Consider the following 55,338-nt stretch of genomic DNA (forward strand, 5'->3'; position numbering starts at 1 on the left):
AAACGGCGCGCGCTCTTGTATATAAGTAGGTCTGGAGGGCTGGATTTGACGACTGCGTACGACATTGTAACCGACGAGACCGCTGCCGGCGCACCGCGCGACGGCCGCATCAAGCTGCACGGGCCCGAAGGCTTTGCCGGTATGCGCAAGGCCGGTCGGCTGGCTGCGGAAATCCTCGACATGCTGGCGGGCGAAGTCGCGCCGGGCGTTACGACTGAGTATCTCGACAAGCTGGCCCGCGAATACGCGTTCGATCACGGCTCCACCCCCGCGACCCTGTTCTATCGCGGCTATCGCCACTCGCTGTGCACCTCGATCAATCACGTCGTCTGCCACGGCATTCCGGGACCCAAACCCCTGAAGGACGGCGATATTCTCAATATCGACGTCACCGTCATCGTCGATGGCTGGCATGGCGACACATCGCGCATGTATGTCGCAGGCACGCCCAAACGGAAGGCGGAAATCCTGATCGACACGACCCATGAGGCGATGATGGCCGGGATCAATGCGATCAGGCCGGGCGTCACGCTGGGCACGATCGGCGCCGTCATCCAGGAATATGCCGAGACGCGGCGCTGTTCGATCGTGCGGGATTTCTGCGGCCACGGCCTGGGTCAGAATTTCCACGACAGCCCGAATGTGCTGCATTTCGGTGAACATGGCGAAGGGCCTGAACTCAAACCCGGCATGTTCTTCACCGTCGAACCCATGCTCAATCTCGGCCGGGCGGATGTGAAAGTCCTCTCCGATGGCTGGACCGCGGTCACGCGCGACAAGTCTCTCTCGGCCCAGTTCGAGCATTCCTGCGGCGTCACCGAGGACGGGGTGGAGATCTTCACCACCTCGCCCAAGGGTCTCGACAAGCCTCCCTACACGATCTGAACCATGCCCGGGACCGCGCACCATACCGGCCATCGCGACCGACTGCGCGAAAAACTAACTACAGCGGGCGGTCTGGCGCTTCACGATTATGAATTGCTGGAGCTTTACCTGTTCCGTTGCATTCCGCGCCGCGACGTCAAACCCATTGCGAAAGACCTGATCGCCCGTTTCGGCGATCTGGGTGGGGTCGCGACGGCGCCGCTGGAACAGCTGACGACCGTGAAGGGCGTCAGCGAGAAGACCGCCGCCGAGCTGAAACTGATCAAGGCGCTGGCCGAGCGTCTGGCCCGCGAACAGGTGATCGGCCGGCCGGCGATCGCGTCCTGGTCGGCGCTCATCACCTATTGCCGCACGGCCATGCAGCACGCCACGACGGAACAGTTCCGCGTGCTTTTCCTGGACCGCAAGAACAAGCTGATCGCCGACGAGATTCTGGGTGAAGGCACGATCGACCATGCCCCCGTCTATCCGCGCGAGGTAGTCAAACGGGCGCTCGCGCACGAGGCCTCGGCCATCATCCTGGTGCACAATCACCCGTCCGGCGATGCCACACCCAGCCAGGCCGATATCGAGATGACCCGCTCGCTGATGGAGATCTGCCAGCCCTTCGAGATCGTGGTGCACGACCACCTGGTGATCGGCCGCGAGAACACGGCCAGTTTCAAGACGCTGGGTCTGATATAGGCGGACTTCCCGGCTGCCAGAGTTCCAGTTTCACGCCGTCGGGATCGACAATCCAGGCGAAACGGCCCTGATCGTACTCGACCGGTTCCTCGGTCACCGGTTCGACCCCGTGTGCGCGGGCGCGCTCCAGCACCCCGTCGAGATCGTCAACGACGAGATTGATCATGAAGGGCGCCGTGCCCGGCTCCATGTATTCGTGCATGTCCGGACCGAACGGGCTCCACACCGTCATGGCGCTCTCGCCATAGGCGGCGACAAAGTCCTGCGGCCTGAAATGCGCGCCGCCGAAATCGGCCAGATCGATCCCCAGCACGTCCGCATACCAGCGCCCGGTCGCCTGCGCGTCGCTGCAGCGCGCGAACACGCCGCCCAATCCGATCACCCTGGCCATATTGTCTCTCCCTGCGATGGCAGCTGAAGCGCGGCGGTGCCGCCATAAACATTATTGCCTGTCCGGGAGACGGACCCAAGGTCCGTCTCCCCTGGTCCAAACGGCCGCTTCACACGGCCTCTGGACCTGTCCGGCCAATGGCCTAGCTTGGGCATCGAACCAGAAAGAGCTCCCGCCCATGCACAATCGCGCCAACTACTTCACCCATCTGGAATGTTCGGAAACCGGCAAGCACCACGACAAGGACAAGCCGCACAATCTCTCCGAGGCCGGAAAACCGCTGCTGGCCCGCTACGACCTCGATGCGATGAAGGTGGCAGTGGACCGCGGTGCGATCTGGTCCCGGCCGGGCGGATTCTGGAAATGGCGCGAATTGCTGCCGGTCCGGGACAATGCCGATATCTGCCGTCTCGGCGAAATCGACACGCCGTTGATCGACGTGCCCGCCACGGGCAAGGCCTCCGGCGCGACCGGCAAGGTCTGGGTGAAGGATGAGGGCCGCCTGCCGACGGGCTCCTTCAAGGCGCGCGGCCTCGCGCTCGCTGTCGCCATGGCCCACAGGTTCGGCATCAGGCGCCTCGCCATGCCCACGAACGGCAATGCCGGCGCGGCCCTGTCCGCCTATGCCAGCCGGATGGGGATGGAGAGCTGGTGCTTCGCCCCGGAGGACACGCCGCAGATCAATCTCGACGAGATGGCGCTGCAGGGCGCGAACGTCTTCAAGGTGAACGGCTATATCCATCATTGCGGCGCCCTGGTCGGCGCCGGCAAGGACAAGATGGGCTGGTTCGACGTCTCCACCCTGAAAGAGCCCTACCGGATCGAGGGCAAGAAGACGATGGGCCTGGAACTCGCCGCCCAGATGGGCTGGAAACTGCCCGATGCGATCTTCTACCCCACCGGCGGCGGCACCGGCCTGATCGGCATGTGGAAGGCCTTCGACGAGATGGAAAAACTCGGCTGGATCGGTCCGGAACGCCCGAAAATGTTCGCCGTCCAGGCCGAGGGCTGCGCCCCCATCGTGAAAGCCTTCGAGGCCGGCGAACGCCATGCCGAGGAATGGGAAGACGCCCGGACCGCCGCCATGGGCATCCGCGTGCCCAAGGCCATCGGCGATTTCCTGATCCTGGATGCCGTGCGCGAGAGCGACGGCGCCGCGCTGGCCGTGTCGGAGGACGCCATCGAAACGGCCCGCACCCGCTGTGCCCGCGAGGACGGCCTCCTGCTCTGCCCCGAAGGCGCCGCGACACTGGCGGCCATGGAAAAGGCCATGGGCGACGGGCTTGTGGCACGGGACGCGGAATGCGTGCTGTTCAATTGCGGCTCGGGGCTGAAATACAAGATGCCGGACGGAGCCGTGGCGCTGGACCGGCACAGCGAGGTGGATTGGGGGGCGCTTTAACCCCTTCTCCCCCACCGGGGAGAAGGTGCCCGGAGGGCGGATGAGGGGCGGCCGCGCAGCGGCCACCAAGACCATGACCGTCATCACGGATAAAACCGCCAGACACCCCGCACTGTCCCGGCATGCGCCATCCACACCGAAACCGCGCCCGCAAACTCCGCAAACAGCAAACCCCGGCGGAGGCCCGGCTCTGGTCTCGGCTGCGCAACCGCGCCCTGGCCGGCGCCAAGTTCCGGCGGCAGGTCCCGGTCGGTCCCTACATCGCCGACTTCCTGTGCAAGGATCTCTCGATCATCGTCGAGGCCGACGGTGGCCAGCACGCCAACCAGGAGACCTATGACGCCCGCCGCACGGCCCGGTTGGAAGCCGGGGGCTATCAGGTTCTTCGCTTCTGGAACCACGCCATCCTGACGGACACGGACGCGGTCATGGAAGCCATCGGCGACGCCGTCCATCACGCGCGAATGGCGCGGTCGGATTCTTAAGCGGCGCGGCTTTGCCGCGCGCCCCTCACCTTTGATTCCTCTCCCCGGTCGGGGAGAGGCGGAGCGTGACGGCGCGGCCGCCACTTGACCTTTCGCGCCCCTTGGCGCATCCCCCGCGCTTCTCCACCGAGCACACGGAGCCCGCACATGATCCCCCGCTATACCCGTCCGGAAATGGCCGCCATCTGGTCGGACCGGAACAAGTACCAGATCTGGTACCTGATCGAGGCGCATGCGACGGAGAAGCTGGCGGAGCTGGGCGTGGTGCCGCAATCGGCGGTCGAGGCGGTCTGGAAAGCGAAAGACGTCGAATTCGATGTCGACCGGATCAATGAGATCGAGGCCGAGGTGAAGCATGACGTCATCGCCTTCCTCACCCATCTGGCCGAGCATGTCGGCGAGGAGAGCCGGTTCGTCCACCAGGGGCTGACCTCCTCGGACGTGCTGGACACCTGCCTGGCGGTGCAGCTGAAACAATCGGCCGACCTGCTGCTTGAAGGCCTCGACCGCGTGCTGGCAGCGCTGAAAAAGCGCGCCGAGGAGCACAAATACACCGCCTGTATCGGCCGTTCGCACGGCATTCATGCCGAGCCGACGACGATGGGCCTGAAATTCGCGCGTTTCTATGCCGAGTTCGCCCGCAATCGCGAACGCCTCGTGCGGGCGCGCGACGAGGTCGCCACCTGCGCCATTTCCGGTGCCATCGGCACGTTCGCAAATGTCGATCCGGCGGTTGAGGAACATGTCGCCGAACGGATGGGCCTGACGGTGGAGCCGATCTCCACCCAGGTCATCCCGCGCGACCGCCACGCCAATTATTTCGCCGTGCTCGGCCTGATCGCCTCGGCGATCGAGAATATCGCCATCGAGGTGCGCCATCTCCAGCGCTCCGAAGTGCGCGAGGCGCAGGAATATTTCTCGCCGGGCCAGAAGGGCTCGTCGGCCATGCCGCACAAGCGCAATCCGATCCTGACCGAGAACCTGACCGGCCAGGCGCGCCTGGTGCGCTCGGCCGTGACGCCGGCGATGGAGAATATCGCCTTGTGGCACGAGCGGGACATCTCCCACTCCTCCGTCGAACGCGGCATCGGCCCGGACGCCAATGTGCATCTCGACTTCGCCCTGCACCGCACCGCCGGCATGATCGAGAAGCTGATCGTGCATGCCGACCGCTGCCAGGAAAACCTCAACGCCTATGGCGGCATCCACAATTCCCAGCGCGTCCTGCTGGCCCTGACCCAGGCCGGCGCCTCGCGCGAGGACAGCTATCGCCTGGTCCAGCGCAACGGCATGAAGACCTGGGACGAGGGCGGCATGCTGGTCGATCATCTCAAGGCCGATGCCGAAGTCACCGCCCTGCTTTCCAATGAGCAGATCGAGGCCTGTTTCGACGAGGCCTATCACATGAAGCATGTGGACACGATTTTTAAGCGGGTGTTCGGGGAATAGCGTTCCAACTATCGACGCTTGTCATCCCGGACGCATGCCCGGCCTTGAGCCGGGCGGAGATCCGGGACCCATAATCCCGGTGTTCATCCCGCTGTCGCCGTTATCGAGCCTGCTTACGGCCTAGATCGGCACGTATGGGTCCCGGCTCTACGCCCCGCCTGCGCGGGGCATTCGGCCGGGATGACAAATGCGTTTGTTGGCTTGCCGGGAAGAGCCCCCTAAATTCCCCCCATGTCCAAGCTCTACGATTCCATCGACGACCGCCTCACCGCCTTCATCGAAAGGCAGAAGATGTTCTTTGTCGCCACGGCTCCGTCCGGCGATGAGGGGCATGTGAATGTCTCGCCGAAGGGCCATGACAGTTTCCGTATCCTGGGACCCAACGAGGTGGCCTATCTCGATCTGGGCGGTTCGGGCGTGGAAACCATCGCGCACCTGCGCCAGAACGGGCGCATCACCTTCATGTTCTGCGCCTTCGAGGGCATGGCCAATATCCTGCGCCTTTACGGCACCGGTACGGCCACCTGTTTCGACGATGACGGTTTTGCGGAGAAGCTGGCCCTCTTTCCGGAATATCCCAAGGCGCGCTCGGTCGTCACGGCGAAGATCCACCGCATCGCCGACAGTTGCGGCTGGGGCGTGCCGGTCTACGACTTCAAGGGCGAGCGCGACCAGCTGCTGCGCTATAATGAGCACCGCTCCGAGGAGGAATGGCGCGAGCGGCGCTATGCCGGCAATGCCCGGTCGATCGACGGGCTGCCGGGCCTGGTCAAACCGGAGCCGGCAGAATGAGTGCGCAGGACGAGGCCGAGATCGAGCAGTTGATCCAGGACTGCTACGCGATGGTCTCCGGACCGGCCGGACCGCGCGACTGGTCGCGCCAGGACGAGATCTTTCATCCCGAATGCCGCCAGATGCGCACCGGGGTGGACGAGGCGGGACAGCCCTGGATGATGATTTTCTCGCTCGACGAATACAGCGCCAATGCCGATGCGCTGCTCTCCACGACCGATTTCTACGAGGTCGCGCTGGTCAACAGGATCAGCGTTTTCGGCAATATGGCCCAGGCCTGGTCGAGCTATGAGGCCAAACACCATCCCGACGATGCCGATCCCGAACGCCGCGGCATCAATGCCTTCCAGTTCTACAAGGGTCCGAGCGGGCGATGGCAGATCGTCTCCATGATCTGGGACAATGAGCGCGACGGGCTGAGCCTGCCCGACGACATGACACAGGCGTGATCGCGGGGCCGGCTGACAGAGCGTCGTGGCCGTCCTAGATCGGGGGCGAAGAGGAAATCCCGTCCATGCGCCTTGTTCTTGTTGTTCTGGTCGCCCTTGCCGCCTTTCTCGGTCCGAATTTTGTCCGCGCATCGTGGGACGAACCGGTATCTGCCGGGCAGCCGCGCCTGGTGGCAGCCATGTTTCGCTCGTCCTGGTGCAGCGCCTGCCGCATCCTGGAGCCGCGGGTGGAGGATGTGCGCGAGGCGTTCGGCGAGGCGCCCATCGGCTGGGTGCGTTTCAACTTCACCTGGGGCGAACGCGGCGGCCTGCGCGATCTCGCCGTGGAGGAGGGCATCGCGCCCCTCTACGACCGGATGGACGGCCGCACGGGCTTCCTCGTCCTGATGGACCGGGAGACCGGCCAGGTCTTCGAGATTGTCACGATGGACTATGGACGGGAACAGATCCGCGAGGCGCTGGAGCGCTGGCTGATCGTGGTGGAACGGCTGGAGAGTGTGGAACATCCTGCCCCCTGACGGGGCAGGACGGCCTGGCTCGCCTAGCCTTCCGAGCGGATTTCCTTGCGGGCCTTGGCCAGCAACTCGTCCATCTGCTTGCGCAGCAGGTGGTCGGACAGGTCCACGCCCTTTTCGTCGAAGTCCTTGCGGATCTTGCGGAAGACGTCCTCGTCGCCCGCTTCCTCGAAATCGGCGACGATCACCGATTTGGCGTATTCGGCCGCAGCCTCGCCCTCGATCCCCATCTGCGCTGCGGCCCACAGGCCGAGCAGCTTGTTGCGCCGGGCGGTCGCCTTGAACTCGATCTCCTGATCGTGCGCGTACTTGTTCTCAAAGCCTTTTTCGCGATCGTCCAAGCCCGACATGGGTGCCTCCTTGAGGATGGGGTGTTTGCCGGTGTGACTAGCTCGCCCGCCGGGGTAAATCAATCTCTTCGGCTCATAGTGATAGCGTACCGTTGCAGGGCGTTGCAGAGGGACGCGCACACGGATATTTTCCCCCGCCGATGCGCGGTCCGGTTTCGAATCGGGCCGCGCCGCGCTTTTTCAGGCCAGAAAGGCTCCTGTCGGGAGCCGGGCCGCCACCGGAGCGTTCGCCGATGTCCCGCCGCAAGAAACTCTACGAAGGCAAGGCCAAGATTCTCTACGAAGGTCCCGAGCCGGGCACGCTCGTCCAGTATTTCAAGGACGACGCCACCGCCTTCAACAATCAGAAGCACGCCACGCTGGAAGGTAAGGGCGTCCTGAACAACCGGATTTCCGAGTATATCATGCTCGGCCTCGGCCGGATCGGCATTCCGACGCATTTCATCAAGCGGCTGAACATGCGCGAACAGCTGGTGCGCCAGGTGGAGATCATTCCCCTGGAAGTGGTCTGCCGCAATGTCGCCGCCGGATCGATCAGCCAGCGCCTCGGCGTGCCCGAGGGCGAGGCCCTGCCCCGGTCCATCGTCGAATACTATTACAAGAAGGACGAGCTGGGCGATCCGATGGTGTCGGAAGAGCACATCACCGCGTTCAACTGGGCGACGCCCCAGGAGATCGACGACATGATGGCGATGACGCTGCGGGTGAATGATTTCCTGTGCGGCCTGTTCTCCGCCGCCGGCATCCGCCTGGTGGACTTCAAGCTGGAATTCGGCCGCTACTACGAGGGCGACATGGTGCGCACCGTGCTGGCCGACGAGATCAGCCCGGACAGCTGCCGCCTCTGGGACATGGACACCAACGAGAAGATGGACAAGGACCGGTTCCGGCGCGATCTGGGCAATGTCACCGAGGCCTATGCCGAAGTGGCCAAACGCCTGGGCATCATGAAGGAAAGCGGCCAGGTGCCGGCGAATGACGGCGCCGTGAAATAGCGTCGGCCTTACCCCACTGGCGTGGGGGGCCGCCGCGCAGACGGGGGAATTGCGGCGACAGGCTCAAGGGCCTCACGGCGCTGCGCATCGCACGTCTTCCCGCAAGCGGGGAAGAAAGGACGGAACAACCCTGCCCTGCTGAATTGCTTCGTCCGGTCAATTGCGCCGAAGTCGATACCGCTTTATGCAGGGCGCAATTTCGTGACCCAAGAAGCGAGTCGAGCCCGTGAAAGCGAAAATCCACGTCTATCTGAAACCCGGCGTTCTCGATCCCCAGGGTGCGGCCGTGGCCGGCGCGCTGCACAATATGGGTTATGACGAGGTCACGGACGCCCGCCAGGGCAAGCTGATCGAGCTCGATCTCGCCGGCGAGGACGTCGATCAGGCCCGGGCCCGTGTCGACGAGATGTGCCGCAAACTCCTCTCCAACCCGGTGATCGAGAGCTACTCGATCGAGCTGGAATAAGCGGGGTCCGGCCGATATGAAATCCGCCGTCATCGTCTTTCCCGGTTCCAATTGCGACCGCGACGCACACGACGCCATCGAAAAGGTCACGGGCCATGCGCCCGCCATGGTCTGGCATCAGCAAAGCGAACTGCCCGAGGGCACCGAATTCGTGATGATCCCGGGCGGCTTTTCCTATGGCGACTATCTGCGCTGCGGCGCCATGGCCTCGCGCTCGGCGATCATGCCGGCCATTGTCGCCCATGCCGCCACCGGGGCGCCGGTGCTGGGCGTGTGTAACGGCTTCCAGATCCTCACCGAAAGCGGTCTCCTGCCCGGCGCGCTGATGCGCAATGCCGGCCTGAAATTCGTCTGCGAGAAGGCGAAGCTGAAGGTGGAGAATGCCAATACCCGTTTCACCTCACGCTATGAGGGCGGCGCCGAACTGGTCGTGCCGATCGCCCATCACGACGGGAACTACTTCGCCGACGAGACCACGCTGGACCGCATCGAGGGCGAGGGCCAGGTCGTCTTCCGCTATGGCAACAACCCCAACGGCTCGGCCCGCGACATCGCCGGCATTACCAACGAGCAGGGCAATGTCCTGGGGCTGATGCCCCATCCCGAACGTGCCGTGGACGAGAAGCACGGCGGCACGGACGGACTGAAACTCTTTGAATCGCTGCTGGGAAGCGCGTAACCGACATGACCCAATACGCCGAAGGCATCACCGCCGAGATCGTCAAGGAACACGGGATCACCGACGAGGAATACGCCGTCATTCTCGACCGTCTGGGCCGGGCGCCCAACCTCGTGGAGCTGGGCATTTTCTCGGTTATGTGGTCGGAACACTGTTCCTACAAGTCGTCGCGCGCGCATCTGGGCAAATTCCCCACATCCGGCGAGAAGGTGATCCAGGGGCCGGGCGAGAATGCCGGCGTCATCGATATCGGCGACGGGCAGGCCTGCATCTTCAAGATGGAAAGCCACAACCACCCCTCCTTCATCGAGCCCTACCAGGGCGCGGCGACGGGTGTGGGCGGCATCCTGCGCGATGTCTTCACCATGGGCGCGCGCCCGGTGGCGCTGATGAATGCGCTGCGCTTCGGCGCGCCGGACCATCCCAAGACCACGCACCTGGTCTCCGGCGTCGTCGCCGGCATCGGCGGCTACGGCAATTGCGTCGGCGTGCCCACCGTGGGCGGCGAGACCAATTTCCACGCCGGCTATAACGGCAATATTCTCGTCAACGCCATGGCCGTTGGCCTGGCGGACGCCGACAAGATCTTCTACGCCCGCGGCGCCGAACCGGGCCAGCCCATCGTCTATGTCGGTTCCAAGACCGGCCGCGACGGCATTCACGGCGCCACCATGGCCTCGGCCGAGTTCGACGATGCCTCGGAGGAAAAACGTCCCACCGTCCAGGTCGGCGACCCCTTCGTCGAGAAGAAGCTGATAGAGGCCTGCCTGGAACTGATGGCCACCGATGCCATTGCCGCCATCCAGGACATGGGCGCGGCCGGCCTCACCTCCTCCTCGGTCGAGATGGCCGACAAGGGCGGGATCGGAATTCATCTGAACATGGACGCCGTGCCCCAGCGCGAAGCCAATATGACGGCGTACGAGATGATGCTCTCGGAAAGCCAGGAACGCATGCTGGTGATCATGAAGCCGGGCCGCGAGGACGTCGCCAAGGCGATCTTCGAGAAATGGGAGCTGGACGTCGCCGTGATCGGCGAGACCACGGATACCGGCCGCATGGTACTGACCCACAAGGGCGAGACCGTGTGCGACATCCCGGTCGCCCCGCTGGCCGACGACGCGCCGAAATACGAGCGTCCCTTCTTTGCCCCGGAAGTGCGCGCCCAGCTGAACGCCAAGGACATCGCCCAGCCCGGCCATATGGGCGAAATTCTGCTCAAGCTGATGTCCAGCCCGGACATGGCCTCCAAGGCCTGGATCTGGAAGCAGTATGACCGCCACGTCATGGCGGATACGACGGCGAGCTCGGAAGACCCGTCCGACGCAGCCATCGTGCGCGTGCACGGCACCGGCAAGGCGCTGGCCATCACCACGGACTGCACGCCCCGCTATTGCTATGCCGACCCATATGAGGGCGGCAAGCAGGCCGTGGCCGAAGCCTGGCGTAATCTCACCGCCACAGGCGCCGATCCGATAGCCATCACCGACTGCCTGAATTTCGGCAATCCGGAACGCGCCGAGATCATGGGCCAGTTCGTGGGCTGTGTGGAAGGCATGGCCGAGGCCTGCGGCAAGCTCAATTTCCCGGTCGTTTCGGGCAATGTCAGCCTCTACAACGAGACCAATGGCGTAGCCATACCGCCGACGCCGGCCGTCGGCGGTGTCGGCCTCATCCCCGATCTGGAGCGGCGTGCGCATTTCGGTGGCCTCAAGGAGGGTGACATCCTCCTGGTCGTGGGCGAAACGCTCGGCGCGATGGGCGCATCGGTCTATCTCAAGACGATCGAGGAACGCGAGGACGGCGGGGTCCCGCCGGTCGACCTGGCGGTCGAGAAGGCCAATGGCGACTTCGTGCGCGGCCAGATCCGCGCCGGCCGGCTGACATCTTGCCACGACATTTCCGACGGTGGCCTGGCCTGCGCCGCGGCCGACATGGCACTGGCCTCGAACTGCGGCATCAAGCTGGCGCATGAAGGCAAGTCCCCGCCCATGCACGGCTTCCTCTTCGGCGAAGATCAGGGCCGCTACCTGATCGCGGCGGAGAAAGAGGACGCCATCGCCATCCTGCAGGATGCCAAGGCGGACGAGATCCCGGTGCATGTCGTCGGCCTGGCCGGTGGCACGGCAATCACCGTCAACGGCGCCCACCCGCTGGAACTCGACCGCCTGCGTGCGGCCTGGGAAGGCTGGCTGCCGGAACTGATGGGGCATCTGGCCGAAGCGGCGGAATAACGCCGCGTGTCATCCCTTCCCCCGACGGGATCAGCCGTCCTCCGCGAGGGTGAAAATCTCCTCGACGGGCACGCCGAAATATCGGGCCAGCTTCAGGGCAATCACGGTGGACGGGACAAAGCGTCCGACCTCGACCGTCGAGATCGTCTTGCGGGACACATCGATCGCCGCCGCCAGTTCGCTCTGGCTGATATTCCGCTCGGCGCGCAAGACGCGGATCCGGTTTGCAAGCGGGGCACTCATTCCACGGCGCCCCCATCGCCCGGGCTCCGACCGAGCACGAAAAAGCTCACAGAGAACACGAACAGGGCGAATGCGATCAGTCCGTCGACGAGGGTTTCCGCCGATACCCGCGAGAGCAGGAGCGTGTCCAGTGTCGTCAACACGATCATGCCCAGCATGACAGCGCAGAAGGCGGTCATCGCGGCCCGCCTCAGGACAGCTCCGAAGAAATCATCCCCTTTCCAGGGATTCACGGCCGTGCCGCCGAAACGGGTCTTGAGATAATAGAAGAGCGGCAGGAACACGGCGAGCACGGCGATACCGCCGGCCAGCTGGGCATTGTCCAGCCATGTGGCCATCGCGCCGCCCGCATAGACTTCGACAACCTTGGCCGCATAGATCAGTCCGGCCAGAGCGGTTCCAGCACCGGTCAGGATGGCCAGGCTGTCGCTCGCCTCGGCCCTAGAGGACGGATTGAGAAAGGACATGGGTATACCTCCAGGCACCATTTTGATACCTGAAGGTTTCACATGATACCCGTAGGTGTCAACAAGGGCGGTAAAGGTTTCAAACCCTACCGTCCCGCCGCCTCGCCGATTGCGTCCAGCCTTTCATCCGCTTCCCGCGCGAAATCAACAACCGCGGCGGACGCATCCTGGAAGAAGTCCAGCGTCATGTTCTCATAGGTGTCGCTGGGCTGGTGATAGTGGGGATGATAGTCGACGCCGAGATAGATGAAGGGAATGCCGGCACGGTGAAAAGCGCCGCTGTCGGTGGCGTACGTCCAGTCGGCGCTGGGATCCTCGCTCGGCTCGTCGAAGCCCATGGGCATGGACACTCCGGCGCGGGCGGCGACCTCCTCCACAAGCGGCACCAGGAAGGGGTAGTGATAGGTCCCGACGGCCCAGAGTATCCCCTCCTCGGACATGGCGATCATGTCGAGATTGAGGTTGAAGGCGATCGTCTCCTGCGGCACGGGCGGCTCGGCGACAAAGGTGCGGGCGCCCTGCAGCCCTTTCTCCTCGGCATCGAGAAGCGCAAGGATCACATCGTGCTCCGGCGGATTCGCAATGAAATCGGCGGCAATGGCCAATACGCCCGCCACGCCGGACGCATTGTCGTCGGCACCGTTCCAGATCTCGTCGCCGCGCATGCCTTCATGATCGTAATGTGCGGTGACCACCATCGCCCGGTCACTGTCGGACACGCCCTCGATCCGGCCGACGATATTGAAGCCGGTAACGGTCTTCTCCGGATCCTCGCGGGTCGTGAAAGTGAAGCTGTGCTCATAGCTTTCACCGATGGGCGGAACACCGATCTCCTCCAGCCGCTCGATGATATAGGCCCGGGCAAGCGCACCGCCCGGCGATCCCGCCTCCCGGCCCTGCATCTCGTCGGCGGCGAGCATACGCAGATCCTCGAGCAGTTGCGCCCGATCGAGTGCCGGCTCGCCCTGGGCCAAACCGGCCTGGGCGAAGATGGAAATGGACATCGCTGCAGAAAACAGAACGGAACGCATGTGCTCCCCCGGACAAGTCGTGAATTCCGGGGGAGCTTGCCATGGCGGTCGCGACAACCCCACTGAAATTTCCGTAGCTTTCAGCAGGCTAGAAGAACCAGCCCCGGGGGCTTGCGGCCGGTTCGTCTTCCAGGTCCGGCCAGTTGGCTTCGGACCGTTCCAGATACCCCGGGATGTCGCGGTCCCAGCGTTCCTGGATATTCCGGTTGAAATTCATGTAGAGCACGCCATTGACGGCCCGGTAGGCCAGCTGATCGGACCGCACCTTGTTCCCGTTCGCCATGGCATAGGCGCAGTGACCGTCATAGGCCGGCACATAGCGCCGGGGATCGGCCAGGAAGAGGTCGCGATTGTCCTCGCTGACAAAGTGCCAGGTGAGGCCATTATAGTCCGCGGTTATATCCGCGTGCGCCATCCGCGGGCTGTCCTCGGTGTGATAGGTGATCACGTCATGCCCGCCGACCGGACGGCCTTCGCGGTCGACATACTGCTCGCCGGCCCGGGCGGCGGCCGCAAGGAAAACGAAGAGCACACCGAGATTGACCAGCCCCAGGGCAAGGCGAAGTGTGGTTTTGACAGCCAGGAGGAGGCTCATGGTCTTTTCCCGGGCGGCGGTGACGATTAGCCTGACCCCTATATGTGTCAGCCCCATGCCGGGTGAAAGCCACGTTTCAACACGCCCGCTCACGGGCACGTCAGCGACCGGAGAGCCGTCATGCCCATGCCTGCCGAGGACATTATCGCCCTGATCAAGGCCGGCATTCCCGATGCCGAGGTCGAGATGGAGGATCTCGCCGGCGACAATGACCACTGGAAGGCCGTCGTCACGGCCGAGAGCTTTCGCGGCAAGCTGCGCGTGAAACAGCACCAGATGGTCTATGCGGCACTGGGCGAGAAGATGGGTGGCGAACTGCACGCACTCGCCCTGGAAACACGCGTACCGGACGCCTGAGGTGATCGGCGACAAGGCCCTTTCCCGTCTCGGCTTCGGGGTCACCGGCCCGCATGCGGGCTGGGGCCTGCCCCGACGCGAAACGCACACCCTCATCCGTCGCGCGGTCGGTCTGGGCATGACCTTTTTCGACACCGGCCCGGCCTATGGCAATGGCGAGGCGGAACGCCGGCTTGGCGAAGCGTTGCGCGGGTTTCCGCGCGACAGGGTCTTCGTGGCGACCAAGGCAGGCATTCATGCCGGCCGCCGGCGCGACTTCTCGCCCGGCGCGATCGAGATGTCCTTCAAGGCATCCCTGGACCGGCTGAAATGCAACCGGATCGACCTGCTGCTGTTGCACGGCCCCGCCCGGGAAGAGATGGACGACCGGCTGATCCGCCGGCTCGAAGCCTTCAAGGCACGCGGATTGCTGCGCCATATCGGTGTGTGCGGACGCGGGCCGGAGCTGGATCACGCGATCTCGCTCGGCGTGTTCGATGCCATCATGGCGCCCGTGAATTCCGGGCTGGACAACACGGCCCTCGCCCGGCTCCGGCGCGCCCGCGAAAGCGGCCATACGGTGATCGGGATCGAGGTCATGGCCGGCGCCCCGCGCCGCCTGGACTGGCCGCGTTCGCGCAGCGATCTGTGGTATGCGGTCCGCAGCGTGAAACAGCGCCTGACCCGTACCGTTCCGGGCGACGGCGCTCGCGCGGCACCGGAGGCCCTGAAATGGGCGCTCGAAAATGCCCCCGCCGATGCGCTAGTCTGTCTGACGACACGCCACACCAACCTGGCCGCCAATGCCCGCCTTGCCGCGCTTGAACGTGCCGGTACGGCTTCCTAGCTCTAAGGCCGGACCCAAGCAGGAGTTACCCCATGGCCACCGCCCAGGACGTCATCAAGTCCACGATCGAGAATAATGACGTCGTCCTCTTCATGAAGGGCACGCCCGTCTTCCCGCAATGCGGCTTTTCCTCCGTGGTCGCCCGCGTGCTGGACCACCTCCAGGTCGATTTCGAGAGCGTCAATGTGCTCGAAGACGACGGGATTCGTCAGGGAATCAAGGAGTACTCGAACTGGCCGACCATTCCCCAGCTCTACATAAAGGGCGAATTCGTGGGCGGCTGCGATATTGTCAAGGAAATGTTCGAGACCGGCGAGATGCAGACCTATCTGCGCGACCAGGGCCTGATCGAGGCAGCATAGATCAAGCAATACGGGCTTCGGCCCGTATGCCCGCCCCGGCCTTCGGACCTCGGCGCGCCCGCACTATCGCCGCGAGGCGATCTGGGTGCGTTGTTCGTACCAGTCCCAGGGGCGTTGATCGAGCGGATTGAGGACCACGACCTGGCCGCCCACGGGCACGCCCAGTTCCTCGAAACCGAAGCCCAGCTGCACACCCCAGGGCATATCCCCGCTGCACCGGTCCGGAAAATGACGCTCCAGGCGGACCGTGTAGATGTCCTCGTGATACTGCTCGACATTCACGATGAAGTCGGAGCGTGCGGTACACCCGTTCGAGTCGGCATGAACGATCAGGATGTCGTCCGGGATCACGCGCCAGTAGATCACCGGCTCCAGCGACGGATCGACTTCGGGCGCCTGACGGCCCGTGCCCGGCACGCGCATGTCGGAAATCCGGATCGTCGGCAGTGACGGAACGGACGGCATCGGCGGCAGCGCCGCCATCAGTCCGGATCGCGCGCCGTCCTGCGTCTGCGCGGTTTGTGTGGTCGAACAGGCGGACATCATGATGGCCACCCCGGCGAAAGCACCCCAAACAGCTTTCACGCCTACCCCCGTTTACAGCCCCAATACACTCCGCGACCGGCCGAGGTCTTGCCCCGGGGCCGGAGCGGACCACGCATCGAAGCCGATATTCACATTCGATCAACCACGGACTCGTGACAGGCGAGTGGACATCGCACGAACGCTCCATGACCGGGCGCCTCTGCCACGTCACCGGGCACCACACACAGAGCTTTCGAAACCATCGCGACGATGGCTAGAATGATGGGTATTCCATGACTCAATACCTTTTCTTCGTCTCGCTCATCATTGCCTCGAGCATCCTGCTCATTCCGCTTTCGACACGGTTTCGGGCGCCCATTCTGTTTGTGTTTCTCGTGATCGGCATGCTGCTGGGCGAAGACGGGCCCGGCGGGATCCTGTTCGAGGGCTTTTCGCTGACCCATTCCATCGGCTCGGTCTGTCTGGCCCTGATCCTTTTGTCGGGCGGGCTCGACACCCGGTTCCGGGACGTACGCGCCGCGGCCCTGCCCGCCGCGCTGCTGGCCGGCCCCGGCGTGATCGTTACGGCTCTGGTCGTGGGCGTCGGCTACAGCCTTGTTCTCGGTGCCCCGCTCGCCGAAGGCCTGCTTTTCGGCGCGGTCGTCAGTTCCACCGACGCAGCCGCGACCTTCATGTCCCTGCGAAGCGGCGGCATCGTGCTGGACCGGCGACCTCGCCAGACATTGCTGGTCGAGTCGGGGATCAACGACCCGATGGCCATCTTCCTGACGATCACCATGGTCGAAATCGTCGATACGGGCGCCGCGCTCACCTGGGTCAGCCTGGCCGACACACTGCCGCTTCTCCTGCAGCAACTGGGCCTGGGCGCACTGATCGGCCTGGCAGCGGGCTGGGCCGCATCGACCCTGAAAAACCGGGTCCGGCTGCCGTCGGGCCTGGCCTCGCCCTTTATCCTGTCCATCGGACTGATGGCGTTTTCGGGCACCGGCGTCATTGGCGGATCGGGCTTCCTTGCCGTCTACCTCTTCGGGCTCGTTGTCGCCAATCATGCCCCGGTCCCGCCGACCCGGACGATCCAGTTCCATGACGGCCTGTCCTGGATTGCCCAGATTTGCCTGTTCGTTCTGCTGGGGCTGCTGGTGACGCCGAGTGCGCTGCCCGAACTCGCCCTGGCCGGTTTGACCCTTGCCGCGATCCTGTTCCTGGTCGCCCGGCCGGCCGCGGTCGCTGCCTGTCTGATGCCCTGCCGCCTGCCCCTGCGTGAACAGGGTTATATCGCCTGGATGGGGATGCGCGGATCGGTGCCCATCTTCCTGTCGATCTTTCCGGTCATCAGCCCCGGCCCGATCACCCCATCCTTCTTCAATCTGGTGTTCGTGATCGTGGTGATTTCCCTGCTGTTTCACGGGCTGACCGCCTCGGCGCTGGCGCGCTGGCTGGGCCTGGACCGGGAAACCGGCGAGCCCCCGACAGACCGCTGACACCCCCGGCCGCCGCCACGAAAAAGGCCGCCCCGGATATCCGGAGCGGCCCTTTTCAGATCGATTTCCGTCCTCTTACGAGGAGTAGAATTCGATGACGAGGTTCGGTTCCATCTGAACCGGGTACGGCACTTCGGAGAATTCCGGCATGCGCACGAAGGTCGCCTTCATGGCCTTCGGATCCAGGTCGATATAATCCGGAATATCGCGTTCCGGGCTTTCCAGGGCTTCCAGCACCAGCGCCATGGACCGCGAGCGGTCGCGCACTTCGATCACATCGCCCGGCTTGCAGCGGTAGGACGGGATGTTGACCTTGGAGCCGTTGACCTTGACGTGGCCGTGATTGACGAACTGGCGTGCGGCAAACACGGTCGGCACGAACTTGGCGCGATAGACGATCGCGTCCAGTCGCGATTCCAGCAGGCCGACAAGGTTTTCCGTGGTCGCGCCCTTGCGGCGGGCCGCTTCGTCATAGGTGCGGCGGAACTGCTTCTCGGTAATATTGCCGTAATAGCCCTTCAGCTTCTGCTTGGCGCGCAGCTGCAGGCCGAAATCCGACAGCTTGCCCTTGCGGCGCTGGCCGTGCTGGCCGGGGCCGTAGGAGCGGGCATTGACCGGAGACTTCGGACGGCCCCACAGGTTTTCACCCATGCGGCGGTCAATCTTGTATTTCTGCGAATGACGCTTCGACATCTTCTCTCTATTCGATGCGGCCCGGCGCGCCCTCCCTCACGGCACGCGATCAAAACGGCGGTTCACGCATCGTCCCGTCAGGTGAAACGATCCGGGGCTGGCCCGGCGAGGGAAGCGGGGTTTCTACCTGTGTGGACGGGATTGTCAATGCCCGCTTGCGCATACCGGGAATTGACACCGCCGTTCCAGCCCTTATCGACACCCCATGTCAACGCAATCCCTCTCCGCTGCATCCGGTCTGTGGGGCCGGCATTGGCAGGACGGGGTCGGCGAGTCCGTCGCCATAGGCGGCGAAACCGTCGACTTCGCAGACCTCTGGTCGCCCTGGTTCAACAGCCTGCCGCCCGGGGCGCAGCTGCTGGATCTGGCCTGCGGGGCTGGTTCGGTGAGCCGGCTGGCCCGGCAGCACCCGGCGGACCTTGCCGTGACCGGGGTCGATATCGCCGACCGGCTTCCCGAAATCGACGGTGTGAGCCTGTATCCCGGGGTCGACCTCGCCGCCCTGCCCTTCCAGGACACCGGCTTTGACGGGGTGATGTCGCAATTCGGTTTCGAATACGCAGACACCGGCCCGGCCGCACGGGAGGCGGTGCGGGTCCTGCGCCCCGGCGGCGGTCTCGGCCTGCTCGTACACGCCCGCGAAGGCGCCATTCTGGCCGATACGGCCCGGCGGGCCGTGCGCGCCCGCGCCTTCGTCGCGCCCGACGGGATCGTCGAGACCATCAGGGCCCTGTTGGGTATCGAAGCGCAAACCGGGCGCGAAGGCCTGGCGGGGCGTGCCGACTATCTGCAGCTCGCCCAGCAGGCAACCGACCGTCACCGCGCCGCTCGCGACAGTATCGCGGCCCTGCCGGCCACGGACACGGCCGTCGACGGGTTGGCCCGGCTCGACGCGCTGTGGCGGGAGCGCAAGACCCTGACACCGGACGAGGCTCTCGCCCGGGCGAACGGCATTCGAGACCGTATTGCCGACTATGCCGCCCGCCTCGACGCGCTGGCCGCGGCCGCCCGCAGCGAGAGCGACATGGCGGCGATGGCGCGCCTGTTCACCGGGCTGGGCGTTGTCCTGTCCCCGGTCGAGCCCGTTATGCGTCGCAACCGGCAGTTCGGCTGGTGGCTGAGCGGACGGAAGCAGGGCGCGCCAGAGCCGTGACCGGATGACGCCGCCTCCATGTCACGGGGTCGGCGCGCGATCAGTCCTCCCGCACCACCCGTGCCTTGCCCCGGCCCAGGGCCAGCGCCTTGACCGCTCCGCGGAAGGTGCGCACCTCCTGCTCGGTCCATCGGCCGCGAATGAAGGCGTTGCGCAGGTTCTGCACCATCAGCGGCGTTTTCGACGGCGGATAGAAATAGCCCGCACGCTCGAGCTCATACTCGAAATGCTCGAACATGCCTTCCAGGTCCTCGCGCCGCGCGACGCCGGCGACGGGTTCGAATTCCGGTGGCAGGGCCTCGTCCGCCTTCCATTCGTAGGCGATGACGGCGACGGCCTGGGCAAGGTTCAGCGAGGAGAAACTGCGGTCGACCGGCAGGGTGATGATGGCGTCTGCCATGGTGACGGCCTCGTTGGGCAGGCCCGACTTCTCGCCCCCGAACATCACGCCCACCCGTTCGCCCGCCGCGATCGCTGCGCGCATCTCGGCAACGGCCTCCCGCGCCGTAAGCACCGGTTTTTCCATGCCGCGCGGCCGGGCCGTGGTGGCATAGATGCGATTGAGGTCGTGCGTGGCATCGCCCAGGCGGTATTCCACACGGGCCCGGTCCAGCACCGGCGAACCGGCCGCCATCGTGACAGCCTTGTCGTTCGGCCAGCCGTCGCGCGGATCGAGCACGATCAGCTCCGGCAAGCCGAAATTTCCCATCACCCGCGCCGCCGCACCGATATTCTCGCCCAGCTGGGGGGTGTGGAGTATGAATGCCGGCGTACCGGGGTTTGGGGTCATGGGACCGGGCCTTCACCTTGCGGCGCGCCGATGCTAGAGAGCGCGCGAATTTCCTGAATGCGCTGTCCTAGCGCGACTTCCGTACGTCCGAAAAGAAAGCAGAACACCCATGGCGAAGATCAAAGTCGATACACCGGTCGTCGAGCTCGACGGCGACGAGATGACCCGCATCATCTGGCAGATGATCAAGGACAAGCTGATCCTGCCCTATCTCGACATTGATCTGGAATATTACGACCTCTCGATCCAGAAGCGGGACGAGACCGATGACCAGATCACGGTCGACGCCGCCAATGCGATCAAGAAATACGGTGTGGGCGTGAAATGCGCCACGATCACGCCGGACGAAGCCCGTGTGGAAGAATTCGGCCTGAAGAAGATGTGGCGCTCGCCCAACGGCACGATCCGCAACATCCTCGGCGGCGTGGTCTTCCGCGAGCCCATCGTGATCTCCAACATTCCGCGCCTGGTCCCGGGCTGGCAGCAGCCGATGGTGATCGGCCGTCATGCCTTCGGCGACCAGTATCGCGCCACCGATTTCCTCGTCCCCGGCAAGGGCCGGCTGACCATGACCTTCACGCCGGAAGACGGTGGCGAACCGGTCGAATACGAGATCTTCAACTTCCCCTCCGCCGGCGTGGCGATGGGCATGTACAATCTCGACGAGTCGATCCGCGACTTCGCCCGCGCCTCGTTCAATTACGGCCTGCAGCGCGGCTGGCCGGTCTATCTCTCCACCAAGAACACGATCCTCAAGGCCTATGATGGCCGCTTCAAGGACCTGTTCCAGGAGATCTATGACAGCGAATTCAAGGACGCCTTCCAGGCCAAGGGCATTTCCTACGAACACCGCCTGATCGACGACATGGTCGCGGCGGCGATGAAATGGTCCGGCGGCTTCGTCTGGGCCTGCAAGAATTACGACGGCGACGTGCAGTCCGACACCGTGGCCCAGGGCTTCGGCTCGCTGGGCCTGATGACCTCGGTGCTGATGAGCCCCGACGGCAAGACGGTGGAAGCGGAAGCGGCCCATGGCACCGTCACCCGCCACTACCGCCAGCATCAGCGCGGTGAGCAGACCTCGACCAATTCCATCGCCTCGATCTTCGCCTGGACCCAGGGCCTGACGCATCGCGGCCGCATGGATGGCAATGACGAGCTGATGAAGTTCGCCAAGACGCTGGAAGAAACCATCATCAAGACGGTCGAAGCCGGCTACATGACCAAGGACCTGGCGCTCCTGGTCGGCGACCAGCAGGGCTGGCTGTCCACGGAAGGCTTCCTCGACAAGGTCGACGAGAATTTCCAGAAGGCGATGGCGTCAGCCTGAACCTGCACAAATTCTCTGTGAACAAGGGGCGCGAACCGCAGGGCTCGCGCCCTTTTTCATGGGCTTCCGGTCCGTGCCGGGAATTTACTTGAGCCTTCACGCGCCGGCGATCTATTGTCGGGCCCTTGGAGGTAGAAGAGCGTGAACTTCAGGTTTGAGTTCGAGCCGCAGAACAGCCTGTGCGTCTACCGCCTGTCGGGTCAGATATCCGTAGAGGGCGTGCTCGACGGCTATTCCGCTGCACGGCAGCATCCCGGCTGGTCCGAAAGCTATGACTATCTGTCCGTACTGGAGCATGTCAGGCTTGGTGACATGTCGCCGGAAATGACGGGCGAACTGGCGCAGCGCATGCTCGAACGCGACGTGCCCCCACCATCGCACAATCGCCGCAGCGCCATCGTGTGCAACGATCCGCTGTCTCACGGCATCATCGCCTTCTGGCAGCGCACGGCTCCACAACGGCAATTGACCGAAGAGCGGCTCTTTGAGTTCGAAGATCTGGCAAGGGACTGGCTGAGCGCCGCGCGCAACTCCGTTTCCGGACAGAGCCGGAACGCGGTATAGCCCCGGCCGAAAACGCCCTCGACCAGGTCGCGTGAAAACCGTCCGGCGATGGCCGGCCGGCCCTCTCCCCCCTTCGCGAGCGTGTGAAAATGGGCGGCTCCGGCACGTTTCGCCCTTTTTCCTGGCCCCGAAGCGACATATCTTTTGTCCAGCGTTGTCAGGGGTGCGGCTTTGGGCAGTGACTTCAAGATCGACACCGGCGGTCGGCTGATCGACTGGCGCATTGGCGGTCACGTCTCGGCGGAGACGCTGAGCCAGAATTTCAACGCGCTTCTCTCCCGTCCCGACTACTCGCCTGAATACGACATGCTGGTCATCATCCGGCATGACGCCAGGCTGGGAGATCTGGACTTCGACGCCTTGCGGCAGTTCCAGGCCTACATGCAAACCCGCCGGGCCGAGGTCGACGGCGATGCCGAGATCAAGGTCGCCATGGTGTTCGAACGCCCTGAACACATGGCCATTATCCAGCTTCACGCCATGAGCTACACACCGCATTCCCGCGCCGAGCTTCGCGCCTTTCCGGGCGAAACCGAGGCACGCGCCTGGCTGGAGGGTTGACGCACGCGCTGTCACACGAGAGGACTCCCCTTGCGAGGGGCGAAGCATGCATGACGATCTGACAGGCGTCTGGTTCGGCGAATACGCATATCCGGTCGATCAGCCACCGGTATCGTTCATCGCCAATATCGACGAGCGCGACGGAAGCATTTCCGGCCGGGTGGATGAGCCCAACACGAACGGCATGCCCTTCACCGACAGGCTCTTCGCCCATCTCAGCGGAACCCGCCAGGATGATTATGTCCTGCTGACCAAGACCTATGACGGGACAGGCGGCGTCACCCATTCGGTCACCTACACCGGACAGGTCAACGCCACCGGTGACCTGATCGAAGGTATCTGGCGGACCGGCGGCTGGTCGGGCCGGTTTGCGATGTCCCGGCCCCAAGTGGGCAATGAGGAGAAGGCGGTCTCCGAACGCGAAAAGGCTGGCGCCTAGGCGCGCCTGGGCAGTTTTTCGGGATTGCGCATCACGTAGATCCAGCCGATCCGGCCAGAATCGCTGCGGGCCGGCGTCACCGTCATGATGAAATCCTCGGCCCCGCCCTCCAGAATCCCGATTGCAGGACACCCGTTGATCCACAAGACATCCGGCGGGCGGCTCGGCGGCTTGCGTGTGGCCAGCGCGTGCATCACCTGCGCCGTTTCCGCCGTGCCCATCAGCGGGCGCAGCGCCGCGCGAACCTTGCCGCCGCCATCGCTGATCGCCAGCACATCCTCGGCCAGGAGCGCCGCGATTGCTGCCAGGTCGCCCTTGGCGTAGGCCGTCATGATCCGTGCCAGCAGGGTCATGATGCTGTCCGGCGCCGAGCCTGGCCGGGCCGCACTGTCGCGCGTCTTGCGCCGGGCACGCGTGACCAGCTGCCGGCAGGCCGGCTCGCTCTTGTCCAGTATCGCGGCAATCCCGGCGTATCCCGTGTCGAAGGCGTCGTGCAGGATGAATGCGGCCCGTTCGTCGGGCGTCAGGGCCTCCATGGCCCACAGGAGGGCGAGCTCCGCCTGCTGGGCGGTCTCCACCCGTTCGGCGAAATTTGCGGAGGGGTCCTCCAGCCAGGGCTCGGGCAGCCAGGGACCGGAATAGGTCTCCCGGCGCACCCTTGCCTTGCGCAGCGCGTCGATCGCCAGGCGGGTCGTGGCAGATGTCAGCCAGGCCTGGGGATTGTCGATCTGTGTCCTGTCCGCGCCGTCCCAGCGCAACCAGACCTCCTGCACCACATCCTCTGCCACCATGCGCTCACCGAGCATACGATAGGCGATGGCCAGAAGACGCGGGCGTTCGGCCTGAAAGACCGGCAGATCGGAGGCAGCGGACGTCATGTGGCCACGACTGTTTCGCTTTGACCGGCTACGTCAAGCGTCTGGCAGGCCGCGCCATAGCCCATCAGCTTCTTGAGCGTCGGATAGGTTCGCGAGACGACAACGGCCAGCGACAGCGCTGCCAGCCCGCTTTCCCCGAACCGGTCCAGCAATACCTCGCACTGCTCGACCGCAGCCGGATCGCCGGCGAGCACGGCCTCCACGTAACGAAAACCCTGCACGGAGACCGCATCGGCCGCATCGAAATCCCGCCGGACAAGGGCTCGAAGCCGGTCCGGATCGGCCCCGTCGGCGAGAATCCTGTCGATGGTGATCTGCGCACAGGGACCGCAGTCCTCGTGGAGTGCGGCGGCCAGGGACGCCCCGTGCAAGAGCGGCCGCGGCGTGCCGGTCTGCAATCCGCCCAGCCTTTGCAGTGCCGCCAGGAACGGCACGGCGTCCGGCGCGAGATCGACAAGGCGGTGCTGATAGGTGGCGTCGTAGGTCCACTGGCGTTCGAACTTTCGCAGGGCGTTATGGACCAGGCCGCCCATGCCCGCACCCAGCCCGTCTAGCGGGGCGCGTACGGCCAGGCCGGTCAGGATTGCGGCAGGGGCGATCACGCCGCCCAGCTCCGTCGCCCAGATCGCCGGCGACGCTGCACCGTGAATTGCCAGGGCGATCAGGTGAAACAGCGCATGCAGCACCGGCCAGGCCAAACCGGCGGCGACCAGCGCACGCTGGCGTGCCCACACGCCGAAGCCGACCAGACCGCCGGAGACCAGAAAGGCAAAGCCGATATCGACGATGAAGTGGAAATTATAGCCGCCGGTGGCGCTGACACCCGGTGTCGTGCCGAACCAGGATTGCGGCCCCGCCAGCATGGCCAGGCCATTGGCCAGATAGAAGATGGCGCCGAGATAAAGAAGACTGCGTTGGAACATCTGGAACTCCCTTGCTTCAGGGACCAGACGTGCCGGCCTACCGGATTGTGACAGGGTCGACGCAGTTTATTCAGCCGAGCGCTTCAGTGTGACAAATGTCTCGGCCTCGATCCGCCAGTCGAGGCCATCGAAACGCCATTTCGCGAAATAGCGGCCGGAATAGCGGATCGACATCCCGTCCGTCGACCAGGCGCCGTGCCAGCGTCCGGTCTCGGCGGCCAGCTGGCCGTCCTCGCCGATTTCGATGCGAGCCGGTGCGCGCACATAGGCCACATCCGGCATCTGGGTGAAAATCGACTGCCAGGCTTCCAGCTGGGCCGCCCGGCCCCGGATCAGCTGGGCCTCGTCGCCCGGCACGAGTAGCGCATCCTCGGTCAGGACGGCCTCGACCGCGCCCAGCGTGCGTGTTTCCAGTGCCGCGTTGAACGCCTGGCGCGCTGCCGCGACAGCGCGTCCGGCATTCTTGTCACCGACAATCTGGACGCCGGATCCCGCTGGCTTCGCCTTGCGCGGCATCAACCGGCGAGGGCGGCGCGGATGGCGTCGAGGCCGGCTCCCGCCTTCGAGCCGTCCGGACCGCCGGCCTGGGCAAAATCGGGACGCCCGCCACCGCCCTTGCCGCCCACGGCAGCCGAACCGGCCTGAACGAGCGACACAGCGCTGAGCTGGTCCTTGAGATCGTCGGTCACGCCAACCGCCAGGGCGGCCTTGCCGTCATTGACACCGATGAAGGCGGCAACGCCGGAGCCCATCTGGGCCTTGGCCTCATCGATCAGGCCGCGCAAATCCTTGCCGCCCACGCCTTCGACGACGCGGCCGATGAATTTGATGCCGTTCACCTCTTCCGGTCCGGCCGGGGCCGCGCCATTGCCGCCGCCCATGGCGAGCTGTTTCTTGGCTTCGGCCAGCTGGCGTTCGAGCTTCTTGCGCTCGTCCAGCAGGGCAGTCACGCGAGCGGGAAGATCGGCCGTGGTTACTTTCAGGGCATCCGCCGCCGCGCGGGCATAGCCGATCTGTTCCTCGACATGGCGGCGCGCCGTCTCGCCGGTGAGTGCCTCGATCCGGCGCACGCCGGAGGAGACCGACGTTTCCGATACGATCTTGAACAGGCCGATATCGCCCGTGCGCGCGACATGGGTGCCCCCGCACAGTTCGACCGAATAGGGCTTGTCAGCCTCGTCCAGCGCCCGGCCCATCGTGAGCACGCGGACCTTGTCTCCATATTTTTCGCCGAACAGGGCCAGCGCGCCGGCCTCGATCGCCGCGTCGGGGCTCATCTCGCGCGTCGAGACGGCGGCATTCTGGCGGATCACCGCATTGACCTGCGTCTCGATGGCGGCGATTTCGGCGGCCGTGACGGCCTTGTTGTGACTGAAGTCGAAGCGCAGCCGGTCCGGACCGACATAAGACCCCTTCTGGGTCACATGCGGCCCCAGCACGTCGCGCAGGGCCGCGTGAACCAGGTGCGTCGCCGAGTGATTGGACTTGGTAGCCGTGCGGCGCGGCGCATCGACCACGAGCCTGGCCTGGTCGCCCAGCGTCACCTCGCCCTTTTCCATCACACCGATATGGGCATGCAGGTCGCCGGCGCGCTTCTGGGTGTCCTCGACGCGGAAGACCGCGCCGTCGGCAAACGCGATCAGGCCGTTATCGCCGCACTGGCCGCCGCTTTCGCCATAGAAGGGTGTCCGGTCGAAGACGAGTTCGCCGCTCTGGCCCTCGCCCAGCGCCTTGGCCTCGGCACCGCCGGCGACAATGGCGAGGAGCTTGCCCTCGCCGTGCGTACCGTCATAGCCGAGAAACTCCGATGCGCCGGCCTTGCCGCGAACGCCGAACCAGACGGCTTCGGGCGCCACATCGCCGGAGGAGAACTTGCTGGCGCGGGCATCGGCGCGCTGCTTGTTCATGGCCTTGTCGAAACCGGCTTCATCGACCGTCATGCCCTTGGCGCGCAGCGCATCCTGGGTGAGGTCGAGCGGAAATCCGTAGGTGTCGTAGAGTTTGAACGCGGTCGCGCCGGGCAGTACACCGCCCTCGCCCAGGCCTTCCGTGGCGTCTTCCAGCAGTGCCAGCCCGCGGCCGAGCGTGCGCTGGAAACGCTCCTCCTCGACCTTGAGCGTATCTTCCAGCAGGGCCTGGGCCCGGCCCAGTTCAGGATAGGCATCGCCCATCTCGGCCTTGAGGGCGGGAACGAGTTTCCACATCACCGGTTCGTCGGCGCCCAGAAGGTGCGCATGGCGCATGGCGCGGCGCATGATCCGGCGCAGGACATAGCCCCGGCCCTCATTCGAGGGCGAAACGCCGTCGGCCATCATGAAACAGGTCGAACGCAGATGGTCGGCGATCACGCGGTGGCTGGCCAGGGCATCGCCTTCCGCCTTGACCCCCAGCACGTCCTCACCGGCCCGGATCAGGTTGGCGAACAGGTCGACATCGTAATTATTGTGCTTGCCCTGAAGTATGGCAGCGATGCGCTCCAGCCCCATGCCGGTATCGATGGAGGGTTTGGGCAGATCGATGCGCGTGTCCGCGTCGATCTGTTCGAACTGCATGAAGACGAGATTCCAGATCTCGATGAAACGGTCGCCGTCCTCGTCCGGCGAACCGGGCGGGCCGCCGGGTATCTCCGGGCCGTGATCGAAGAATATTTCCGAACACGGGCCGCACGGACCGGTATCGCCCATGGACCAGAAATTATCGGAGGTCGCGATGCCGATGATCTTCTCGTCCGGCAGGCCGGCGATCTTGCGCCAGAGCGCCCGCGCCTCCTCGTCCTCCGAGAAGACCGTGACCAGGAGCTTGTCCTTGGGCAGGGCGAATTCCCGGGTGACCAGCTCCCAGGCATGGTGGATCGCCTTTTCCTTGAAATAGTCGCCGAAGGAGAAATTCCCCAGCATTTCGAAGAAGGTGTGGTGGCGGGCCGTATAGCCCACATTGTCGAGATCGTTGTGTTTGCCGCCGGCGCGCACGCATTTCTGCGATGTCGTCGCGCGCGGAATGGCGCGCGTTTCCTTGCCGGTGAAGACATTCTTGAACGGCACCATGCCCGCATTCACGAACAGCAGGGTCGGATCGTCCTGCGGCACCAGCGGGGCCGACTGCACCACTTCGTGCTCGTGACCGGCGAAGTAGTCGAGAAAGGTGGCACGGATGTCGCGCAGGCTGGCCATGGAATTTGCGTCCGTCGAGTTGCTGGTCGTGCGGGACGGGACTTGTCGCCCATGCCACACATGTTGTCATCAGGAGACATATAAAAACCTGCACCGCGCTGGCCAAGCGCGGCGTCAGGGGAGAGCTGTGATTGGGTGACAGGACGGCGAACCCGGCGTGGTCCTCCCCCGCCTTTCCACGCCCCGTTTTCCCCGGCCTTGCGCCGGGCCCGGCCGAGGGGGGAACGGGCTCACCGGGAGCGACGGTTCCGCAGCGATGACGCCATGCCGCCTTCGCATGGCCCGCAACGGGGTCCGGGGGAGCGTGTTCTTCTGCTTACCCTTCTCCGCGCATCGCCCGGCCGCGGAACCGGGATCTCCTGCATGTCCGCTTCGCCCGGGTCCTCGGCCGGAGCGTCCTGGACAGGGCGTGCCGCGCTTCCGGTAGAAGGGCGTTGGTGGAGAACAGGCCCGGCCGTCCCGCGGGCTCGTCCCGGCGAAGGCCGGAATGACCGGGATGGCACGGTCGCAGAGCGCCGGAACCGTATGGGTGGCCAACCGCCTGCCATGGCCTGAAACCGCAGCCTGAAGCCGCGAAGGAAACACCCCTCCCGGTGTGCAGAAAGGGCGTTTCGTTTTCGGATTTGTCCGGCTTCACATCCCGCAGAATCAGCCCGCGCTAGCGGCGGCCTCGTCTTCTCCGGAATCCGGGCCGGTGAGCATTTCCTCGGCAATCAGGCCGGCATTGGCGCGGACCTTCCTTTCGATCTCCGCGGAGATATCCGGATTGTCGAGCAGGAACTGGCGGGCATTTTCCCGGCCCTGTCCGATGCGCTCGGAATTGTAGGAGTACCAGGATCCCGATTTCTCGATCACATCGCCCTTGACGCCGAGATCGATCAGCTCGCCCATCTTGGAAATGCCCTCGCCGTAGAGAATGTCGAACTCGACCTCTCGGAAGGGCGGGGCGACCTTGTTCTTCACGACCTTGACCCGCGTCTGGTTGCCGATCACCTCGTCGCGATTCTTGATCGCGCCGATACGACGGATATCCAGGCGGACGGAGGAATAGAATTTCAGCGCATTGCCGCCGGTCGTGGTTTCCGGAGACCCGAACATCACACCGATCTTCATGCGGATCTGGTTGATGAAGATCACCAGGCAGTTCGATTTGGAGATCGAGCCGGTCAGCTTGCGCAACGCCTGGCTCATCAGGCGGGCCTGCAGGCCGGGCAGCGAATCGCCCATCTCGCCCTCGAGTTCGGCGCGCGGGGTGAGCGCGGCCACCGAGTCGATCACCAGCACATCGATCGCGCCGGAGCGCACCAGCGTGTCGGCAATCTCGAGTGCCTGCTCGCCGGCATCGGGCTGGGAGACCAGAAGTTCACCCACATCCACGCCCAGCTTGCCGGCATAGACCGGGTCGAGTGCGTGCTCGGCATCGACGAAGGCAGCGACCCCGCCGGCCTTCTGCGCTTCGGCCACGGTGTGCAGGGCCAGCGTCGTCTTGCCCGAGCTCTCCGGACCGTAGATCTCGACAATCCGCCCCTTCGGCAGGCCGCCGATACCCAGGGCAATGTCCAGCCCCAGAGAGCCCGTGGATATTGATTCGATATCCACATTCGGACGCTGGCCGAGCTTCATCACCGAGCCCTTGCCGAACGCCTTGTCGATCTGGCTCAACGCGGCCTCGATGGCCTTCTGCTTGTCGGTGTTCTTGTCGTCCTTCACGAGTCGAATCGCGCCCTTGCTCATAGCCTTCTTCCCTTATTTCACGCCCCCGGGATGCGGGCAACCGAGGTCAGGCGTACCAGTTTTGTTCCGGGAACACAAGCGGAACATCTTATGGTTAACAAAACGGAACAAAGCCCGATTCCGGCACCCCGGCGAGTGATTGATCCAGCCCGAAAACCAACTAGACTTCGGTCCCATGGGACATTTCAGCCGCCGCCTGATACAGGGGCTTGCCCTTGCTGCAACGGCCGCAGCGCTTGCGGGCTGCGGGCCGCCGCAAACCGGTCTGGACGACGCCTCGATGGCAGATATCCGGACACGCGGGGCGCTGGTAGTGCTGACCCTGGAGGGGCCGACAACCTACACGGTCGAGAATGGCGAGCCGGCCGGATACGAGGTCGACCTTGCCCGCGCCTTTGCCGGTTACCTGGGCCTGGATGTACGCTTCGAGACACGCCGGGACATCGACGGTCTGCTAGACAGTCTGGAGCGCGGTGAGGGTCACCTGGCCGCGGCCAATCTGACGGTGACGCCTGCACGGCGAGACCGGGTGACTTTCGGTCCGGCCTACAAGGCGGTCACGGAAGAGCTGATCTGCCGCCGCGGGGGGCGTGCCCCGACACGGTTCGAGGACCTGCCGGGGACATCGATCCGGATCCTGGCCGGGTCCAGTTACGAGGAGACGCTGGAAAGCCTGGCCGCCGACCATCCCGAATTGCGCTGGAGTGCGCGCACGGCGGGTTCGGCCATGCCGCTGCTGGCCGGTGTCGATCGCGGCACCTTCGACTGCACGGTGTCCGATTCCCATCTCGCCGACTTCGCCCGGCGGCGGTATCCCGAACTGGACGTGGCGATGGAACTGACCGAAGAACGCCCGCTTGCCTGGGCGCTCAATGCCGGGATCGAAGGCCTGGACGCGGCTTTGGCGGACTGGTTTGCACAGGCGCACGGCGACGGGCTGCTGGCGGAGCTGGACGAACGCTGGTTCGGACGTTTCGGCGAATTCGACTATGTCGATGTTGCGTACTTCGTCCGGCGGGTCCAGGAGCGCTTGCCCGACTACCGTCCGGCCTTCGAACGGGCCGCCGAGACCGTCCCGTTCGACTGGGAATTGCTGGCCGCGCAGGCCTACCAGGAATCCCACTGGGACCCCGACGCCGTCAGTGCGACGGGCGTGCGCGGCCTGATGATGCTCACCCTTTCGACGGCCGAACGCGTGGGGATCGAAGACCGCACAGACCCCTATCAGAGCATCGAGGGCGGCACGGCCTATCTCGCCGAACTCTATGAACGCGTACCGGAAGAGGTGACCGGCGAGGACCGGATCTGGTTCGCCCTGGCGGCCTATAATGTCGGCATGGGCCACATGTACGATGCCCGCGCACTGGCGGAGCGGCTGGGCCGCGACAAGAATGCCTGGAACGATCTTGCCGCCACCCTGCCCCTGCTCTCGGACCCGGCCTATTACCAAACCCTGCGCTATGGCTATGCCCGCGGACACGAACCGGTGCGCTATGTCGAAAAGATCCGCGAATACCGCACCCTGCTGGACGCACAGGGGCTTTAGAAGAACTATTTGAGGGCCGTCGAGGGATACTCGTTGAAGACACGGCGATATATCTGAGAGAAGCGCCCGTGGTGCCTGAATCCGAAGTACGGCGCGATATCCGCTACCTTTGTCGAATATGGATTGGCACGTTTGAGTGCCGATCTCACATAGCCGAGCCGCTGCATGAGATGCCATTGCTTCGGGCTCATACCGAGATGCCGTCCGACGGCGAACTCGATCCGTTTTGCCGATGTTCCGACGAGCGAGACGAGCTCCTCCTTGGATAAGGACCTGTGCCGGACGGTCGAAAAGACAGTTGCCGCGCGCGACAGCACAAGCTGGTCGGGTTCGGCCGAACAGGTGGATTCACCGCGAATGAATTTCTGGATGTCCTGCTTGACTGCGTCCTCGATCCGCACCAGCCGGTGAGAAAGTTCATTCAGATCCGATATTTTGCCGTGGTCCCATGAGCCCCCCTCGGACCCTTCCATGCTGTCCCACAATGCATAGACGGCGTCGGTGAGATGATCCTTGCGGGCCCAGTTGTAGACACGGATAAGCTGCTCATACGGCTCACGCGTCACGTTGACCGAGGACAGCACCTGTCCGACGGATTGCCCCATGAGGGCAAACACGAGGTAGTCCGCCCCGTCCGGCACGTGGGCAATACACTCGTCCTCCACGGCACCCACCGCTCCCCCGCAGGGAGTCACATGGCTGATCGCCTTAACCGGCCGGCCGCGAACCGGAATCGACAGCAACAATGCGGGGTCCCGGGAATAGGCTGAAATGAGGCAGGCGGATTGCTTAACACGCGCACAGGCGAGACGCGGCGCCCCCCTCTCGTCCAGCACCTGGAAGCCCTTCCGCTCGCAATTGTACGCTCCCGTAACGGGCACAATCGTAACGCGGTCCAGCCCCAGGATCTCATTCATGTACTGGATCGTATCATCAACGTTAGTTGTTGTTTTATTGTAGTAAGCAATCCTCACACTCACACCTTCCCGGACTTTTCGCCCCTGTGTCGGTGATGAAGAAAATCGTTTCAAGGCAAGAGGAAGTTTCCCGGCGCCTTTTATCCATGAGGCATGTCTTCTGTCGAAAAACCGGACAGCAGCGGCTTTCGGCACAGAGCGCCTCTGCAATCGGAACGCACCGGCTGGGGTCCTGGTTCCCTCAGCGCTCCCGAAAACGGATCGTGCAGGCGCATCCGGGGAATCGTCCCCGTGGGCTGCCCGAACACATCTCCGGCGGCGAAGGACACCTGTGAATCGACCATGTGCCGCAGCAGACGGGTTGTATGACAATCCAGCATGCCCAGCTTGATGCCCCGCATCCGGAGATACCCCTTCACCAGACCGTAGCGGCGCAACCAGTCGCTTCCGGGCATCGGACCGGGGGACGGAAAGAGAAAGCCGTCCAGCCGTGCATCCGCGAAACGCTCCAAACGCAAGCTCTGCAGATCAACATCGAACAGCACGCGTGGGCAACATGCCCGGGCCAGCCGCGTCACCTCTGTAAAACTTCGGGACGGCGCGTCGGCCGGCGCTCCGACAATCCTCAGATACACATTCGAGAGCGTCCCGGCCGGCAACTGCATGAGATCGGCGAGATAGGGCTGGCGATGCCTGGGCGTCACCAATGTAGAGAAGTGGACGGGTACGATAACGGGACAGGCTGTTGGCGAAAGATCGGCCTCGATGGAGCAAAGTACTCGTGCGAGGACCGCGCTGTCGAACTCATGAACGGTGGAAGTCGACACATCGCCTTGCAGCACACGATGATAGGTCCGCACGCCATGGCGTCTTGCCGTGGATACCGGCTCGGCCAAACATGCTGCTATGCAGCTCGACGCGGCCGCCCAGAAAGGCCTGTAGACCAGCGAAAAGTACGGCAAGCCGGGCACGCTGGCCGCCTGCTGTGTCTGGATCGGAGTCTCGCGCGGCGCAGCGTCTTCAACCAGCCCGCTCCCGTCTCTCCCAAGCAGATCGGTTGCCGCCAGCTGGACGTTCCGGCTGGAAATCTGGACGGTGTCGAATTCGGACGAACCGAGAAAGAACTCCGACAGCTCGGTCTGTATACGTTGACGCTGCAGCTCGATATCGCCGCCCATGTCCGGGTCGAGGAAAACAAGAAATCCGTCGGCAAGCGAAACTACCAGTCCGTTCGTCCCGACGCGCTTGGACAGGAACATCTCGCAAGTATCGAATATCCGGCGCTTCCTGCGCGGCCACTCGTCGCCGTAGAGCCTGGCCAGCGCGTCCAGATTGAGCAGATGGTAATGGGTCGCATCGACTTGCTCACGCGACGAGACAAGCCGGCGCAGCCTCACCGGATCGCAGGGAAGTTGACCTGGATACATCACATTTCCCATCTATCTGCCTGCTTGGGGCACTTGCTGGCTGATCGACTACCCGCTCGCCCACCGAATACGCCCCAATTGGTGACTTAGGCGCGAGCCTTTTGAATGAGACGCTCGGGACCCGACGAGTTCGGACACGGCCTGCCGATCTGTTCGCGGAGCCGATGCAGTATCCGGCGCCTCACCGCATCGGCTACGGCATTATTGCTTTCGTCGAGTTTGTTGACCCCGAGCACCTCACCCCACGGATTGAGGATCGTCAGGGGATGTCCAGAAAACCCTCTGCACCAATTCCACCCCTCGGAAACCACTCGAATATCCTGGTGGTGCTCGTTGCAGTAGAGCCTCTCCATGAGATTATCCACCTCAATCTCGGGCCCCTCGATTACTTGGACGAAGCGCCGGGCCTCGCACAACAAGACACTGGTGATTCTATCTCTGAAATTATTACGACGCCCGACTTCATGTATGGAGGCAAGAATATTCGGGATATTACGCAAAGAAAGTCTTGAACACAACTCACTTGTATAAATTATTTCCTTTATATTAACGCTCATTGCTTACCTCAGTTTCAAAACTTTACTTGCACCAAATTTTGATCATTGAGGCGATGTATCGTGCTCTATATTCGTAAATATATTACATAATTGCACTATCCAGAATTCTTTATACCGACGTCATTTATGTACATTGATAGAGCTTGCTTTTGTAATATCTAAAGACCTTGCCTGCAGGTGCCGATGGCACGCGCACCGATGCGCCAAAACAGGGCCCAGTCTCACAGGGAGGCTTCATAACAATCGTGTTCGCTCGCGGCATGCCGGTCCCTGCCGCGCGCGCTCAACCTGCTCGGCTTTGACCGCTATTCCGGCGCGTCCGGCACCTCGGGCAGGTAGTCCAGCGGATTGACAAGCGTGACCCAGGGGGACTGGTCGGCCAGGTGACGCAGGATGGCCGCATGGCCCTGCCCGACGACGACCAGAACGCGGTCGCCCTGGCGGTCTTCGACCTGTTTGAGGATATTCTGGAAGATGAGGATATTGCGCGTGTACCAGTTGCCGACGGTATGGGCGCCGCCGGCATTCCCGTCGGCTCCCCAGCGGCGGATGGAATAGGCCAGGTAGAAGTCGTGATTGGCGTCCAGCGCCGCATCCGTATTCATCCAGGCCAGCACTTCGCCGACGGTATGAGCCGCCTGCCGGGCCTCGGTCTCGGCCGTGAAACCGCGTCCGAGCGCATCCGACGCCGCCTCGACCTCGGCGAGATGCGGGTCGGGCCCGCCGCCGGCCAGTTCCCGGTAGGCCAGGAGTAGGTCTTCATAGGCCATGAAACGATGGCTCGCATCGACAGGGGCGACGCTGTCGAGATCCATCATGCCGGCCAGGCGGAAACCGATCTGCTGGCGTTCATTGACCGTCAGCTCCGCCTCGCCCGCCCTCCAGTCTGCATAGCGCTCGTTGATATCCGAGCCCGGATCGGCTTCGACGGCCACGATGGTCGGCCGGAATTCGGCCAGACGGTCGGCCAGGGCCTCGATCTCGGCCTGGCGCCGCGGCGAGAGCATGTCGTCGGCCTGAGCGTTGTACCGGTCGCGGCCCGGATTGGCGAAATGATACGTCCCCAGGATGAGGATTTCGGCGACCGGTTCGGGCCGCGGCGGGGTCTGGGCCGGCGCCGCCGGCGACAGGGCGAGCGGGCCGATAGCAGCCAGGGCTGCGACGAGAGCTGTGCGGATCATCCTTGTCCCCATTTGCGTCTTCGCGGATGAGATGCGCGACGGCAGGGTTATGGATGCAGGCCCCGGCGAGGCCGTGGAACCCGGAAACGATTTTGCGCACGGGATCGGGGGCGTTTTCCGTTTTTTCTCCCCTTCTCCCGGCCGGGGAGAAGGGGAGGATGGCGGCTCGGCTCGTTAGGCAATTGTCCGGCAATGGGTTTGTGTCCCCATCTTTCTGGTCAGCCAATCCCCTTGGACGTGCCGTCCTTGTTCTTGCAATTCAGGTGGCCGAACCAGAGAACAAAAGGCACCGCAGAGGCCAGGAGAACCGTCGCGACTCCCTCCGCGATCAACTCGGCATCGAGTTCCGGAACCTACTCCCCTCGCTCCCCCAGCTCCTCCTTCACCCTCTCCGCCAGCTGCGTCAGCGTGAAGGGCTTGGGCAGGAAGCTCACGCCCTGCTCGCGCGAGAGGGTGTCGGAGAACTGTTCGGCGGCATAGCCGGAGATGAAGACCACACGGGTGCCCTCCAGCATGTCGCGCGCCTTCTCCAGGAGCCCCGGCCCGTCCAGTCCCGGCATCACCACATCGGAGATCAGCAGGTCGAACCCCTCCTCGTCATCTTCCAGGATTTCATAGGCCTCCTCGCCGTCGCAGGCCTCGACAACGTCGTAGCCGCGCTTGGCGAGGGTCTTGGCGGCAATGGCGCGCACGGCGTCCTCGTCCTCGACCAGGAGAATGCGGCCGCGGCCGGAAAGGTCTTCGGGGGCCTTTTCGACGGTTCTGGCGACTTCGGCCTGTTCCAGCTCCACCGACTCTTCGGCGGTGGGGGTGTGGCCCGGCAGATAGATGGTGAAAGTCGTACCCTTGCCGACCTCGCTCTCGGCGAAGAGGAAGCCGCCGGACTGTTTGACGATGCCGTAGACGGTGGCCAGGCCCAGCCCGGTACCCTTGCCGGCCTCCTTGGTGGTGAAAAAGGGTTCGAATATCTTTTCCAGCGTGGCCGCGTCCATGCCGTGGCCCTCGTCGGTGACAGCAATGGCCAGCCAGTCGCCTTCGCGCGGATTGGGAGCGCCGGCATTGCGGACGGTTTCGGAAGAGACCTTCGATGTCTTCACGGTCAGTGAACCGCCGCCCTGGTCGCGCATGGCATCGCGCGCATTGGCGGCGAGATTGATGATGGCGGTTTCCAGCTGGCCCTTGTCGGCCTTGATCATGGGCAGGTCCCGGCCGTGCACGATGTCCAGGCGCACGGTCTCCTCGACAATCTGGCGCAGGAGGACCGAAACGTCGGACAGCAGATCGCCGATATCCAGCGTCTCCATGCGGAAGGTCTGCTTTCGCGAGAAGGCCAGCAGTTTGCGCACGAGACCGGCGGCGCGGGCCACGGTCTGGTTGATGGACTGGAGCTCGGAATAGTCCGGATCGCCCACCGGATGACGGTTGAGCAGTTCGTCGCAATTGAGCCGGACGGCGGTGAGCAGATTGTTGAAATCGTGAGCGACCCCGCCGGCGAGCTGGCCAACGGCCTGCATCTTGTTGGACTGGGAGAATTGCCGCTCCATCTCCTTCCAGGCCGTCACATCGATCACATAGGCGACACGCTTGCCGCCGCGCGCCGGCGCGAAGGCGAGGTGGACATAGGTCGGCTTGTCGTCGGAAGCGAGCTGGGCCTCGGCCGGATCGCCGCTGCCGGCCATGGCCGCAGCAAACGCGTCGTCGGGCGAGCGGCCGTCGTCCCAGTTGAACAGGTCGCAGAACTTGATGCCCGGGATCGCCTGGCCGCCGGATAACTGGACCAGGGCCGGGTTCACGTCCTCGATGATCGCGGTTTCCGGATCTGCCCCGTCGAGGCGCACCACGCCGAAGGGCGCGTTGGCGAACATGTCTTCCATGGTCCGCCCGGCCGGCCGGTCCTGGGCACCGGCCATGGCCTGGGTCACGCCCGGCGGCGCGCCGGTGGCCGACAGGCCGTACATCACGACACGGGCCATGCCGCTATCGCCCGGTGTCCACTCGACGACCAGGGCCACCGGGCTCTCGATCCCGTCGCGCGCCCTCATGCGCGCATCGATGCGAGCCACGCCTTCACCGCCGCGGCTCAGAATGACGGCCTTGGCTCCGTCCCCGGTCAACACGTCCTTCAGGGGCGGGAAAGACGCGCCCTCGGCCAGGCCCAGCCAGTCGCGCAGCGTGGCATTGCCGTTGGCAATCTCGCCATTGGCGCGCAGCGAGAACAGGGCGACCGGCGCGTGCAGGCACCAGTCGGCCAGGGTCAGGGCGGAGCCGGCATCGCGCTCGCCTGCCGCCACCAGCCGCCAGAGAATCAGTTCGCCGGGCTGGGAACTGGCCTCGAGATGGAAGCGCTGGATCTCTCCCTCGCCGAGATCGAGCGGGGGCAGCAATTCGCACGCCCCGTCGCCGCGCGCAGCTGCGCGGGCCAGCCGGTAGACGACTCCGTCGCCGCCACCGGACCCGGCCCAGATGCGGTCGATCGTGGGCAGGCCGAAGCTCTGGCCGAAGCCGCCCGCACGCTTGGCCAGGGCGTGATAGGCCTTGTTGCCCCAGCGCGGCGCACCGCGCCGGTCGGTGATCAGGACCGGTTCGGGAAACCCCTCCATGGCCTGGAAGCCCAGCTGCGCAGGCGTCGGCGCGCGGTTGCGGTCTATCTTGCGGCGCAGGTTCCGGCCGGCCGTCTCCCCGGCCGCGATGGCGTAGAGGACCAGAAATCCGATGGCCGCCAGGCCGGACAGGTAGACGAAACCCTGCCAGCCATCCTCGCCGGCAGCCACGACCGCAGCCCCGAAGGCGACAATGGCAATCGCGCCGCAGACCCAGAAGGCCACTTTGCTGATCGGCCGGGACCAGAGACTTTTCCGGGATTTGGGATCGGGGGCGGCGGTTTCGGCCATGTCTTTGCTCCGGCGCGAATCAGAAAGGCGTAGGCAACAGCTTACTCGCTCGGACGGTAGCGCGCGCGCCGCCCCTGAGCGAGAGAGAGAACGTAGCCGATCACCTTGGCCACGGCCTGGAAATGTTCGGCCGGGATTTCCTCGTCAAGATCGGCTGTCGCGTGCAGGGCCCGGGCGAGCGGCGGGTCCTCGACAATCGGGACGGAATGCTCCTCGGCCAGTTCGCGTATGCGCAGGGCCACGGCATCCACACCCTTGGCCACGCAGACGGGCGCCGGCGTTTCACCCTGCTCGTAATGGAGGGCAATGGCATAGTGGGTCGGGTTCGTCACCACGACCGTGGCATCGGGGACCTTTGTCATCATGCGGCGCTGGGAACGTTCCTGGCGGATCTGGCGCAGCTTCGCGCGCACCATGGGGTCGCCCTCGGACTGTTTCAGCTCGTCCTTGACCTCGCGCCGTGACATTCGGTTGCGCTTCATGAAGCTCTGGCGCTGGAACAGGTAATCCAGTCCCGCAATCATCGCGTAGACGACAAGGGCGGCGAGCAAGAGCTCGATCGCGGACTGGCGCACAATGCTCAGGACCGATGCGATATCCAGCGCCGGCAGGCCGGCAAGGATCTCGCGTTTCGGATAAAGCACCACGAAGGCGGCACCGGCCACCAGGGCCATCTTGCCGATCCCCTTGAGGAAGTTGGCGATCCCCTGGGGACCGAAATTGCGCTTGAACCCCTCGACCGGATTGAGTTTGGACAGTTTGGGCTGGATCTTCTCGGTGGTGAACAGCAGGCCCTGCTGCACGTAGTGTCCGGCAAACCCGGCAACGGCCAGAAACAGGATCGGCAGGCCGACCACCAGCGCCACTTCCCAGGCCGTGCGCTGCATCATGTTCATCACGGCGTTGGGATCGACGGCGAAATTGTGCGCCTCGGCGAAGAAGACCTGCATGTCCGAAGCCAGATTCCGCGCCATCGCCGGGAAGATGAAGGACAGCAGCGCCAGGCCGGTGGCCAGGATGAACCAGCCCGGTATTTCCTGGGATTTGGCGACATCGCCCTTTTCGCGCGCGTCGTCCAGCCGCCGCTGTGTCGGTTCTTCTGTTTTCTGGCTGTCGTCTTCGCCTTCGGCCATGAACGGCTCCCTAGTTCATGTCGACGGCAAAACGCTGCATGCGTTCCAGCCAGACGGCGGCCATCGCGCCCAGCGCGATGGTCAGGATGAACAGGCCGACCATGATGTTGGACGGCATGGCGATGAAGAAGATCTGCGCCTGCGGCATCAGGCGGGACAGCACGCCCAGGGCAAGATAGAAGGTCAGCCCGAACACGATCAGCGGTGCGGCCAGCTGCACGCCAATGCGGAATGCGTCGATGAAGGCCTCGAGCGCCCATTGCGCGCCGTCGGCGAGAGAGGGCATCCGGCCGGCATCGAACACCGAATAGGAGTTCACCATCATCTGCAAAAGCAGATGATGGATGTTGGTCGCGAACAGCAGCACGAGGAAGGTGAGGTTGAGGAAGGTCGCGATCAGCGCACCCTGCTGGCCCTGCGACGGGTCGAAACTCTGCGCCATGGCGAGGCTGGTCTGCATGCCGATCACCTGTCCGGCCACGGCCGCGGCCGACATGAAGATACGGGCGACCGCGCCGATCATCAGGCCAACCACCACCTCCCCCATCACCAGGGCCGTCATCGCCAGCGGCTGGGCCGGCATCGGCGGCAGTACGGGTGCGATCGCGGGACCGACAATGAGGCAGACCAGAAGTGCAAAGGCCAGCCGTATGCGGACCGGGATAGACGGTTCGCCAAAGCCCGGCATGAGCATCAGGATCGAGCCGATCCGCGCGAACACCAGTCCTGCGGCAAAGACAATTTCGGGCGCCTGGGGAATCATGGCTGGGCGATCCGGTCGAAAATGACGGTCATGAAGCCCGACATCAGCGCGCCCATCAGTGGCAGGAAGATCAGGAGCGCGACAAAAATAGCGATGATCTTGGGCACGAAGACCAGCGTCATTTCCTGCACCTGGGTCAGGGCCTGAAACAGGGCAATGGTCACACCGACCGCCAGTCCGACCAGCATGATCGGCGCCGACATGGCCAGCATCAGCCAGATGGCTTCCCGGGCAAAATCGAGGACTTCCGGTCCTGTCACGTCTGCGGCCTCACCTTCTGCGAGGGGAATCGGGCTTACGGTTAATTATGTTTACGAATGGGCTTTCGACGTTAAGAAAGAGTCAATTCTGGTAAACGCGGGGAGTTATCCATTATGCGCTTTCGCACCCTTCTGATCGGCACGAGCTGCCTTGCTCTTGCGGCCGCCTGCACACCGTCCGACGAGGCCACAGCGCCGGTCGAACAGGTCGAGAATGCGGCCCAGCCCGCACCCGAAACCGCCACCGAACAGACCGAGACCGAGCGTCTTTATGCCTGGTTCGACGAACAGTTCCAGATCGAGCTGAGCCACTCGCCCACAGGCAAGACCTATCTGGGCATGATCGACGATCTGGAGGCCTACGGGCAATGGGACGATCCGTCCGAACAGGCCTTCCGCGACGGTCTGGAGCGCGGCGCAGCCCGGCTGCGCTACATGCGCGAGAATTTCGACTACGACGCGCTCACCCCGGAGGCGCAGGTGTCCTACCGGTTCGCCGAATTCATCGAGACCAACAACGCCCAGCAGGCGGAATTCCGGGATCACGGATTTGTCTTCACACAGTTCTTCGGCCCGCACACCGGGCTGGCAACCACGCTGATCGGCTATCACCGGATAGACAATGCGGATCACGCCGAAGCGTATCTGAGCCGCCTCAACGGTATGGGCGACGTGCTGGAAACCTTCACCGCGCGAGCCGAAGACCGGGCGCAGGGCGGCGTACTGGCGCCCGCCTTCGCCTATCCCATCGTGATCGAGGCCGCGCGCCGTTTCATCACCGGCGCGCCGTTCGACGACAGCGGCGAGGACAGCCCGCTGATGGGCGATTTCCGTGGCAAGGTCGGCGCCCTCGATATCGATCAGGCGGCCAGGGACGAGCTGATCGAACGGGCCCGCCAGGCCCTGCTGAACGAAGTCGGGCCCGCCTATACCGCGCTGATCGAAACCATGCAGCGTCATGCCGGGATGGCAGATGGGCGCAACCGGGGTGCCTGGAGCCTGCCGGAGGGCGAGGGCTATTATCGCAGCCAGCTCGACAACTACACCACACGTACAGACCTCACCGCCGCCGACATTCACCAGACCGGCCTGGACGAAGTTGCCCGTATCCATGACGAGATGCGGGCCATCATGGCCGAGGTCGGCTTCGAGGGCACCCTGGCCGAGTTCTTCGAATTCACGCGCACTGACGACCGGTTCTACCTGCCCGACACCGAAGAGGGCCGGCAGCAGTATCTCGACCAGGCAACAGCCTATGTCGATCACATCATGGAGATCGCACCGCAGTATTTCGACACATTGCCGCGAGGCGATCTCGAAGTACGCGCGGTCGAGGAGTATCGTATCGAAACGGCGACCGGCGCCTTCTACGAACGCGGATCGCTCGATGGCACAAGACCGGGCGCCTACTACGTCAATCTCGCGAATATGCGGGACAATCCGACCTATCTCATGGAGACCCTCTCCTATCACGAGGGTGCGCCGGGCCATCACTTCCAGATCGCCCTGGCTCAGGAACTGGACAATGTGCCGATGTTCCAGCGGCTGCAGGGCTATTCCGCATTCTCGGAAGGCTGGGGCCTGTATGCGGAAAATCTGGGCAAGACGATGGGCGGTTTCACCGATCCCTACCAGGATTTCGGCCGCCTCTCCTACGAGGTCTTCCGCGCTGCACGCCTGGTCGTGGACACCGGGATTCACGCCATGCAGTGGAGCGAACAGGACGCCATCGACTACATGGTCGCCAACACGCCCATGCCCGAAGGCGACATTGTCAACGAGGTACGCCGATATATGGTCTGGCCGGGCCAGGCCGTGTCCTACAAGGTGGGCATGCTGACCATTCTTGAGCTGCGTCAGCGGGCGATGGACGCGCTGGGCGAGGATTTTGACTGGGGCGAATTCCACGATGTCGTGCTGACCAATGGCTCGATCCCGCTGACCCTGCTGGAGGAATTGGTGGACGACTGGATCGCCGAAAAACAGGCGGCCGAATAGCCGCATAGAATTTGACAGCCAGGCCCGACAAGGGGCTATGCTGAAACGACCAGGCGACAGCCGCTGCCCCCGGGGGCAGCGGCTGCTGTCGATTTGGCGTTTCGGCGCCTTGCGAACCGCAGGACACCGGAACCCGGCAATCCCGGCTCAACCCGGCAATCGATGGGGACAATGACAATGATCAAGACACCGACACAAACCTGGCTCGCCGGCGCGTCTGCCCTCGCCCTGCTGGCCGCGTGCTCGCAGCCTTCCGAGGACGAGACCCGGGCACCGGCGCAGACCGAACAGCCGGCAAGCGAGACATCCGTGACCAGCAACGGCGAGGCCATTGAGACCGAATCCGATCGCCTCAATGCCTGGTTCGAACAGGTGTTCGAGGAAAATCTCGCACGCTACCCGATGATCCAGACCTATCTGGGCCGCAAGACGAATTACGGCCAGTGGAACAATGCCAGCGAGGCCTATGCCCGCGAGAGCTACGAGATCGGCCAGGCCAATCTGGCCTATATGCGCGAGAATTTCGATTTCGACGCGCTGGACGAAAATGCGCAATTGTCGTGGCGCCTGTTCGAATACGACGCCGAACGCGAGGCCGAAAGCTGGCGCTGGCGCGATCACGGCTACACCTTCACCCCGCTGTCCGGCCCGCACATGAATGCACCGACCTTCCTGATCAACAACCACCGGGTCGACACGCTGGAAGACGCCGAAGCCTATGTCGAACGCCTTGAAGGCATGGGCGAGTATCTCGACCAGAACATCGCCGGTTCGCGGCGCTCTGCCGAGGCCGGCATCCTGTCGCCGCGCTGGACCTACCAGCCGATGATCGAGACGGCCCGGAATGTCATTTCCGGTGCGCCCTTCGACGACAGCGAAACACCGAGCCCGCTTCTGGCCGACTTCCGCGGCAAGGTCGAGGCGCTGGATCTGGAACCGGCCGAGGCCGAACGCCTGATCGCCGAGGCCGAAGCCGCCCTGACCGGGATCGTCCGGCCGGCCTATGAGCGCATCATCGCCCTGTTCGAGGAGCAGGAAGCCGCCGCCTCGACCGATGACGGGGCCTGGCAGCATCCTGACGGCGGCGAATACTACAATCACCAGCTCAACGGCTATACGACGATGGACCTCTCCGCCGAGGAGATCCACCAGCTCGGCCTTTCCGAAGTGGACCGCATCCACGGCGAGATGCGCGCCATCATGGAAGAAGTCGATTTCGACGGCACGCTGCAGGACTTCTTCGAGTTCATGCGCACCGACGAGCAATTCTACTATGCCAATACGCCCGAAGGCCGGCAGCGCTATCTCGACGAGGCAACAGCCCTGATCGACACGATGCGCGAAACCCTGCCGCAGATGTTCAACACCTTCCCGGAAGCCGAGCTTGTCGTGCGCCGGGTCGAGGAGTTTCGCGAACAACAGGCGGGCAAGGCCTTCTACCAGCGCCCGGCCCCGAACGGGACGCGCCCGGGCGTCTATTACGCCAATCTGCGCGACATGGCCGACATGCCGATCTACCAGATGGAGGCGCTGGCCTATCATGAAGGCAGTCCGGGCCACCACATGCAGCTGGCCATCATGCAGGAGCTCGACGACGTGCCGGCATTCCGGCGCTTTGGCGGATATACGGCCTATACCGAGGGCTGGGGTCTTTATTCGGAGTACCTGCCCAAGGAGTTCGGCTTCTATTCCGACCCCTATTCCGATTTCGGCCGGCTGGCGATGGAGCTTTGGCGCGCCTGCCGCCTCGTCGTCGACACCGGCATCCACTATCACCAGTGGACGCGGGAAGAGGCCGTGCAGTACCTGCTGGAAAACACGCCCAATCCCGAGGGCGATGTGCGGGCGGCCATCGACCGCTACATCGTCTGGCCGGGCCAGGCGACGGCCTACAAGGTCGGCATGCTGGAAATCCTGCGCCTGCGCGATATGGCCGAAGAGGCGCTGGGCGAGGCCTACGACATCCGCGATTTCCACGACGTCGTGCTGACCCAGGGTGCCATGCCGCTGGCGGTGCTGGAGGAGCGCGTGAACGCCTGGATCGAGGAAACGCAGGCGGCGCAATAGGCGCGGCCGAACGGCCCAACGACAAAAGGCCTCCCGAAGGGGAGGCCTTTTCATCTGGCGGCTGCGGACACGCCCTAGATCGGCATGCGCAGGATTTCCTGATAGGCGCGGACCACCTCGTCGCGCACGGCGACGACGGTTTCCAGCGTGATCTCGGCTGCGGAAACCGCAGTTACGACATCCAGCAGTTCGGCCTCGCCGGCCGCGGCAGCGGCCGTCATCTGTTCGGCCTGGCCGATCGCGTTCGACGTGTCGGCGATGGCGCTGGAGACCATATTGCCGAAATTGAGTGCGGTTGCCTCGTCTTCCCCCGGCGTCTTGCCGGATGCGGAGTCCTGGGCCGCACGGACGGCGGCCTGGTAGGCCTGGACGGCAGCGAGATCGGCCATGGTTATCCCTTATCCTTGTTTCTCAAGGCGGCGCGCGTGTTCTAGCGGCGCAGCAGGTCCAGCGTGCGCTGTTCCATGCGCCGGCTGTTCTCGATCATGTTGAGATTGGCTTCGTAGGACCGCATCGCCTCGCGCATATCCATCATTTCAACCAGGGTCTGGACGTTGGACGTCTTCACATACCCGTCATCGTTTGCGGCGGGATGGCCCGGATCGAATTCCAGGGTGAAATCGGACTGGTCGTAGTCCACATCGCTCATGCGGACCGTATTGAGGCCGGTCACGCGATCCAGCTCGGCCTGGAAAACCGGGATCTGCCGGCGATAGGGATCGCCGCCCGGTTCGCGCGCAGTCGATTCGGCATTGGCGATGTTTTCCGAAATGATACGCATCCGGGCCGCCTGGGCCCGCATGCCCGCGGCGGAAATCGACATCGCGTCAGACGCATTGCTCATCTAGTCAACTCCGTTATCGCGCCGGCGGCTTGATCGCCATGCGAAGCAGGCCGAGGCTTTTCTGATACAGGGTCAACGCGCTTTCGTACTGCATGCGCGTGTCCTGGGCGCGGACCATCTGTTCTTCCAGAACGACCGAATTGCCGTTGATGGTGGTTTCCGAATCCGGCGCGTCCATGCTGTCCCAGGTGCGCGCCACGGCGTCCGAGGAGCCGCGCATGTGCCCGGCCTCGGTGGCCGCCATGCGCACGCCCCCCGACGACGGGCCGGACGCCTCGTTGCGCATCTGCCGCTGCAGCGCACGCTGGAAGTCGGCCACGTCGAGATCCTTCGCGGTGTAGCCGGGCGTATTCGCGTTCGCCACATTCTCCGAGAGCACGCGCTGGCGCTCGGCGTGGAAACTCATCGATTGTCGAAGAAGTCCCAGGACCGGGACGTCATCGGGCCGCATGCGCGAATCCCCTTTTCTACCGGTATCGAAGGTGCGCCGGCACGGTTAACGCGCACTTAACCGCATCAGCCCAGACACGATTCATCTCTTATGAGGCGGAAACAGCGATGACCGACATCGTCGATTGGACGCACTATTTCTTCGCCGTTGCGGTGCTTGCGATCCTGGTCGGCGCGCTGGGTCTGTTCGGCCACGCCGTGCGCAAGGGCTGGATTCTGCAGAACGTGACCGGGCTGCGCGGTTTCGCCATGGGCAATCACCGGCGGCTGCGGCTGAAGGAGACGCTGGTCATCGATCCGCGGCGGCGCCTGGTGATCGTACAGGCCGATGCCACCGAACATGTGGTCTTGCTGGGCGCCGAGGCCGAAACCGTCCTGGCCAGCCAACCGGCCCCGCCGGAACCCGAAATGCCGTTGGAGGCCGCGTCATGAGACGGAAGGGTTTGTGGGCCTGTATCGTCCTGTTCGTCCTGGGCGTTCTGACCCTGGCAGGCGCCAGCGCGGATGCCCAGAGCATCACTATCGATACCGGCACGGAAGGCCAGCTCACCGAGCGCGTCCTGCAGCTGATCGCGCTTCTGACCGTCCTGTCGCTGGCCCCGTCCATCGTCATCATGACGACGAGTTTCGTGCGCATCGTCGTGGTGCTGTCGCTGTTGCGGACCGGGCTGGGCCTGCAGCAGAGCCCGCCCAACGCGGTCCTCGTCTCGCTGGCGATCTTCCTGACCGGTTTCATCATGGCGCCGGTTTTCACCCAGTCCTACGAAGAGGGCATCCAGCCCCTGCTGGAAGACGAGATCGAGCTGACCGAAGCCTTCGACCTGTCGACCGGTCCGCTGAAGACCTTCATGCTGACCCATACGCGCGAGGACGATCTCGCCCTCTTCATCGACATGTCGCAACAGCCGCCGCCGGAAACACCCGAAGCCACATCCTTCTGGATCGTCGCACCGGCCTTCATGATTTCCGAGCTGCGCCGTGCCTTCGAGATCGGCTTTCTTCTGTTCATTCCCTTCCTGATCATTGACCTGGTGGTGGCCTCCATCCTCATGTCGATGGGCATGATGATGCTGCCGCCGATCGTTATCTCCCTGCCCTTCAAGCTGATCTTCTTCGTGCTGATCGACGGCTGGCGCCTGGTGACCGGATCGCTGATGCAGAGTTTCGGGACGGTGGGTTAGCGGCCGGGCCGGCGGTCGCCAACGATGAACGCCTAGCTCGGCCCGCCACCATTGTTGAAGCGGTCGCGGAAGGGCTCCATGAAGGCGTCCAGCGTATCGATGCTGGCGATGCGGGTCGCGAGGTCCGAGAATCGGGCATTGCCCGGCGGGGCATCGGCATCGGTCAGGAGTTCGAAGGCCGCAGTCTGGTCGGTCTGTGCCATCAACGCGCCGTACCGGCTGCCCAGCCGGGCCGATCCCGCAGTGTCACGGGCCAGGGAATAGGCAATCGCAGCGCGCATCACATCGGCCTGTTCGGACAGATCGAGCGCGTCGTCATTCGTGTACCGGTTACCCAGCAGGGCTTCGAGCCGGCGGCCGGCCGACGCCCAGTCGCGCTGGGTCCAGGCCACATCGGCACGCAGGCGGTTTGCCGGTTCCGACTGATCCGTTGCGATCAGTTCCAGCGCCTGGTCGTGGCGGCCCAGCTCGGACAGGGCGCGCGCCTCGAGCAGATAGCGCTCATTGACCAGAGGCCGGGGCAGGCCGGCCACGCGCGACGTGCGGACCGCATTCAGCGCATCCTCGTAGCGCCGGTCCATCAGATAGACGATCGCTAGATCGGTTGCCACGCGGGCCCGGGCCATGGGTTCACGCAGGCGGCTCTCGACCTGGTGCTGCAGCAATTCGGCGGCCGGGTCGAGCAGGTCAAAGGCGATGAGCCGGTCCGCGAGGCGCCGGATCATGCGGTCCCCGTCAGTGCCGATGGGCGCGAGGTGCTGATACTGGTAGAAGATCGCGACGGCCTCGACGGGGTCCATCCGGTCCGCCTCGCCCTCCAGGAAGAGCCGCCGGAATATGGTGGACATGCCCTCCCCGATGCGGCGGCCGGCTTCGGTATTGGGGAAACGCGCCTGGGCCGTGTCCATGGTTTCCAGTCCGCGGGCATACTGTCCCGAGCCGACATAGAGTTCGCCCAGCATGCGCACCGTTTCCAGCTCGATCGTGTCACCGCGCCAGCGAAAACGCAGATTTTCCAGATTGTCGATCGCTTCGGCGCGCGTGATCGCGCCGGTCGCCAGCTGCAGCCGGTAGAGATCGAACAGGGCCAGCGCCTCCATCGGCGCATCGCCCGACCGGGAGAGCGTTTCCAGCGCGGCGATCGCGCCTTCCATATCGCCCTCCGCCTCCGCCAGGCGCGCGGCGATATAGTCCGCCTGGAGACGGGTGCGCGCACCGGGTTCGCCGGTTTCCAGACGGTAGAGATAGTCCTGTGCGGCGGCGTAGTCGCCCAGCTCCAGCGCCGCACGCGCATGCGCCACATGGAAACGGGCCTGCCAGTCCGGCGGATAGTGGTAGATCGTGGCCTCGCCGTTGGAGAAACGCCGGCGGGCATCCTGCCAGCGCTCTTCCCCCACCGCCGTCATGGCCCGCCACAGGTCGGCAGCCGGATCCATCGCAAGCGATGCGTGGGCAAGATAGTCCTCGGCATCGTCCAGCCGGTTCATCATGTAGCTGGCCACGCCCTGCATGGCGCGAATATGGGCATCATTCGCCAGCGCGGGCTCTTCCCCGACCGCCAGTTCGATCATGCCCAGCGCCTCGGGTGCCAGCTGGTTGGCCAGAAGGAAGCGCGCCAGTGCGACCTGCCCGTCGGTTCCGTCCTCAAGGGCGGCCCGGCGCAAGCGCGCGCGCCATTCTTCCGGGAAATGACCGTCGCCATCCCAGGCATCGAAATACATCAGCGCGGGCGAGGAAATGTTGGCGAGTACCGACTCGTCGGGGCGGCCGGATGCACCGCCGGCCGGCGTCAGGTCGAGCCCGCCCGGACGGCCGATGGCTGCCCCCGAGCCCGTGAGCTGGATCACGATATCCTCGGCAATCGCCTCGACGGCGGCGCCCTGCGCACTCGGCAGCAATGCGCCACCGACGAATTCGCTGCGGGCGGTCAGGCCCTGAACGGGCGCACCGGCCGTGACGACCGCAATCCGGTCACCGACCACGGGATCGTCGACCCAGCGAATCTCGCGCGCCTCGGCCATGTCCAGCAGGATGCGGCCCGGCCGGGACCGGCGCGCATCGCGGCGCACCTGGATAGGCCGGGGCGGTGACTGGATGCTCTCGGAGAACACGATCGTCCAGCGGCTGCCGTCAATGCGCGCTTCGGCCTGCGAGGCCGCGGGCACGACGATACGGGCAGCGCTCCAGTCCTCACCCCGCACGGCGCTGAAATCGCGCACATGCCGGCGATTGGTGGTGTCGAGTTCGCGCAGATCGAGGTCGGCCCCGGCATCGAAGACGATCCAGACCGCCTCACCACGGCGGAATACCGCGGCACCGAGCGGCGCGGCCCAGTCGAACTCCACACGCAGGTCGCCGTTGTATTCCGACATGTTGGCGCGCACCGTGCCGCTGTCGGGAACGGGGTCGGCGCCCGGTTCGACCGGGTCGGCTGCCGCGGTTCCGGCCGGCTGGGCGGCCGGCGGCTGGCTGGCAGCGGGCTGCAGATTGGCCGGCCCGGCCGGTTCCGGATCGGTCCCGGTTTCGGGCGCAGCGGCCGGCGGGGCCGCCTCGTCAATGCCGGACGCGGGCTCGTCTGCATCCTCGGCATCCACGCCGCCAAGCTGGGCTAGAAGGGTCGCCGCATCGACGGTATCGGGATCGGGCAGATCCACCACCACGCGGCCGCCCTCGCCCCATGCCCGCACCTGCACGCCGGGATCGACAGTCAGGCGCAGCACCCATTCATCACCCTCGCGCCGGGCCGAGACGGTTTCAAGATGACGCGGCGGAGAACCGGCAAGCCGGTTCAGCGAGATGTCTGCAGGCTGTGCGAAGCGCACTTCCGCCTCGCGGCCATCCTGGCTCAGCGTGAAATCAACCTCGCGCGGCCAGAGGAATTCGATGCGCGTGTATTCGGTGGCCTGACCGACGCGATACTGCACGGGCAGCGGATCGGCGGGCGGCGGAGGCGGTGCCGGCATGGCGGCCAGTTCAGCCGCGCGCCGGGCCTCCTCGCGTTCACGCGCCTCGCGCGGGGATACGACGCCATCCGGCGCCGGAGCGCCCAGTGGCACGAGATCGATCGCCACCTGGTCATAGCTCGACGAGACATGGGCATCGGCCGGACGATTGAGCGCCACTCGCAGTGTCGCCCCGTCCGGATCCAGCCGCGCCCGTGCGGCCAGATCGCCCAGCTGTTCGGCCAGGTCGGCGGTATCGGCCCTCAAAGGCTCGCTCAGCCGTGCGATCAACACGGTATGCTGGACCGTGGCCTCGGCCGTGGGCCGGCTGTCGGCGACGCGGTCGTCATAGTCGATCAGGATTCGCGCACCGGTCCCGTTCCGCTCGACGACAAAGGCCCCGGCCGTCTGGGCCAGGGCTGTCGAACCGAGCAGGGCCAGCGCCAGGCTGCCTGCAAGAGTGGCGATATGTCTAGCCGCCTTCGGCAAGCCGGGCCTCCAGCTCAGCCACGGTGTCCGGCAAATCGCTGCGGGCCGCCATGCGTTCGGTCAGCCGGGCCGCCGCATCGGGTGCCATTTCGGCCAGGATCGGTCCGAACTGCCGCTGCGACATGCGCGCGGCGATCTGCAACTGGGTTGTCATGTCGAGGGTGGCGATCCGTTCAGCCGCATCGCGGGCATCCATCGCGCCGTACCAGGCCACGATGACCTGCATGTCCTCGCTCTCGCGCTCGGACAGGGAATTGGTCAATTCCTCGATCTGGTCGCGCAGCGCATTGAGCTCCTCGATCTTGCCGTCGACACGCTGTTCCATGGCCAGCATCAGTGCTTCGCGGGTTTCCAGCTGGGCCTCGCGGTCGTCCAGTTCGGCCGAACGTTCGCGCAGACGATAGATCACACGCTCTTCCTCGGCCGTACGCACACCATTGGCAATGCGTTCGGCAAAGGCCGCCGACACTTCGCCGGCCGGCATCGCCGGAGCGGGCTCTGCGGCCGCCTCGGCGGCGTCTTCAGCGGCGTCGCCGGATTGTGCGGAGGCATCTTCGTCCGCATGATCGCCATCGCCGTCCTGCGCTTCGCCCTCGCCGGACACGAGCGTAGCGGCGTGGGCGTCCCACCAGTCGGCAGCACCATTGGCGACCGAGAGGGTCTTCAGGCCGAACAGGCCGCCCATGAGGACGGCGAGCACGGTGAGCAGGCGGATCGGTTCACGCATGGATCTAGCGGACGTCCTTCAGATCGTTGATGACGCGCGAGCCGGCGCCTTCGGGAAAGTACTCGCTGGCGCGGCGGCGCGTGGGGCGGCGGGAGGACGCCAGGCTTTCCGCCGTACGGTCGGCCTGGCCGGCCATCAAACGCAATTCGTCGGAGAGCTTGCGGGCCTCCGCAACCCGGGACTCGAGTTCCTTGCCCGACTGGGCCGTGGCGCGTTCCAAAGCAGCCAGGCTGGCGCGCGCCCGGTCGGTCGCCTCATTCAGGGCGATGACAGAGGACTGCACCCCGTCCTGTCCCTTTTTCAGGGCATTCAGACGGCGGTCGACCCGCCAGCACATCACCACGGCGACCAGGAGCAGGGCGGCGACGAGGCCTTCGAAAACCAGAGCTGCGAGCGTCATGCGAACCTCATCATTGCTTTCTTGGCGCCCGGGGACAGCGGACCGTTCAGGCGCAGGGCTACATTGTGTCCGATACGGCCCATCCGGCCGCGCGTCAGCGGAACCTGCCCGCAGCGCAATTCGACTTCACTGTGCGGTGTGGCATCGAGGAAGAGCGTGTCGCCCACCTTCAGATCGGCGACCTTGCCCAGGGGCAGGCGCTGTTCGTCGAGTACCGCGTGAACTTCCATATTGGTCGACCACAGCTCGGTGGCGAGGTGGCCTTCCCAGATATTGTCGCGGCCGAACTTCTCGCCCATGAACTGCTGCAGCAGCATTTTCCGGATGGGTTCGAGCGTGGCATAGGGCAACATGAGCTCGATGCGGCCGCCGCGGTCTTCCATGTCGATGCGCAGCTTGACCAGGATGGCGGCATTGGCCGGACGCGCAATCGCCGCAAAACGGGGATTGGTTTCAACCCGTTCAAGATCGAAATCGACTTCGGTGAGCGGGGCGAAGGCCTGCTTGGCATCGTCCAGCACGACCTCGATCATGCGCTCGACCAGCATCCGTTCGATCGTCGTGTACGGACGTCCCTCGATACGCATGGCCGAGGTGCCCCGGCGGCCGCCGAGCAGCACGTCCACGATCGAGTAGATCAGGTTGGAGTCGACCGTCAGCAGGCCGTAATTGTCCAGCTGCTGGGCCCGGAACACGGCCAGGATGGCCGGCAGCGGGATCGAGTTGAGATAGTCGCCGAAACGGATCGAGGAAATATTGTCGAGCGAGACTTCCACGTTGTCGGACGTGAAATTGCGCAGCGAGGTCGTCATCAGGCGCACGAGGCGGTCGAAGACGATCTCCAGCATCGGCAGGCGTTCATAGGAGACCAGCGCCGAATTGATGATGGCGCGGATGCCGGACTTGTCGGCCGCATCGTCATCGCTGAGCGAGAAGCCGAGCAGGCTGTCGATCTCATCCTGGTTGAGGATGCGTTCCGGACCGCCGCCGACCGTGGGAAGTTCCTGGTCTTCGTCATCGCCGCCGACCATTGCCTCCCATTCGGACGCCAGGTCGAGGTCGTCACCGTCCTCGGCCATGGCCTCCCATTCGGCTGCCAGCGCGTCTTGATCCAAATCGTCAGACATTGAGCGTTCGATCCTGTTGGGGTTAGTCGACAATCATGAATTGCTGGATGAGCACGGCATCCACCTGGGCCGGCTCGATGGCGAGATTCACGCGGCGCAGCAATTCCAGCCTCACGCGATGCATGCCGGCCGAACCATAGAGGTCGTCCTCGCGCAGCTCGCGCAGGAACATGATGAACTGGTCCATGATCGAGTCGACATTGGCTTCCAGCACGGCACCGAGCTGGGGATTGCTGGATTCGAAGGACACTTCCAGCTGCAGGATGACCGGGCGGCCGTCGGACGAGCGGATATTGGTCGTGATGGTTTCGACCGCGCCCTCGCCTTCGGACAGGTCATAATAAAAGACCTCGCCACCATGCGTATCGGCGGCCGATGCCTCGTGATGCTCGCCGTCCCCGGCCTGCGCGGCGTCGGCGTGCCCGGCTTCGTCATCGCCGCCACCGGAGAACAGGAGGAAGCCGCCGACACCTGCCAGAAGCAGGATCAGCACCGGCAAGCCAATGAAAAGAGCCAGTTTTATCGGGCTCTTCTTCGGCTTTTCCTCGCCTTCGGTTTCGTCTTCGATGTCGTCATTCTCGTCGGACATGCCGCAGGCTCCACACGGAAGAATCGTCTGAAACCATTAACGGTCAGCGCGGTTAACGTTTCGTAGTGATGGCGCCGAGCCCGGCAACTTCTTCCCACCTGCCCGGACGCCTTTGCCGCAAAGGCAAGGCCTGCCCCGCACCTCCATCCACCCAACCCCCTGATAACCAAGAAAATTAACCTTGGCACGGAGCGTGCACCAGGCAGGGCAACCGCTGCGACACGACGGCGGAAATTGAGGTATCCAGAAAGGAAACCGCCCGATGGACAACGCAATCATGATCGGCCTCACGCGCCAGATGACCCTTCGCCGGGGCATGGACGTGATCGCCAACAACATCGCCAACGCCAACACCGCCGGCTTCAAGGTCGAATCGCTCCTCCTTGAGAACCAGCCCGCCCGCACGGCCGAGCATGCCGACGGCCCCGCCGACCTCCAGTATGTGAATACCTGGGGCATGGGCCGCGACTTCAGCCAGGGCGAAATGGAGCTGACGGGCCGCCCCTTCGATGTCGCCATCGAGGGCGAGGGTTTCTTCGCGGTCGAGGTGGACGGCGAGGAACAGTATACCCGCGACGGCCGCTTCCGTACGGACGCCCAGGGTCTGCTGGTCGCCGCCGACGGCGCCCCGGTGCTCGATGCCGACACGCGCGCGCCCATCCTGCTCGATCCCAACGCCTCCGAGACCGTCATCATCAATGGCGGTACGGTGATGCAGGACGGTGTGCAGGTCGGCCGGATCGGCGTGTTCGAGATGCCGGACCGCTCGGTGATGTCGAAAGAGGGTAATGGCCGCTACACCATCCCCGCGTCCGACAATCCCGACGATCAGCCCCAGGCCATGTTCGATCCCGTCGTGCGGCAGGGCTATGTCGAACGCTCCAATGTCCAGTCCATTCTCGAACTCACCGACATGATGGCCATCATGCGGTCCTACCAGTCCGTCTCGAAATTCCTGAACGACGCCGAAGACCTGAACAAGCGCGCCATCGAGCGCCTCGGCCGCGTCAGCTAAGGAGGAGTTGAACCATGCGCTCCCTCACCACCGCCGCTACGGGCATGCAGGCCCAACAGCTCAATGTCGAGGTCATCTCGAACAATCTGGCCAACATGAACACGACCGGGTTCAAGCGCCAGCGCGCCGAGTTTCAGGACCTCCTCTACCAGAACGTCCAGGCCATGGGCATGAACTCGTCCGATGCCGGCACGATCGTGCCGACCGGAGTTCAGGTGGGTCTCGGCGTCCAGGCGGCCTCGATCTACCGCATCACCGAACAGGGCTCGCTGTCGAATACGGGCAATCCGTTCGACCTGGCCATCTCCGGCCGCGGCCATTTCCGCGTTCAGATGCCGGACGGTTCGGATGCCTATACCCGCGCCGGCAATTTCGCGATCAGCCCGGAGGGCGAGATCGTCACGGCGGACGGCTATACCGTCTCTCCGGGCGTCGCCATTCCGCAGGATGCGCGCGAAGTCTCCGTGAATGCACAGGGGCAGGTCCAGGCCCTGATCGACGGCCAGACCGAACCGCAAACGCTGGGCCAGCTGGAACTGGTGACCTTCTTCAACGAGGCCGGCCTCGAGGCCATGGGCGACAATCTCTTCCTGGAGAGCGCCGCATCGGGCCCGGCCAATGTCGGAACGCCCGGCTCGCCGGGCTATGGCACGATCCGCCAGGGCTTCGTCGAAACCGCGAACGTCAATGCCGTCTCCGAAATCACCGCACTCATCCAGGCCCAGCGGGCTTACGAGATGAATGCCCGTGTCATCACTGCCTCCGACGAGATGCTCGCCGCCTCGTCCAACCTACGCTAACGGGAGCTGATCGATGATCCGCAAATCAATCCTCTCCCTGGCCTGCCTGGCCACCGCCGGACTGGCCTCCGGGCCGGCCCTGGCGGGCGAAGCGGTGGTGCTGCGCGAGACGCTC

Annotated in this window: 59 protein-coding genes (1 of these 59 only partly in view); 29 read left to right on the forward strand and 30 right to left on the reverse strand. The window is 64.4% G+C overall.

From position 1 onward, the window contains the following. Window positions 1-45 precede the first annotated feature (45 nt). Window positions 46-885 (forward strand): type I methionyl aminopeptidase, encoded by an 840-nt coding sequence (gene map, locus Q1U94_RS07335; protein ID WP_300543057.1) that lies wholly within the window; start codon window positions 46-48, stop codon window positions 883-885. Window positions 886-888: 3 nt separating this feature from the next. After that, window positions 889-1,569, forward strand: a complete 681-nt coding sequence (gene radC, locus Q1U94_RS07340) for a DNA repair protein RadC (RefSeq protein WP_300543059.1) — start codon at window positions 889-891, stop codon at window positions 1,567-1,569. On the opposite strand, the gene Q1U94_RS07345 is transcribed toward radC, so the two are convergent. Continuing rightward, window positions 1,547-1,960, reverse strand: a complete 414-nt coding sequence (locus Q1U94_RS07345; protein WP_300543060.1) for a VOC family protein — start codon at window positions 1,958-1,960, stop codon at window positions 1,547-1,549. The two genes, radC and Q1U94_RS07345, sit on opposite strands and share 23 nt — an antisense overlap. A gap of 178 nt (window positions 1,961-2,138) precedes the next feature. Here Q1U94_RS07345 and Q1U94_RS07350 point away from each other — a divergent pair, with 178 nt between their 5' ends. The 6 genes from Q1U94_RS07350 (at window position 2,139) to Q1U94_RS07375 (ending at window position 7,055) form a co-directional block, all read left to right on the forward strand. Next, entirely contained in the window at window positions 2,139-3,362 is a 1,224-nt protein-coding gene (locus Q1U94_RS07350) for a threonine synthase (RefSeq protein ID WP_300543061.1), read from the forward strand. A gap of 122 nt (window positions 3,363-3,484) precedes the next feature. Next, window positions 3,485-3,847 carry a DUF559 domain-containing protein gene (locus Q1U94_RS07355; RefSeq protein ID WP_300543063.1) on the forward strand — a complete coding sequence of 121 codons (363 nt, stop codon included), beginning with the start codon at window positions 3,485-3,487 and terminating at the stop codon, window positions 3,845-3,847. A gap of 147 nt (window positions 3,848-3,994) precedes the next feature. Continuing rightward, entirely contained in the window at window positions 3,995-5,296 is a 1,302-nt protein-coding gene (gene purB / locus Q1U94_RS07360) for an adenylosuccinate lyase (RefSeq protein WP_300543064.1), read from the forward strand. A 231-nt stretch (window positions 5,297-5,527) separates the two neighbouring features. Next, window positions 5,528-6,088: a pyridoxamine 5'-phosphate oxidase family protein gene (locus Q1U94_RS07365; RefSeq protein WP_300543065.1), complete on the forward strand. Its 561-nt coding sequence runs from the start codon at window positions 5,528-5,530 to the stop codon at window positions 6,086-6,088. Then, the gene (locus tag Q1U94_RS07370; RefSeq protein WP_300543066.1) at window positions 6,085-6,537 is read left to right on the forward strand and encodes a hypothetical protein; all 453 of its coding nucleotides are present in this window, start codon (window positions 6,085-6,087) and stop codon (window positions 6,535-6,537) included. Before Q1U94_RS07365 ends, Q1U94_RS07370 begins: the two co-directional genes overlap by 4 nt. Before the next feature lie 65 nt (window positions 6,538-6,602). After that, entirely contained in the window at window positions 6,603-7,055 is a 453-nt protein-coding gene (locus Q1U94_RS07375) for a hypothetical protein (RefSeq protein WP_300543068.1), read from the forward strand. 23 nt (window positions 7,056-7,078) lie between these two features. Here the strand turns inward: Q1U94_RS07375 and Q1U94_RS07380 are convergent, their stop codons facing one another. After that, window positions 7,079-7,402, reverse strand: a complete 324-nt coding sequence (locus Q1U94_RS07380; RefSeq protein WP_300543070.1) for a DUF1476 domain-containing protein — start codon at window positions 7,400-7,402, stop codon at window positions 7,079-7,081. A 233-nt stretch (window positions 7,403-7,635) separates the two neighbouring features. Between Q1U94_RS07380 and purC the strand changes: the two genes are divergently transcribed. The 4 genes from purC (at window position 7,636) to purL (ending at window position 11,776) form a co-directional block, all read left to right on the forward strand. After that, entirely contained in the window at window positions 7,636-8,397 is a 762-nt protein-coding gene (gene purC, locus Q1U94_RS07385) for a phosphoribosylaminoimidazolesuccinocarboxamide synthase (RefSeq protein ID WP_300543071.1), read from the forward strand. Between the two features lie 226 nt (window positions 8,398-8,623). Beyond that, on the forward strand, window positions 8,624-8,863 hold the full coding sequence (purS, locus tag Q1U94_RS07390; protein WP_300543072.1) for a phosphoribosylformylglycinamidine synthase subunit PurS: 240 nt from the start codon (window positions 8,624-8,626) through the stop codon (window positions 8,861-8,863). A 16-nt stretch (window positions 8,864-8,879) separates the two neighbouring features. Next, the gene (purQ, locus tag Q1U94_RS07395; RefSeq protein WP_300543073.1) at window positions 8,880-9,542 is read left to right on the forward strand and encodes a phosphoribosylformylglycinamidine synthase subunit PurQ; all 663 of its coding nucleotides are present in this window, start codon (window positions 8,880-8,882) and stop codon (window positions 9,540-9,542) included. A gap of 5 nt (window positions 9,543-9,547) precedes the next feature. Beyond that, window positions 9,548-11,776, forward strand: a complete 2,229-nt coding sequence (gene purL / locus Q1U94_RS07400; RefSeq protein ID WP_300543074.1) for a phosphoribosylformylglycinamidine synthase subunit PurL — start codon at window positions 9,548-9,550, stop codon at window positions 11,774-11,776. Window positions 11,777-11,806: 30 nt separating this feature from the next. Here purL and Q1U94_RS07405 read toward each other — a convergent pair whose 3' ends face one another. The 4 genes from Q1U94_RS07405 to Q1U94_RS07420 all read right to left on the reverse strand — a co-directional run bounded on the left by Q1U94_RS07405 (window position 11,807) and on the right by Q1U94_RS07420 (window position 14,112). Then, on the reverse strand, window positions 11,807-12,019 hold the full coding sequence (locus Q1U94_RS07405) for a helix-turn-helix transcriptional regulator (protein WP_300543075.1): 213 nt from the start codon (window positions 12,017-12,019) through the stop codon (window positions 11,807-11,809). After that, window positions 12,016-12,486, reverse strand: coding sequence for a hypothetical protein (locus Q1U94_RS07410; protein ID WP_300543076.1), 471 nt, complete (start codon window positions 12,484-12,486; stop codon window positions 12,016-12,018). The genes Q1U94_RS07405 and Q1U94_RS07410 overlap by 4 nt, the downstream gene beginning before the upstream one ends. An 86-nt stretch (window positions 12,487-12,572) precedes the next feature. After that, the gene (locus Q1U94_RS07415) at window positions 12,573-13,517 is read right to left on the reverse strand and encodes a M20/M25/M40 family metallo-hydrolase (RefSeq protein WP_300543077.1); all 945 of its coding nucleotides are present in this window, start codon (window positions 13,515-13,517) and stop codon (window positions 12,573-12,575) included. Window positions 13,518-13,605: 88 nt separating this feature from the next. Then, window positions 13,606-14,112, reverse strand: a complete 507-nt coding sequence (locus Q1U94_RS07420) for a YHS domain-containing (seleno)protein (RefSeq protein WP_300543078.1) — start codon at window positions 14,110-14,112, stop codon at window positions 13,606-13,608. A gap of 120 nt (window positions 14,113-14,232) precedes the next feature. On the opposite strand from Q1U94_RS07420, the gene Q1U94_RS07425 reads away from it, so the two are divergent. From Q1U94_RS07425 to grxD, 3 genes are read left to right on the forward strand one after another with little or no spacing between them, the layout of a single operon-like run. Then, a complete protein-coding gene (locus Q1U94_RS07425) occupies window positions 14,233-14,469 on the forward strand; it encodes a BolA/IbaG family iron-sulfur metabolism protein (protein WP_300543079.1) in 237 nt (78 codons plus the stop codon). A 1-nt stretch (window position 14,470) separates the two neighbouring features. Beyond that, window positions 14,471-15,295: an aldo/keto reductase gene (locus tag Q1U94_RS07430; RefSeq protein ID WP_300543080.1), complete on the forward strand. Its 825-nt coding sequence runs from the start codon at window positions 14,471-14,473 to the stop codon at window positions 15,293-15,295. A gap of 32 nt (window positions 15,296-15,327) precedes the next feature. Further along, window positions 15,328-15,657 (forward strand): Grx4 family monothiol glutaredoxin, encoded by a 330-nt coding sequence (grxD, locus tag Q1U94_RS07435; RefSeq protein ID WP_300543081.1) that lies wholly within the window; start codon window positions 15,328-15,330, stop codon window positions 15,655-15,657. Between the two features lie 63 nt (window positions 15,658-15,720). Here grxD and Q1U94_RS07440 read toward each other — a convergent pair whose 3' ends face one another. Continuing rightward, the gene (locus Q1U94_RS07440; protein ID WP_300543082.1) at window positions 15,721-16,242 is read right to left on the reverse strand and encodes a hypothetical protein; all 522 of its coding nucleotides are present in this window, start codon (window positions 16,240-16,242) and stop codon (window positions 15,721-15,723) included. A gap of 233 nt (window positions 16,243-16,475) precedes the next feature. Here Q1U94_RS07440 and Q1U94_RS07445 point away from each other — a divergent pair, with 233 nt between their 5' ends. After that, a complete protein-coding gene (locus Q1U94_RS07445; RefSeq protein ID WP_300543083.1) occupies window positions 16,476-17,684 on the forward strand; it encodes a potassium/proton antiporter in 1,209 nt (402 codons plus the stop codon). A gap of 75 nt (window positions 17,685-17,759) precedes the next feature. Here the strand turns inward: Q1U94_RS07445 and rpsD are convergent, their stop codons facing one another. Beyond that, on the reverse strand, window positions 17,760-18,377 hold the full coding sequence (gene rpsD, locus Q1U94_RS07450) for a 30S ribosomal protein S4 (RefSeq protein WP_300543084.1): 618 nt from the start codon (window positions 18,375-18,377) through the stop codon (window positions 17,760-17,762). Window positions 18,378-18,582: 205 nt separating this feature from the next. Here rpsD and Q1U94_RS07455 point away from each other — a divergent pair, with 205 nt between their 5' ends. Next, window positions 18,583-19,530 carry a class I SAM-dependent methyltransferase gene (locus Q1U94_RS07455; protein WP_300543085.1) on the forward strand — a complete coding sequence of 316 codons (948 nt, stop codon included), beginning with the start codon at window positions 18,583-18,585 and terminating at the stop codon, window positions 19,528-19,530. Between the two features lie 40 nt (window positions 19,531-19,570). On the opposite strand, the gene Q1U94_RS07460 is transcribed toward Q1U94_RS07455, so the two are convergent. Further along, a complete protein-coding gene (locus tag Q1U94_RS07460; protein ID WP_300543086.1) occupies window positions 19,571-20,320 on the reverse strand; it encodes an RNA methyltransferase in 750 nt (249 codons plus the stop codon). 109 nt (window positions 20,321-20,429) lie between these two features. Here Q1U94_RS07460 and Q1U94_RS07465 point away from each other — a divergent pair, with 109 nt between their 5' ends. The 4 genes from Q1U94_RS07465 (at window position 20,430) to Q1U94_RS07480 (ending at window position 23,214) form a co-directional block, all read left to right on the forward strand. Further along, on the forward strand, window positions 20,430-21,650 hold the full coding sequence (locus Q1U94_RS07465) for an NADP-dependent isocitrate dehydrogenase (protein ID WP_300543088.1): 1,221 nt from the start codon (window positions 20,430-20,432) through the stop codon (window positions 21,648-21,650). A 141-nt stretch (window positions 21,651-21,791) separates the two neighbouring features. Beyond that, window positions 21,792-22,214, forward strand: a complete 423-nt coding sequence (locus Q1U94_RS07470) for a hypothetical protein (RefSeq protein ID WP_300543089.1) — start codon at window positions 21,792-21,794, stop codon at window positions 22,212-22,214. Window positions 22,215-22,385: 171 nt separating this feature from the next. Continuing rightward, complete coding sequence (locus Q1U94_RS07475) at window positions 22,386-22,775, forward strand: hypothetical protein (protein WP_300543090.1); 390 nt, start codon at window positions 22,386-22,388, stop codon at window positions 22,773-22,775. Between the two features lie 46 nt (window positions 22,776-22,821). Then, window positions 22,822-23,214: a hypothetical protein gene (locus Q1U94_RS07480; protein ID WP_300543091.1), complete on the forward strand. Its 393-nt coding sequence runs from the start codon at window positions 22,822-22,824 to the stop codon at window positions 23,212-23,214. On the opposite strand, the gene sigJ is transcribed toward Q1U94_RS07480, so the two are convergent. The 5 genes from sigJ to recA form a co-directional block, all read right to left on the reverse strand. Continuing rightward, window positions 23,211-24,092 carry an RNA polymerase sigma factor SigJ gene (sigJ, locus tag Q1U94_RS07485; protein ID WP_300543092.1) on the reverse strand — a complete coding sequence of 294 codons (882 nt, stop codon included), beginning with the start codon at window positions 24,090-24,092 and terminating at the stop codon, window positions 23,211-23,213. The genes Q1U94_RS07480 and sigJ overlap by 4 nt on opposite strands. Further along, a complete protein-coding gene (locus Q1U94_RS07490; protein ID WP_300543094.1) occupies window positions 24,089-25,015 on the reverse strand; it encodes a hypothetical protein in 927 nt (308 codons plus the stop codon). Before Q1U94_RS07490 ends, sigJ begins: the two co-directional genes overlap by 4 nt. Window positions 25,016-25,081: 66 nt before the next feature. Beyond that, complete coding sequence (locus Q1U94_RS07495) at window positions 25,082-25,531, reverse strand: nuclear transport factor 2 family protein (RefSeq protein WP_300543095.1); 450 nt, start codon at window positions 25,529-25,531, stop codon at window positions 25,082-25,084. Then, window positions 25,531-28,185, reverse strand: coding sequence for an alanine--tRNA ligase (gene alaS, locus Q1U94_RS07500; RefSeq protein WP_300543096.1), 2,655 nt, complete (start codon window positions 28,183-28,185; stop codon window positions 25,531-25,533). Before alaS ends, Q1U94_RS07495 begins: the two co-directional genes overlap by 1 nt. Before the next feature lie 648 nt (window positions 28,186-28,833). Next, window positions 28,834-29,919 carry a recombinase RecA gene (recA, locus tag Q1U94_RS07505; RefSeq protein WP_300543097.1) on the reverse strand — a complete coding sequence of 362 codons (1,086 nt, stop codon included), beginning with the start codon at window positions 29,917-29,919 and terminating at the stop codon, window positions 28,834-28,836. 175 nt (window positions 29,920-30,094) lie between these two features. Here recA and mltF point away from each other — a divergent pair, with 175 nt between their 5' ends. Next, entirely contained in the window at window positions 30,095-31,465 is a 1,371-nt protein-coding gene (gene mltF / locus Q1U94_RS07510; protein ID WP_300543099.1) for a membrane-bound lytic murein transglycosylase MltF, read from the forward strand. A gap of 5 nt (window positions 31,466-31,470) precedes the next feature. Here the strand turns inward: mltF and Q1U94_RS07515 are convergent, their stop codons facing one another. The 8 genes from Q1U94_RS07515 to fliQ form a co-directional block, all read right to left on the reverse strand. Further along, window positions 31,471-32,382, reverse strand: coding sequence for a helix-turn-helix domain-containing protein (locus Q1U94_RS07515; protein ID WP_300543100.1), 912 nt, complete (start codon window positions 32,380-32,382; stop codon window positions 31,471-31,473). 140 nt (window positions 32,383-32,522) lie between these two features. After that, window positions 32,523-33,821: a hypothetical protein gene (locus tag Q1U94_RS07520; RefSeq protein WP_300543101.1), complete on the reverse strand. Its 1,299-nt coding sequence runs from the start codon at window positions 33,819-33,821 to the stop codon at window positions 32,523-32,525. Between the two features lie 74 nt (window positions 33,822-33,895). Then, on the reverse strand, window positions 33,896-34,366 hold the full coding sequence (locus tag Q1U94_RS14120; protein ID WP_366917272.1) for a BLUF domain-containing protein: 471 nt from the start codon (window positions 34,364-34,366) through the stop codon (window positions 33,896-33,898). Window positions 34,367-34,671: 305 nt separating this feature from the next. Further along, window positions 34,672-35,547 (reverse strand): DUF5694 domain-containing protein, encoded by an 876-nt coding sequence (locus Q1U94_RS07530; protein ID WP_300543104.1) that lies wholly within the window; start codon window positions 35,545-35,547, stop codon window positions 34,672-34,674. Window positions 35,548-35,900: 353 nt separating this feature from the next. Then, on the reverse strand, window positions 35,901-38,438 hold the full coding sequence (locus Q1U94_RS07535; protein ID WP_300543105.1) for an ATP-binding protein: 2,538 nt from the start codon (window positions 38,436-38,438) through the stop codon (window positions 35,901-35,903). Window positions 38,439-38,479: 41 nt separating this feature from the next. Then, on the reverse strand, window positions 38,480-39,571 hold the full coding sequence (gene flhB / locus Q1U94_RS07540; RefSeq protein ID WP_300543106.1) for a flagellar biosynthesis protein FlhB: 1,092 nt from the start codon (window positions 39,569-39,571) through the stop codon (window positions 38,480-38,482). Window positions 39,572-39,581: 10 nt separating this feature from the next. Beyond that, entirely contained in the window at window positions 39,582-40,334 is a 753-nt protein-coding gene (fliR, locus tag Q1U94_RS07545) for a flagellar biosynthetic protein FliR (protein WP_300543107.1), read from the reverse strand. Then, the gene (gene fliQ / locus Q1U94_RS07550; RefSeq protein ID WP_300543108.1) at window positions 40,331-40,594 is read right to left on the reverse strand and encodes a flagellar biosynthesis protein FliQ; all 264 of its coding nucleotides are present in this window, start codon (window positions 40,592-40,594) and stop codon (window positions 40,331-40,333) included. Before fliQ ends, fliR begins: the two co-directional genes overlap by 4 nt. A gap of 114 nt (window positions 40,595-40,708) precedes the next feature. Here fliQ and Q1U94_RS07555 point away from each other — a divergent pair, with 114 nt between their 5' ends. After that, window positions 40,709-42,592: a DUF885 family protein gene (locus Q1U94_RS07555; RefSeq protein WP_300543109.1), complete on the forward strand. Its 1,884-nt coding sequence runs from the start codon at window positions 40,709-40,711 to the stop codon at window positions 42,590-42,592. A 177-nt stretch (window positions 42,593-42,769) separates the two neighbouring features. After that, window positions 42,770-44,659, forward strand: a complete 1,890-nt coding sequence (locus Q1U94_RS07560; RefSeq protein ID WP_300543110.1) for a DUF885 family protein — start codon at window positions 42,770-42,772, stop codon at window positions 44,657-44,659. Window positions 44,660-44,733: 74 nt separating this feature from the next. Here Q1U94_RS07560 and fliE read toward each other — a convergent pair whose 3' ends face one another. From fliE to flgB, 3 genes are read right to left on the reverse strand one after another with little or no spacing between them, the layout of a single operon-like run. Further along, a complete protein-coding gene (gene fliE / locus Q1U94_RS07565) occupies window positions 44,734-45,048 on the reverse strand; it encodes a flagellar hook-basal body complex protein FliE (RefSeq protein ID WP_300543111.1) in 315 nt (104 codons plus the stop codon). 41 nt (window positions 45,049-45,089) lie between these two features. Beyond that, window positions 45,090-45,503 carry a flagellar basal body rod protein FlgC gene (gene flgC, locus Q1U94_RS07570; protein WP_300543113.1) on the reverse strand — a complete coding sequence of 138 codons (414 nt, stop codon included), beginning with the start codon at window positions 45,501-45,503 and terminating at the stop codon, window positions 45,090-45,092. A gap of 13 nt (window positions 45,504-45,516) precedes the next feature. Next, window positions 45,517-45,954, reverse strand: coding sequence for a flagellar basal body rod protein FlgB (gene flgB, locus Q1U94_RS07575; protein ID WP_300543114.1), 438 nt, complete (start codon window positions 45,952-45,954; stop codon window positions 45,517-45,519). A 107-nt stretch (window positions 45,955-46,061) separates the two neighbouring features. Between flgB and Q1U94_RS07580 the strand changes: the two genes are divergently transcribed. Next, on the forward strand, window positions 46,062-46,385 hold the full coding sequence (locus Q1U94_RS07580) for a flagellar biosynthetic protein FliO (protein WP_300543115.1): 324 nt from the start codon (window positions 46,062-46,064) through the stop codon (window positions 46,383-46,385). Continuing rightward, entirely contained in the window at window positions 46,382-47,134 is a 753-nt protein-coding gene (fliP, locus tag Q1U94_RS07585; protein WP_300543116.1) for a flagellar type III secretion system pore protein FliP, read from the forward strand. The genes Q1U94_RS07580 and fliP overlap by 4 nt, the downstream gene beginning before the upstream one ends. Window positions 47,135-47,166: 32 nt before the next feature. On the opposite strand, the gene Q1U94_RS07590 is transcribed toward fliP, so the two are convergent. Genes Q1U94_RS07590 through Q1U94_RS07610 form a run of 5 tightly spaced genes read right to left on the reverse strand, consistent with a single transcriptional unit; the run spans window position 47,167 to window position 53,408 of the window. Continuing rightward, a complete protein-coding gene (locus tag Q1U94_RS07590; protein WP_300543118.1) occupies window positions 47,167-50,565 on the reverse strand; it encodes a hypothetical protein in 3,399 nt (1,132 codons plus the stop codon). Continuing rightward, window positions 50,549-51,292 carry a hypothetical protein gene (locus Q1U94_RS07595; RefSeq protein ID WP_300543120.1) on the reverse strand — a complete coding sequence of 248 codons (744 nt, stop codon included), beginning with the start codon at window positions 51,290-51,292 and terminating at the stop codon, window positions 50,549-50,551. The genes Q1U94_RS07590 and Q1U94_RS07595 overlap by 17 nt, the downstream gene beginning before the upstream one ends. A 4-nt stretch (window positions 51,293-51,296) precedes the next feature. Continuing rightward, complete coding sequence (locus tag Q1U94_RS07600; RefSeq protein ID WP_300543122.1) at window positions 51,297-51,692, reverse strand: DUF6468 domain-containing protein; 396 nt, start codon at window positions 51,690-51,692, stop codon at window positions 51,297-51,299. Next, the gene (gene fliM / locus Q1U94_RS07605; protein ID WP_300543123.1) at window positions 51,689-52,819 is read right to left on the reverse strand and encodes a flagellar motor switch protein FliM; all 1,131 of its coding nucleotides are present in this window, start codon (window positions 52,817-52,819) and stop codon (window positions 51,689-51,691) included. Before fliM ends, Q1U94_RS07600 begins: the two co-directional genes overlap by 4 nt. Before the next feature lie 22 nt (window positions 52,820-52,841). Then, the gene (locus Q1U94_RS07610; protein ID WP_300543124.1) at window positions 52,842-53,408 is read right to left on the reverse strand and encodes a flagellar basal body-associated FliL family protein; all 567 of its coding nucleotides are present in this window, start codon (window positions 53,406-53,408) and stop codon (window positions 52,842-52,844) included. A 262-nt stretch (window positions 53,409-53,670) separates the two neighbouring features. On the opposite strand from Q1U94_RS07610, the gene Q1U94_RS07615 reads away from it, so the two are divergent. The 3 genes in view from Q1U94_RS07615 to flgA are tightly spaced (at most 14 nt apart) and all read left to right on the forward strand, a layout consistent with a single transcriptional unit that may run on beyond the window. Further along, the gene (locus tag Q1U94_RS07615; RefSeq protein WP_300543125.1) at window positions 53,671-54,423 is read left to right on the forward strand and encodes a flagellar hook-basal body complex protein; all 753 of its coding nucleotides are present in this window, start codon (window positions 53,671-53,673) and stop codon (window positions 54,421-54,423) included. A gap of 14 nt (window positions 54,424-54,437) precedes the next feature. After that, the gene (gene flgG / locus Q1U94_RS07620) at window positions 54,438-55,223 is read left to right on the forward strand and encodes a flagellar basal-body rod protein FlgG (protein WP_300543127.1); all 786 of its coding nucleotides are present in this window, start codon (window positions 54,438-54,440) and stop codon (window positions 55,221-55,223) included. Window positions 55,224-55,236: 13 nt separating this feature from the next. Then, window positions 55,237-55,338, forward strand: partial view of a flagellar basal body P-ring formation chaperone FlgA gene (gene flgA / locus Q1U94_RS07625; protein WP_300543128.1) — the start only. Its footprint extends 843 nt past the window's final position; the window shows 102 of its 945 coding nt (coding positions 1-102); it begins with the start codon at window positions 55,237-55,239; its stop codon lies beyond the right edge, outside the window.

The organism is Maricaulis sp., from assembly GCF_030149515.1.
Lineage (GTDB): Bacteria > Pseudomonadota > Alphaproteobacteria > Caulobacterales > Maricaulaceae > Maricaulis.

Coding starts and splice junctions, on each gene's coding strand:
- radC (WP_300543059.1), top strand. CDS start 889: ATGCCCGGGACCGCGCACCATACCGGCCATCGCGACCGACTGCGCGAA.
- Q1U94_RS07345 (WP_300543060.1), bottom strand. CDS start 1,960: ATGGCCAGGGTGATCGGATTGGGCGGCGTGTTCGCGCGCTGCAGCGAC.
- Q1U94_RS07350 (WP_300543061.1), top strand. CDS start 2,139: ATGCACAATCGCGCCAACTACTTCACCCATCTGGAATGTTCGGAAACC.
- Q1U94_RS07355 (WP_300543063.1), top strand. CDS start 3,485: ATGCGCCATCCACACCGAAACCGCGCCCGCAAACTCCGCAAACAGCAA.
- purB (WP_300543064.1), top strand. CDS start 3,995: ATGATCCCCCGCTATACCCGTCCGGAAATGGCCGCCATCTGGTCGGAC.
- Q1U94_RS07365 (WP_300543065.1), top strand. CDS start 5,528: ATGTCCAAGCTCTACGATTCCATCGACGACCGCCTCACCGCCTTCATC.
- Q1U94_RS07370 (WP_300543066.1), top strand. CDS start 6,085: ATGAGTGCGCAGGACGAGGCCGAGATCGAGCAGTTGATCCAGGACTGC.
- Q1U94_RS07375 (WP_300543068.1), top strand. CDS start 6,603: ATGCGCCTTGTTCTTGTTGTTCTGGTCGCCCTTGCCGCCTTTCTCGGT.
- Q1U94_RS07380 (WP_300543070.1), bottom strand. CDS start 7,402: ATGTCGGGCTTGGACGATCGCGAAAAAGGCTTTGAGAACAAGTACGCG.
- purC (WP_300543071.1), top strand. CDS start 7,636: ATGTCCCGCCGCAAGAAACTCTACGAAGGCAAGGCCAAGATTCTCTAC.
- purQ (WP_300543073.1), top strand. CDS start 8,880: ATGAAATCCGCCGTCATCGTCTTTCCCGGTTCCAATTGCGACCGCGAC.
- purL (WP_300543074.1), top strand. CDS start 9,548: ATGACCCAATACGCCGAAGGCATCACCGCCGAGATCGTCAAGGAACAC.
- Q1U94_RS07405 (WP_300543075.1), bottom strand. CDS start 12,019: ATGAGTGCCCCGCTTGCAAACCGGATCCGCGTCTTGCGCGCCGAGCGG.
- Q1U94_RS07410 (WP_300543076.1), bottom strand. CDS start 12,486: ATGTCCTTTCTCAATCCGTCCTCTAGGGCCGAGGCGAGCGACAGCCTG.
- Q1U94_RS07415 (WP_300543077.1), bottom strand. CDS start 13,517: ATGCGTTCCGTTCTGTTTTCTGCAGCGATGTCCATTTCCATCTTCGCC.
- Q1U94_RS07420 (WP_300543078.1), bottom strand. CDS start 14,112: ATGAGCCTCCTCCTGGCTGTCAAAACCACACTTCGCCTTGCCCTGGGG.
- Q1U94_RS07425 (WP_300543079.1), top strand. CDS start 14,233: ATGCCCATGCCTGCCGAGGACATTATCGCCCTGATCAAGGCCGGCATT.
- grxD (WP_300543081.1), top strand. CDS start 15,328: ATGGCCACCGCCCAGGACGTCATCAAGTCCACGATCGAGAATAATGAC.
- Q1U94_RS07445 (WP_300543083.1), top strand. CDS start 16,476: ATGACTCAATACCTTTTCTTCGTCTCGCTCATCATTGCCTCGAGCATC.
- rpsD (WP_300543084.1), bottom strand. CDS start 18,377: ATGTCGAAGCGTCATTCGCAGAAATACAAGATTGACCGCCGCATGGGT.
- Q1U94_RS07455 (WP_300543085.1), top strand. CDS start 18,583: ATGTCAACGCAATCCCTCTCCGCTGCATCCGGTCTGTGGGGCCGGCAT.
- Q1U94_RS07460 (WP_300543086.1), bottom strand. CDS start 20,320: ATGACCCCAAACCCCGGTACGCCGGCATTCATACTCCACACCCCCCAG.
- Q1U94_RS07465 (WP_300543088.1), top strand. CDS start 20,430: ATGGCGAAGATCAAAGTCGATACACCGGTCGTCGAGCTCGACGGCGAC.
- Q1U94_RS07480 (WP_300543091.1), top strand. CDS start 22,822: ATGCATGACGATCTGACAGGCGTCTGGTTCGGCGAATACGCATATCCG.
- sigJ (WP_300543092.1), bottom strand. CDS start 24,092: ATGACGTCCGCTGCCTCCGATCTGCCGGTCTTTCAGGCCGAACGCCCG.
- Q1U94_RS07490 (WP_300543094.1), bottom strand. CDS start 25,015: ATGTTCCAACGCAGTCTTCTTTATCTCGGCGCCATCTTCTATCTGGCC.
- Q1U94_RS07495 (WP_300543095.1), bottom strand. CDS start 25,531: ATGCCGCGCAAGGCGAAGCCAGCGGGATCCGGCGTCCAGATTGTCGGT.
- alaS (WP_300543096.1), bottom strand. CDS start 28,185: ATGGCCAGCCTGCGCGACATCCGTGCCACCTTTCTCGACTACTTCGCC.
- recA (WP_300543097.1), bottom strand. CDS start 29,919: ATGAGCAAGGGCGCGATTCGACTCGTGAAGGACGACAAGAACACCGAC.
- mltF (WP_300543099.1), top strand. CDS start 30,095: ATGGGACATTTCAGCCGCCGCCTGATACAGGGGCTTGCCCTTGCTGCA.
- Q1U94_RS07515 (WP_300543100.1), bottom strand. CDS start 32,382: ATGAATGAGATCCTGGGGCTGGACCGCGTTACGATTGTGCCCGTTACG.
- Q1U94_RS07520 (WP_300543101.1), bottom strand. CDS start 33,821: ATGGGAAATGTGATGTATCCAGGTCAACTTCCCTGCGATCCGGTGAGG.
- Q1U94_RS14120 (WP_366917272.1), bottom strand. CDS start 34,366: ATGAGCGTTAATATAAAGGAAATAATTTATACAAGTGAGTTGTGTTCA.
- Q1U94_RS07530 (WP_300543104.1), bottom strand. CDS start 35,547: ATGATCCGCACAGCTCTCGTCGCAGCCCTGGCTGCTATCGGCCCGCTC.
- Q1U94_RS07535 (WP_300543105.1), bottom strand. CDS start 38,438: ATGGCCGAAACCGCCGCCCCCGATCCCAAATCCCGGAAAAGTCTCTGG.
- flhB (WP_300543106.1), bottom strand. CDS start 39,571: ATGGCCGAAGGCGAAGACGACAGCCAGAAAACAGAAGAACCGACACAG.
- fliR (WP_300543107.1), bottom strand. CDS start 40,334: ATGATTCCCCAGGCGCCCGAAATTGTCTTTGCCGCAGGACTGGTGTTC.
- Q1U94_RS07555 (WP_300543109.1), top strand. CDS start 40,709: ATGCGCTTTCGCACCCTTCTGATCGGCACGAGCTGCCTTGCTCTTGCG.
- Q1U94_RS07560 (WP_300543110.1), top strand. CDS start 42,770: ATGATCAAGACACCGACACAAACCTGGCTCGCCGGCGCGTCTGCCCTC.
- fliE (WP_300543111.1), bottom strand. CDS start 45,048: ATGGCCGATCTCGCTGCCGTCCAGGCCTACCAGGCCGCCGTCCGTGCG.
- flgC (WP_300543113.1), bottom strand. CDS start 45,503: ATGAGCAATGCGTCTGACGCGATGTCGATTTCCGCCGCGGGCATGCGG.
- flgB (WP_300543114.1), bottom strand. CDS start 45,954: ATGCGGCCCGATGACGTCCCGGTCCTGGGACTTCTTCGACAATCGATG.
- Q1U94_RS07580 (WP_300543115.1), top strand. CDS start 46,062: ATGACCGACATCGTCGATTGGACGCACTATTTCTTCGCCGTTGCGGTG.
- fliP (WP_300543116.1), top strand. CDS start 46,382: ATGAGACGGAAGGGTTTGTGGGCCTGTATCGTCCTGTTCGTCCTGGGC.
- Q1U94_RS07595 (WP_300543120.1), bottom strand. CDS start 51,292: ATGCGTGAACCGATCCGCCTGCTCACCGTGCTCGCCGTCCTCATGGGC.
- Q1U94_RS07600 (WP_300543122.1), bottom strand. CDS start 51,692: ATGACGCTCGCAGCTCTGGTTTTCGAAGGCCTCGTCGCCGCCCTGCTC.
- fliM (WP_300543123.1), bottom strand. CDS start 52,819: ATGTCTGACGATTTGGATCAAGACGCGCTGGCAGCCGAATGGGAGGCC.
- Q1U94_RS07610 (WP_300543124.1), bottom strand. CDS start 53,408: ATGTCCGACGAGAATGACGACATCGAAGACGAAACCGAAGGCGAGGAA.
- Q1U94_RS07615 (WP_300543125.1), top strand. CDS start 53,671: ATGGACAACGCAATCATGATCGGCCTCACGCGCCAGATGACCCTTCGC.
- flgG (WP_300543127.1), top strand. CDS start 54,438: ATGCGCTCCCTCACCACCGCCGCTACGGGCATGCAGGCCCAACAGCTC.